The organism is Konateibacter massiliensis, assembly GCF_900184995.1.
Classification (GTDB): domain Bacteria; phylum Bacillota; class Clostridia; order Lachnospirales; family Lachnospiraceae; genus Lachnotalea; species Lachnotalea massiliensis.
This window is the reverse complement of sequence record NZ_LT860097.1, coordinates 230,687-288,357: the sequence shown is the minus strand read 5'-3', so window position 1 is coordinate 288,357 and position 57,671 is coordinate 230,687. Positions and strand designations below refer to the sequence as shown.

General features: G+C 38.6%; 52 protein-coding genes and 4 tRNA genes (2 of these 56 running past the window's edge). 7 read left to right on the top strand and 49 right to left on the bottom strand.

The window, feature by feature from the left end:
• The 4 genes from CTY48_RS01345 to CTY48_RS19465 all read right to left on the bottom strand — a co-directional run.
• On the bottom strand, positions 1-1,180 hold the 5' portion of the coding sequence (locus CTY48_RS01345; protein ID WP_099466715.1) for a bifunctional homocysteine S-methyltransferase/methylenetetrahydrofolate reductase. It extends 578 nt beyond the left edge of the window; 1,180 of the gene's 1,758 nt are visible here — the first part of the coding sequence; the start codon lies at positions 1,178-1,180; its stop codon lies off the left edge, out of view.
• A gap of 119 nt (positions 1,181-1,299) precedes the next feature.
• Positions 1,300-1,383 (bottom strand) — tRNA-Leu (locus CTY48_RS01340).
• A gap of 263 nt (positions 1,384-1,646) precedes the next feature.
• On the bottom strand, positions 1,647-1,988 hold the full coding sequence (locus CTY48_RS01335; protein WP_099466714.1) for a hypothetical protein: 342 nt from the start codon (positions 1,986-1,988) through the stop codon (positions 1,647-1,649).
• An 81-nt stretch (positions 1,989-2,069) separates the two neighbouring features.
• Positions 2,070-2,912: a zinc ribbon domain-containing protein gene (locus CTY48_RS19465; protein WP_143452680.1), complete on the bottom strand. Its 843-nt coding sequence runs from the start codon at positions 2,910-2,912 to the stop codon at positions 2,070-2,072.
• A 329-nt stretch (positions 2,913-3,241) separates the two neighbouring features.
• On the opposite strand from CTY48_RS19465, the gene CTY48_RS01325 reads away from it, so the two are divergent.
• Complete coding sequence (locus CTY48_RS01325) at positions 3,242-3,400, top strand: toxin-antitoxin system protein (RefSeq protein ID WP_099466713.1); 159 nt, start codon at positions 3,242-3,244, stop codon at positions 3,398-3,400.
• 785 nt (positions 3,401-4,185) lie between these two features.
• Here CTY48_RS01325 and CTY48_RS01320 read toward each other — a convergent pair.
• The 19 genes from CTY48_RS01320 to CTY48_RS01225 all read right to left on the bottom strand — a co-directional run bounded on the left by CTY48_RS01320 (position 4,186) and on the right by CTY48_RS01225 (position 20,064).
• The gene (locus tag CTY48_RS01320) at positions 4,186-5,529 is read right to left on the bottom strand and encodes a phage portal protein (protein WP_099466712.1); all 1,344 of its coding nucleotides are present in this window, start codon (positions 5,527-5,529) and stop codon (positions 4,186-4,188) included.
• A 142-nt stretch (positions 5,530-5,671) separates the two neighbouring features.
• On the bottom strand, positions 5,672-7,255 hold the full coding sequence (locus CTY48_RS01315; protein ID WP_099466711.1) for a phage terminase large subunit family protein: 1,584 nt from the start codon (positions 7,253-7,255) through the stop codon (positions 5,672-5,674).
• A gap of 3 nt (positions 7,256-7,258) precedes the next feature.
• A complete protein-coding gene (locus CTY48_RS01310) occupies positions 7,259-7,720 on the bottom strand; it encodes a hypothetical protein (protein WP_099466710.1) in 462 nt (153 codons plus the stop codon).
• Positions 7,707-8,027, bottom strand: coding sequence for a hypothetical protein (locus CTY48_RS01305; protein WP_143452679.1), 321 nt, complete (start codon positions 8,025-8,027; stop codon positions 7,707-7,709). Before CTY48_RS01305 ends, CTY48_RS01310 begins: the two co-directional genes overlap by 14 nt.
• The gene (locus tag CTY48_RS01300; protein WP_099466708.1) at positions 7,985-8,248 is read right to left on the bottom strand and encodes a hypothetical protein; all 264 of its coding nucleotides are present in this window, start codon (positions 8,246-8,248) and stop codon (positions 7,985-7,987) included. The genes CTY48_RS01305 and CTY48_RS01300 overlap by 43 nt, the downstream gene beginning before the upstream one ends.
• Before the next feature lie 274 nt (positions 8,249-8,522).
• On the bottom strand, positions 8,523-10,388 hold the full coding sequence (locus tag CTY48_RS01295; protein ID WP_099466707.1) for a hypothetical protein: 1,866 nt from the start codon (positions 10,386-10,388) through the stop codon (positions 8,523-8,525).
• A 92-nt stretch (positions 10,389-10,480) separates the two neighbouring features.
• Entirely contained in the window at positions 10,481-10,651 is a 171-nt protein-coding gene (locus tag CTY48_RS19545) for a hypothetical protein (RefSeq protein ID WP_180272606.1), read from the bottom strand.
• 335 nt (positions 10,652-10,986) lie between these two features.
• The gene (locus tag CTY48_RS01285) at positions 10,987-11,193 is read right to left on the bottom strand and encodes a hypothetical protein (protein WP_099466705.1); all 207 of its coding nucleotides are present in this window, start codon (positions 11,191-11,193) and stop codon (positions 10,987-10,989) included.
• Positions 11,190-12,065 carry a hypothetical protein gene (locus CTY48_RS01280; protein ID WP_143452678.1) on the bottom strand — a complete coding sequence of 292 codons (876 nt, stop codon included), beginning with the start codon at positions 12,063-12,065 and terminating at the stop codon, positions 11,190-11,192. Before CTY48_RS01280 ends, CTY48_RS01285 begins: the two co-directional genes overlap by 4 nt.
• Before the next feature lie 220 nt (positions 12,066-12,285).
• On the bottom strand, positions 12,286-12,480 hold the full coding sequence (locus CTY48_RS01275) for a helix-turn-helix domain-containing protein (protein ID WP_099466703.1): 195 nt from the start codon (positions 12,478-12,480) through the stop codon (positions 12,286-12,288).
• Positions 12,481-12,502: 22 nt separating this feature from the next.
• Entirely contained in the window at positions 12,503-13,237 is a 735-nt protein-coding gene (locus CTY48_RS01270) for a hypothetical protein (RefSeq protein ID WP_099466702.1), read from the bottom strand.
• Positions 13,238-13,240: 3 nt separating this feature from the next.
• Positions 13,241-13,483, bottom strand: coding sequence for a helix-turn-helix domain-containing protein (locus CTY48_RS01265; RefSeq protein WP_099466701.1), 243 nt, complete (start codon positions 13,481-13,483; stop codon positions 13,241-13,243).
• Positions 13,484-13,566: 83 nt separating this feature from the next.
• Positions 13,567-14,409, bottom strand: a complete 843-nt coding sequence (locus CTY48_RS01260) for a hypothetical protein (RefSeq protein ID WP_099466700.1) — start codon at positions 14,407-14,409, stop codon at positions 13,567-13,569.
• Positions 14,410-14,423: 14 nt separating this feature from the next.
• Positions 14,424-14,705 carry a hypothetical protein gene (locus tag CTY48_RS01255; RefSeq protein WP_099466699.1) on the bottom strand — a complete coding sequence of 94 codons (282 nt, stop codon included), beginning with the start codon at positions 14,703-14,705 and terminating at the stop codon, positions 14,424-14,426.
• Positions 14,706-14,753: 48 nt separating this feature from the next.
• Entirely contained in the window at positions 14,754-15,245 is a 492-nt protein-coding gene (locus CTY48_RS01250; protein ID WP_099466698.1) for a capsid assembly scaffolding protein Gp46 family protein, read from the bottom strand.
• Between the two features lie 2,002 nt (positions 15,246-17,247).
• Complete coding sequence (locus CTY48_RS01240) at positions 17,248-18,357, bottom strand: Ig-like domain-containing protein (RefSeq protein WP_180272605.1); 1,110 nt, start codon at positions 18,355-18,357, stop codon at positions 17,248-17,250.
• Between the two features lie 399 nt (positions 18,358-18,756).
• Positions 18,757-19,698, bottom strand: coding sequence for a tyrosine-type recombinase/integrase (locus tag CTY48_RS01235; protein ID WP_099466695.1), 942 nt, complete (start codon positions 19,696-19,698; stop codon positions 18,757-18,759).
• A 120-nt stretch (positions 19,699-19,818) separates the two neighbouring features.
• Positions 19,819-19,902: transfer RNA gene (locus CTY48_RS01230), tRNA-Leu, on the bottom strand.
• A 77-nt stretch (positions 19,903-19,979) separates the two neighbouring features.
• A tRNA-Leu gene (locus tag CTY48_RS01225) sits at positions 19,980-20,064 on the bottom strand.
• Positions 20,065-20,193: 129 nt separating this feature from the next.
• On the opposite strand from CTY48_RS01225, the gene CTY48_RS19460 reads away from it, so the two are divergent.
• Positions 20,194-20,655, top strand: coding sequence for a hypothetical protein (locus CTY48_RS19460; protein ID WP_143452677.1), 462 nt, complete (start codon positions 20,194-20,196; stop codon positions 20,653-20,655).
• On the opposite strand, the gene CTY48_RS01220 is transcribed toward CTY48_RS19460, so the two are convergent.
• Both CTY48_RS01220 and CTY48_RS01215 read right to left on the bottom strand, forming a co-directional pair.
• Positions 20,623-21,831 carry an AI-2E family transporter gene (locus CTY48_RS01220; protein WP_099466694.1) on the bottom strand — a complete coding sequence of 403 codons (1,209 nt, stop codon included), beginning with the start codon at positions 21,829-21,831 and terminating at the stop codon, positions 20,623-20,625. The two genes, CTY48_RS19460 and CTY48_RS01220, sit on opposite strands and share 33 nt — an antisense overlap.
• A gap of 193 nt (positions 21,832-22,024) precedes the next feature.
• A tRNA-Asn gene (locus tag CTY48_RS01215) sits at positions 22,025-22,096 on the bottom strand.
• Between the two features lie 233 nt (positions 22,097-22,329).
• On the opposite strand from CTY48_RS01215, the gene CTY48_RS01210 reads away from it, so the two are divergent.
• The gene (locus CTY48_RS01210) at positions 22,330-22,617 is read left to right on the top strand and encodes a hypothetical protein (protein WP_099466693.1); all 288 of its coding nucleotides are present in this window, start codon (positions 22,330-22,332) and stop codon (positions 22,615-22,617) included.
• Between the two features lie 109 nt (positions 22,618-22,726).
• Here the strand turns inward: CTY48_RS01210 and CTY48_RS01205 are convergent, their stop codons facing one another.
• From CTY48_RS01205 to CTY48_RS01165, 9 genes are all read right to left on the bottom strand, one after another.
• Positions 22,727-24,634, bottom strand: a complete 1,908-nt coding sequence (locus tag CTY48_RS01205) for a PTS fructose transporter subunit IIABC (protein WP_099466692.1) — start codon at positions 24,632-24,634, stop codon at positions 22,727-22,729.
• A 24-nt stretch (positions 24,635-24,658) separates the two neighbouring features.
• Positions 24,659-25,564, bottom strand: a complete 906-nt coding sequence (gene pfkB / locus CTY48_RS01200; protein WP_099466691.1) for a 1-phosphofructokinase — start codon at positions 25,562-25,564, stop codon at positions 24,659-24,661.
• Entirely contained in the window at positions 25,542-26,312 is a 771-nt protein-coding gene (locus tag CTY48_RS01195) for a DeoR/GlpR family DNA-binding transcription regulator (protein ID WP_099466690.1), read from the bottom strand. Before CTY48_RS01195 ends, pfkB begins: the two co-directional genes overlap by 23 nt.
• Positions 26,313-26,531: 219 nt before the next feature.
• Entirely contained in the window at positions 26,532-27,683 is a 1,152-nt protein-coding gene (hemW, locus tag CTY48_RS01190; protein ID WP_236354663.1) for a radical SAM family heme chaperone HemW, read from the bottom strand.
• Between the two features lie 69 nt (positions 27,684-27,752).
• Positions 27,753-29,567, bottom strand: coding sequence for a translation elongation factor 4 (gene lepA, locus CTY48_RS01185; RefSeq protein WP_099466689.1), 1,815 nt, complete (start codon positions 29,565-29,567; stop codon positions 27,753-27,755).
• 59 nt (positions 29,568-29,626) lie between these two features.
• Positions 29,627-31,087: a stage II sporulation protein P gene (spoIIP, locus tag CTY48_RS01180; RefSeq protein WP_236354662.1), complete on the bottom strand. Its 1,461-nt coding sequence runs from the start codon at positions 31,085-31,087 to the stop codon at positions 29,627-29,629.
• Between the two features lie 97 nt (positions 31,088-31,184).
• Positions 31,185-32,141: a GPR endopeptidase gene (gene gpr / locus CTY48_RS01175; protein ID WP_099466688.1), complete on the bottom strand. Its 957-nt coding sequence runs from the start codon at positions 32,139-32,141 to the stop codon at positions 31,185-31,187.
• A 149-nt stretch (positions 32,142-32,290) separates the two neighbouring features.
• Positions 32,291-34,051, bottom strand: coding sequence for an NADH-dependent [FeFe] hydrogenase, group A6 (locus CTY48_RS01170; protein WP_099466687.1), 1,761 nt, complete (start codon positions 34,049-34,051; stop codon positions 32,291-32,293).
• A complete protein-coding gene (locus tag CTY48_RS01165; RefSeq protein WP_099466686.1) occupies positions 34,045-35,880 on the bottom strand; it encodes an NAD(P)-binding protein in 1,836 nt (611 codons plus the stop codon). The genes CTY48_RS01170 and CTY48_RS01165 overlap by 7 nt, the downstream gene beginning before the upstream one ends.
• Positions 35,881-36,427: 547 nt before the next feature.
• Between CTY48_RS01165 and rpsT the strand changes: the two genes are divergently transcribed.
• Positions 36,428-36,691 carry a 30S ribosomal protein S20 gene (rpsT, locus tag CTY48_RS01160; protein ID WP_099466685.1) on the top strand — a complete coding sequence of 88 codons (264 nt, stop codon included), beginning with the start codon at positions 36,428-36,430 and terminating at the stop codon, positions 36,689-36,691.
• A gap of 172 nt (positions 36,692-36,863) precedes the next feature.
• Here rpsT and CTY48_RS01155 read toward each other — a convergent pair whose 3' ends face one another.
• The 5 genes from CTY48_RS01155 to CTY48_RS01135 all read right to left on the bottom strand — a co-directional run bounded on the left by CTY48_RS01155 (position 36,864) and on the right by CTY48_RS01135 (position 40,893).
• Complete coding sequence (locus CTY48_RS01155) at positions 36,864-38,711, bottom strand: methyl-accepting chemotaxis protein (protein WP_099466684.1); 1,848 nt, start codon at positions 38,709-38,711, stop codon at positions 36,864-36,866.
• 148 nt (positions 38,712-38,859) lie between these two features.
• A complete protein-coding gene (gene rpoZ, locus CTY48_RS01150) occupies positions 38,860-39,105 on the bottom strand; it encodes a DNA-directed RNA polymerase subunit omega (protein WP_099466683.1) in 246 nt (81 codons plus the stop codon).
• 16 nt (positions 39,106-39,121) lie between these two features.
• Complete coding sequence (gene gmk / locus CTY48_RS01145; RefSeq protein ID WP_099466682.1) at positions 39,122-39,742, bottom strand: guanylate kinase; 621 nt, start codon at positions 39,740-39,742, stop codon at positions 39,122-39,124.
• 5 nt (positions 39,743-39,747) lie between these two features.
• Entirely contained in the window at positions 39,748-39,993 is a 246-nt protein-coding gene (locus tag CTY48_RS01140; RefSeq protein ID WP_099466681.1) for a DUF370 domain-containing protein, read from the bottom strand.
• A gap of 21 nt (positions 39,994-40,014) precedes the next feature.
• The gene (locus CTY48_RS01135; protein WP_099466680.1) at positions 40,015-40,893 is read right to left on the bottom strand and encodes a YicC/YloC family endoribonuclease; all 879 of its coding nucleotides are present in this window, start codon (positions 40,891-40,893) and stop codon (positions 40,015-40,017) included.
• A 261-nt stretch (positions 40,894-41,154) separates the two neighbouring features.
• Between CTY48_RS01135 and CTY48_RS01130 the strand changes: the two genes are divergently transcribed.
• Together CTY48_RS01130 and CTY48_RS01125 are read left to right on the top strand one after the other, a co-directional pair.
• Positions 41,155-42,789 (top strand): ABC-F family ATP-binding cassette domain-containing protein, encoded by a 1,635-nt coding sequence (locus CTY48_RS01130; protein WP_099466735.1) that lies wholly within the window; start codon positions 41,155-41,157, stop codon positions 42,787-42,789.
• A 27-nt stretch (positions 42,790-42,816) separates the two neighbouring features.
• Positions 42,817-43,020, top strand: a complete 204-nt coding sequence (locus CTY48_RS01125) for a hypothetical protein (protein ID WP_099466679.1) — start codon at positions 42,817-42,819, stop codon at positions 43,018-43,020.
• A gap of 150 nt (positions 43,021-43,170) precedes the next feature.
• Here the strand turns inward: CTY48_RS01125 and CTY48_RS01120 are convergent, their stop codons facing one another.
• The 3 genes from CTY48_RS01120 to CTY48_RS01110 form a co-directional block, all read right to left on the bottom strand.
• Entirely contained in the window at positions 43,171-43,815 is a 645-nt protein-coding gene (locus tag CTY48_RS01120) for a VTC domain-containing protein (RefSeq protein ID WP_099466678.1), read from the bottom strand.
• Positions 43,816-44,228: 413 nt separating this feature from the next.
• A complete protein-coding gene (locus CTY48_RS01115; RefSeq protein WP_099466677.1) occupies positions 44,229-45,509 on the bottom strand; it encodes an adenylosuccinate synthase in 1,281 nt (426 codons plus the stop codon).
• A 132-nt stretch (positions 45,510-45,641) separates the two neighbouring features.
• Complete coding sequence (locus tag CTY48_RS01110; RefSeq protein ID WP_099466676.1) at positions 45,642-46,526, bottom strand: LysR family transcriptional regulator; 885 nt, start codon at positions 46,524-46,526, stop codon at positions 45,642-45,644.
• 227 nt (positions 46,527-46,753) lie between these two features.
• On the opposite strand from CTY48_RS01110, the gene CTY48_RS01105 reads away from it, so the two are divergent.
• Complete coding sequence (locus CTY48_RS01105) at positions 46,754-48,523, top strand: methyl-accepting chemotaxis protein (RefSeq protein ID WP_099466675.1); 1,770 nt, start codon at positions 46,754-46,756, stop codon at positions 48,521-48,523.
• Between the two features lie 82 nt (positions 48,524-48,605).
• On the opposite strand, the gene purB is transcribed toward CTY48_RS01105, so the two are convergent.
• From purB to CTY48_RS01070, 7 genes are all read right to left on the bottom strand, one after another.
• A complete protein-coding gene (gene purB / locus CTY48_RS01100) occupies positions 48,606-50,036 on the bottom strand; it encodes an adenylosuccinate lyase (protein ID WP_099466674.1) in 1,431 nt (476 codons plus the stop codon).
• A 29-nt stretch (positions 50,037-50,065) separates the two neighbouring features.
• The gene (gene purF / locus CTY48_RS01095; RefSeq protein WP_099466673.1) at positions 50,066-51,511 is read right to left on the bottom strand and encodes an amidophosphoribosyltransferase; all 1,446 of its coding nucleotides are present in this window, start codon (positions 51,509-51,511) and stop codon (positions 50,066-50,068) included.
• 43 nt (positions 51,512-51,554) lie between these two features.
• A complete protein-coding gene (purC, locus tag CTY48_RS01090; protein WP_099466672.1) occupies positions 51,555-52,262 on the bottom strand; it encodes a phosphoribosylaminoimidazolesuccinocarboxamide synthase in 708 nt (235 codons plus the stop codon).
• Positions 52,263-52,455: 193 nt separating this feature from the next.
• Complete coding sequence (locus CTY48_RS01085; RefSeq protein WP_099466671.1) at positions 52,456-53,640, bottom strand: hypothetical protein; 1,185 nt, start codon at positions 53,638-53,640, stop codon at positions 52,456-52,458.
• Positions 53,641-53,663: 23 nt separating this feature from the next.
• Positions 53,664-54,464 (bottom strand): tetratricopeptide repeat protein, encoded by an 801-nt coding sequence (locus CTY48_RS01080; RefSeq protein WP_099466670.1) that lies wholly within the window; start codon positions 54,462-54,464, stop codon positions 53,664-53,666.
• Between the two features lie 18 nt (positions 54,465-54,482).
• A complete protein-coding gene (locus CTY48_RS01075) occupies positions 54,483-55,745 on the bottom strand; it encodes a DUF5716 family protein (protein WP_099466669.1) in 1,263 nt (420 codons plus the stop codon).
• 12 nt (positions 55,746-55,757) lie between these two features.
• Positions 55,758-57,671, bottom strand: partial view of a DUF5717 family protein gene (locus CTY48_RS01070; protein WP_143452676.1) — the 3' portion only. It continues 1,641 nt past the right edge of the window; 1,914 of the gene's 3,555 nt are visible here — the last part of the coding sequence; its start codon lies beyond the right edge, outside the window; the stop codon is at positions 55,758-55,760.

The window sequence follows — 57,671 nt, the reverse complement described above, 5'->3', positions numbered from 1 at the left end:
CATTCATTCCGAGCAGCAGCGCTTTCGTCGCATTGATGTTTCTGTCACGGCAGGTCATATGAGGAATCGGAGTGATGTCAAGCTCTCTCTTTAGCTTGCAGGCAAGCAGACTGCTGTCCACGCGTGCTCTTGCAAGCGGGCAGTCTGCAATTGTAATTGCATCCACGCCGCTGTATTTCAGTCTCTTAGCACCCTCCATAAAATTTGCTATCTCAGCATTTGCAGGAGGATCAAGCTCCACCGCAATAATCTTTTTCCCCATGCGGATTTTTTTCATGAGCCCTGTCTCTTTTTGTTTCTGCTCTTCGGCCTTTTGTCCGCTTGGTTTATATTCAATTCTCTTCGGCGCCACACCTTCGATTCTTGCCGCCGTTTTCCTGATATAATCTGGTGTCGTACCGCAGCAGCCGCCAAGGATACTCACACCAAGCTCCGCTGTTTTTTGCAGTGTCTCCGCAAAATAATCCGAGCTGTTCTCAAATATCGTTCTGTTATCCCGCACAGTCGGAAAACCCGCATTTGGCATAATGGAAAAATATTTTTGTGATAATTCAAACTGTTTAATATATTCATACAAATGATGCGCACCTGAAACACAGTTAAATCCCACCGCATCAATTTCCTTAATTTCCTTGACCCGCTTTAATATATTTTTGCCGGAAAGTCCCATTCTGGTAAAGCCATCGGGTGTGACCGCAAACTGTGTCAAAATGAAGCTGTCTTCTTTTTTGCTTTTTATGTACTTCGACAGCTCCGCCAAAAACTCATCGCTACCCAATGTCTCAAACAGGAAGTTTTCAACGCCGCTCTCCAGAAACGTATCTATTATTTTTTTGTATTCTTCAATTGGGCTTGAACCCGTATAAGGAATCGGCCCCATATCTCCAAACACTGCAATCTCACTTCCCTTCGCTGCCTGCAATGCAATTTGGGAAGCCGCCCTGATAATTTCCTTAACATGCTTCAAATCGGTCTCCAAACTCATTGTATTTGCTGCAAAAGTATTTGTCTTAATTGCCTGACAGCCGGCGGCAATGTATTCTCTGTGAATCTCCAATATCCTTTCCGGGTATTCTAAGTTGGCAAGCTCACATGTCCCATTGTATTTCTCAGCATAATAGGTTCCCATCGCCCCGTCAAACAAAAATGGCTTCTTTTCTAAATATTCTCTCACTCTCATTGCACACCTCTTTATCTCTGTCTTTAACTTTTTATATACTTAGGAAATTCATAGAATTTTTCTAAGTATATAAAAAAAGAAGGTATTTTGCAACCTTCTTTTATACTGTAAAACACCAATGCACAAAGTGGGACTTGAACCCACACGATATTGCTACCACAGGCACCTGAAGCCTGCGCGTCTGCCAATTCCGCCATTTGTGCATAACCTAATTGCTGTAAAGCCTTTTGAGATAAGAAAAGTCTTGTAAATTATACTTCACAAAACTTATTATCTCGAATGCAGTTGACGGGACTTGAACCCGTACCCAGTTATCCCAGACTAGATCCTTAGTCACTACACACAAATGTCACCTTGTAACCCTTTATTTTACTAACTTTTCGTTATATCTAATTCATTAACCAACATAAGATTACTGTTTTCTATCTCTAATGTTAATACAAAAACTCAGTGTTGTCAATACGTTTTATCGTTCTCTTGTATACATTAACGAAAAGCAACTATACTCTTCATCTGGTTCAGGAATAGCCGCAATCTTATCCTTGACCTGTCCAATTCTTACTTCTATAAATTGATATGCCTGACCCATATTGCTGAACTCTGTGCTAATAGAACTCATTAGGTCTATATCATTGGCTACTGCTTCCAATACATCCAATACGGTAAGCAATAATTGCTTCTGCATTGTGGACTTATCGTAGTTGTCAGTTGGTGACAACTCGTTCTCCAAGAGGAACTGAATATACTGCTCGTCCGAAAAATATTGCTGATTGGATAATTCCATTTTTAATCTGTCTAATATTTGCATTTAAAACTCCCTTCTTCTATGATAAATGGGTAACAAAAAAGGACTGCTATATTTCAAGCAATCCTCTAATCGTTTTTATTATTAGTTAATAATTTTAATTGATGTATAGTTATCATCTTTAAGAATTGTCTTTATTCTGTCAATATCAACAGTTCCTTCTTCCTTGAAATTATCCCTTATCATGTTGATTATTAAACAAATAGTTTCTTCATCATCGTCCACTTTATCTTCGTCTAATGTATCACATGAGCCAAGATAAACATACGCATCATCTTTAGATTGATATGTAAAAAATCCATAACTTGTTGTATTACCACCAAAACCATTTTGTGCGCCATACCGCATTAAACATACTGGCTCATCACCATAATTACTAATAAACTCATTTAATGCTTCTTTCATTTTATCATTTGCTTTTATATCGTCTCTATATTCTTTACTAAAAAATACCACCTCATATATTTGTAATGAATCTGGATTTTTTAATCTTTCTTTAATGGATTTGATACATTGATATACACGTGATTCATATTTCAATTCTTCTTGTAATGTAGCAACGTCCTCATATCCAGAAATAGAAGTAAATAACTGGTTTGCTTCATCATATTTTCCACTTTCAAGTAATGAAACCGCTTCAGTATATGTTTTCTTTGGCTTAATTACTTTTAGATTATATATAACACCACCAATAATTGCAATCACAACCACTGCTGCTATTATAGGAATAATTACTTTAATTCCCTTTACTTTTTTAGGTTGTGTTTCTTTAACAGTTTGTACTACGCTATCCACACCGTTTTCTTTAATAGGAGTTTCAGTTGTACTTTCTATAATTGTGTTATCAATCGGACACCCACAACTAGGACAACTTGTTGCCTTATCTGATATTTCTTTTCCACACTCCGGACATTTTATTAGTGCCATAATCTCATACCTCCCTATTCATAAATATTTCTTTAATTATATCTCAATAATTCAAAATTTTCCATTATTTTCTACAATATTCGCATTTTATTTGAAATAATGTTTCATCAAACATTTTTATCACAATACTATTATCCATATCATTTATCATAATATCTTGTATAGATAGTTCATTCGTATCGTTTAGTATATCAAACAATCTGTCTTTAAACTCATTCAATTCCATTTTTATCGCTCACCGTCCTTTGTACTACTTTATCATACTTTATCCTATTTTTCAATACAATATCGCCTATGATGGTATAGTATTTTACAAGGAAGGTGATGTTATGAAACCACTAAAAGAAAAGGTAAGCATCACACTAGATAGTGATGTAATACAGGAGATTAAAGACTTAGCCGAAAATGATGATAGGTCATTTAGCCAGTATATAAATATGGTGCTTAAAGAATATTTAAGTAAGAATAATGGGACTGCTGAAAAGTAGTCCTTATTTTTTGCCTGTGGGGTCAAAAGTGATTAAGGGAAAAAAACAAAAAAATTCAGGAGTGACACACCCGGACAAGTTGTAAGTCGTCAAACAATTCACGCACAACTAATCAAGTTGTGTACTCAATTATCCTTGTTAAATTGCACAGTATTCACCTTAAAACTTTGTTAAATATGCCGAACCTTATTAATCAGCACTTCTATACATATTGCACAACACATTCTTACAACCGAATTTTCGGCTCTATATCCTCATATCTGGTCTAAAATCACCCCAAATAAGCCCATTTTACCCTGAAATCGTTCGTAAGATTAGAAGTCTTACGAATATTTACCGATGAAATTTCGATTTCATATGTTATTTAGTCGGTTATATGTATGATTACCAACCTAACTTACTTCTGATACAACGTTAATCCACTTGTGTTATCTGAAACCCCCTATAATAGTACAGTATTATAGTATGTTTATAAGTCAGATTCAAGATGAACCTAAGTTAATTGTGTTTGATATGGTATGCAATTTGTTGTATTGTGCGTGTTTACCACACAATACAATTGGCACTATATATAGTATATCAAATCAACACTTGGCACAACATATTGTGCTCGCTTCACTTTAGTCGACTAAAGTATTGCGTTATATTCCTAGTGGTTTAGTATGTTTAATACACTTTAGCACGATAAAGTATACAGAAGAGCGTGTATTTTATGCTCCAATTTTCACTTTATCGTGCTAAAGTATCTTCTATCCAAAGCCTTTACCAAATTTAGTAACCCTATTTTATCCCTTGTTACCTACCAATCCAATAGGTTTATCTGTATCTCTTGTAACATTCTCCTCACTTTCAACACTCACATTTTCACCACTCAAACGCTTCTTTTCAACGTCTACATCACTGACAATATCACTCTTTTCCATGATACTCTCAATGCTTATAGCACCCATTTCTCTTAAAGCTTTCAAGTTTGCAATCATTTCTGTACTAGCGACCGGCATGGACACATTGTAAATCACATCAACATTATCTTTTACACTAATCCCCTGCATATTTAATATCTTATGGAACTTCTCAAACCTCTGTCTAAATCCAGTGTTCAACCATTTCTGTGTTTCATCACTATTGACCGTAGCCATAGCATATAGAATCTTCATAGATGTTTCAGATATATTAGCAATTTCCTGACTACTTCCCAAGATACTTGGAATACAACTGATATCATTCAGCATCTGCTTCAGGTTATCCAGATATAACTTAACTGTACTATAATCAATACTGCAATTAACAATCTTGAAATCTCCATTGTCTAAGTTCAATACATAGCCAGTAGCATCAGCAGGTATGCTTGACTCAATACGCTGACCAATCGCAACAGGCATAGGATTAAGTGTATTGATATAGATAGCATCACCTAACTTACTTAGTATATCCTCTAACTCATCCATAATCGGCTTAATATCTGTCAGCAAACTAATGCCATAATTGTAATCCATGTCACTGAAATTATGGTAATGAATAGGCAAGCCAATACTCATAGTAGTAGATACCATGTGTTCATCTCCACCTTCATTACTCCACATCTCAACATAGTTAGGATAGTATACGTTCCAATAACTAACACTGGTATATACATCAGTCCAATGTTCTATAAACGCAATATATTCTCCCATATCATCATATACAGGATAACAACACGCACTATCAAGTACCTTACTCTTAATCAATCCGTCATTAACATATACTACCTCATATGCATCACCGAACTTATTTACTCTATCAATTATCTCATAATCTACTGTTTCATACATTCCCAACTTATATATATCGGTAAATGTCTTTACTGTTTCAACGTCTTTAGATGATAAAGCCACCGCATTACCCAATAAAAATGTATTGTGAAAACGGATCACTGTCTTTGCATAGTTCAGTATTGTTTTTCGTGTAACCAATTCTTTACCTTTGTACTGGCTATTCTCACGTCCTAATACTTTATGCCTACCTGCAAGATAATCCCTATTAGCAATTACTCCCGCAATTCTCGCTGCATGATTACCTTGATTTATCTCTTCCATAAACCACATTTTATTTCCATTATATTGCTTTTGAATATAATAATCTAAACTCATCTTTACTTCCTTTCTTTGATAATATTGTCATGTATTTGCACCAAATTGGCACGAAAAAAGGACAAGTGATATTTTCCTCGCCCTCTATATTAAAGTCCTTATTTTCCTATTTAACGCCTTAAAACCCTACTACATAGACCACTTAAAACGGATACCAGAACCCTTGTTTCATGCCTTGAATACAAAGCCACATAGCCGATATAAGGTCATCATGCGAACCAGTGACTGCATTAAATGAACCGTTCTCTTCTGCTATAAAGGTTTTCATCTCTTCTAACAATTGATTACTGTTAATATCCAACATTCCTTTATCAAACCACTCTCTAGCGTCATTTACAGCAATACTCTTTGTCTTATTATTCGTATCAAAGCCAACATTCCATACTGCCCTCTTAAACTCATCATAGGTCTTATATTTAGTCATATTCATGTAATGCTTATCATATCTCAATCGCTCAATAACACTATGACCACCAGACGCCTTTTCCACTGTTAATAGTGCCTTGTTATACCAACGACCCACATCATTTACAATATCAGCAAATAGATATGGTTTAATCTTATTATTCTTGAACTCTGCAACCTGTCTACCATCCTTATCCATAATAAACATAGTAGAATAGTCATGCTTACCACCTAGACCTTCAGATACATCCACACCGACCCAGTACTTCTCTCCTACCTTTGGAATTGCCCATATGGATAACGACCTATTTTGAACATATGTCGTTAATGATGTAGGAAGCCCAACAATCTTATCCAGTTTAAGGGGAACTATTTTCCGTTCTGCTATGACCTGTTGTAATTTAATAACCTTCGTATTATCAAATACACTGGAACCAGTAGCAAGGAAACTCTCTTCTGGTGTACTTGGATACTCCACATGAAATGCGTCAATACCCGATATACTAATTTTATCCCTTCTCCATACCGCTTGTTCTGGCGTCATACCTAATTCAGCAAGCATCTTTTCTTCTTCATCATAATCCTCTATGGTAACCATATGCCCATTATGCTGTGCTTTATATAGACGTACACTTTCCTTATATTGGTCTTTAAATAATGCACCACCATTAATCCAATTAAAAAAGAACGCTTTAAATGCGTTCTCATTATTCTTTGCTTGTAAAAACAAGGAACTATAATTGTTGTATCCATTACTCGTACTCTCTATAATTACCGTTGCGGAACTTGATACGGCTTGCATAATAGATTTTAACTGTCGTTCTTGGTCTTTCCAAAAGGCAAATTCAGACATATGTACAATCGCATTATAAGTGCTTCCACGTCCCACATCTTTATTACCGGCTGTCATACATACCACACTGGAACCATTTGCAAATGTCAATGCTTGTCTGTTATTTTGGATTAATTGTGGCCTTAACCAATCTGGAAGAGAATAAAACTGTTGTTTTAATTTATCAAATACCGCATTGGTGCTGGTCTGATTATGGCTTATAAGTACACAAGTTGAATTATCATGCACCACACATTCCCTTATGCTTAATGCCACTGTACAAACGCTAATACCTAACTGTCTACTCTTGCTGACAATATTTTGATGTTCCAATCCTTCAACCAATCTACGCTGTTCATCAGTCAGAATAAAAGGAACTATGTCACCGTTCTTATCTGCAATCTTAATGAAGGTTTCTATCCATGCGATCTTATTATCGTCAGACCATAACCATTCTAGTTTCTTCATATTCTGCTTACTTACTGCCATCATTTACCCCCTTGTCTTTTTCAGTTTAGGGATATTTATGGTGTTCAGGAAATCATTAATTTCATCCTCTCCCTCGTCAAAGAAATCACTATTATGAAATCCTTCAATATACTTTGCAGCATTAACATCACCGGCAAGTGCTTTGTCTAACATCTTCTCATAAATCTTCAAGGTATTTAAGGTTTTCATATGCTTCATATAAATCTGAATTGCTCTTTGGGTATCTTCCCTTGTCAACCAGTTCTCTTTGGCAAATTGCTCTGTCTTATTTACACTCAACTTACCTTGCGGATCTCTAGTTCTATATTGAATATCACACTTACATAAATCATCCCATGAAATTCTGTCCTCTGCCGGTGTTAAATACCATTCCACATATTTTGCAATATAATAAGGGGCAACCTCTGTCATTTTCTGTAATACTGTCTTAAATGATTTATTCTCGTCTGCTTTATTTTGTGCCATAAGATTCCTCCTCTCCAAATAATTCAATTATCTTATCGCAACTATCATTAATTGCATCGAAATTCAAACTACCGTCCGTATTCAGAAATTTACGTTCCTCTTGCGTGGCTCCAACATAGATAAGCTTCTCTTCTATGCGTCTGACCCTTGCATTAATAGACGAGACTTCGCTCCGAATACCTAATGTCTGATAATACATTGTCTCTATCATCGCATCTCTTAATTTTTGTCTCTCTTCTTCTGTTTTACATTCATTAAAAAATTTCATAAATAATTCCTCACTTTCTGTTTGTTGTGTTTGCGCCATAATTGGCTACATCTTTTCCCTTCGTCCCAATCTGCAAAATCTTGTGGTGATAGAGAAGATTGATTGTCTACTATGAATTTTTCCTTGCGATATTGTTCACCTGAACCAATACCTAATTTATTTGCAACAATATCAATTGTTTCTCCTTTTTGACCTTCCACAAAATTTTGTGTAGGGTTTAAAATTCTTTCCTTGGCTTTCAAACTTTCAACACGTTCCAATCTTCTAGCATAATCAATACGTTCCGCTTTACTAAAATCCTTACGTGTTTCGTTCTTTCAAAGTGGGCGTAAAACTTTTAACACCCTTTAATATCATAACCGACCATATCGGTTTAAACAGTATTATCTCAACCCGTACTTTTTGGAACGGGTTATCCAGTAGTAATACTTTTACCACCAAGGGTATATTTTAAAAATATATCTTACCATCCGTTGCTAATTAGCGATTGTTCAAGGTGTCCTTTAAAGGGATACCCTAACTAAGGACACCATATTACTCATAATTCTGACAGATAACAAATGATTGATAGGAAATATCAGCAGGTAAACCATATAATTCTTTATTCTGCTTACTTGCTTTAATTTTAATCAATCCATATGTATCCAGTATTTCCTGTATTGACTTTTTCCATTGAGTTTCAATCTTATTATTAATCTTTACATCTTTTTCCAGTATATATCCTTTTTTTTTAATAGTTTCAAGGATATGTTCACTAATTGTTAGTGTAAAATTGTCCGAATTATTGCTTGTACCACGTTTATTTTCAAACTTATATTGCGGGAACACTTTGTCTGCTAATTCATTTCCAAAGGTACGTAATACATATTCACGACTTAATCCCTTTAAAGAGAAATTGTTTTGCTTTAATATTTTAGCAATCCCTTCACTTTCCTTGAATTGATTAAATCCATATTCCCCAAATTGATAAAAATTCGTCAACTTTTTAAAGCCATATTTAGCACTAATATGTTTTGCCTTATTTAATTCTTCTTCTGGAATACAATTTAATTGAACTTTATCAAGCATATTTAATAGCGTAAATAGAGTAAGAGATTGAGAGAAACGTGTCCTATTATTAGGATTTATTTCACATATTTTCATTAGTGTATTATAACTTGCAAAAAATAAAGGTTTGCCTTCAACTTGTAGATCCTCATTTACATATTGAGTAAAGTGCATAAGTAATTTTTGAATATGTAATTTTCTAGTCCTGATTATTTTATTAAGCTCTGGAAATGTTTCTACAAAATCAGTGGTATCTAAATAATTAGCACTATCAATTAATAGTTGTTTCTGTTTTAATGTCCAATCCGATTGAACCAATTCAATATTGTAAACTTTTTTAATAAATTCTATTGCTTCACTTCTAGTACAATTTGCTAATTCCTCTGTAATTGTAGTAATGGTTCTCGCATTATCACACCCAAAACATTTATAAATAGGTGTACCATCATCTGTAATATAGATATGTGCCGAAGGTGTATTATCCTCATGTTCTGGTAGGATACAAGATACCGTTTCATTACCTATCCCTAGATATTTACCTAAATCAATACTATTAATATAATTGTATAAATCCTTCTCACTTTTAAATGTATAACTGGAAGTGTACACTGATAGAAGAAGATTATTAATATCTTCTTTATTAGTGGTCATTTCCAGTTCACATATCAAACTCCTTAATTTATCGGCATTTAACTCCTTAATAGCATTAATATTATCCATATAACTATTATTGATAATCACATTGTTAATCTTGCTTTTAACCTTATCAGATTTAACCTTATTACTTTTACCCTTAACCTTTTTAACCGGCAACTCATATTCATCTTTATAATACTTCTCAATAATATCATCAGCATTAATTCTCACATTATAATTAGGAGCAATAGGTTCTTTTCCATTACCACCATAAAATATTCTAGTGCAATCAAATGTTACCTTATCTGATTTATCAAAAGTATTAATCAATGTAATCTGCAATTTATTCCTCTTATCTACATCAGTAATCACTTCATCAGCAACAAATACTAATCTAAAATGATGTTCCTCTTCACTATGACTAAATGAAGTATAGCCGAATACTGGCATAATTCCATAAGTATTGCAATTCTGCAATTCCTTTTCAATCGTAGTATCATGGTCAAAGTCAAGCATAAATACTTGTTGTTGTATCCAATCCACGGATTTAGTACCATTTAATAAGGCAGGTTTACAAGTCATACCATTACATAGTCCGATTGCTAAGTCCTCAATCTCTATTTCTGTTTGAGAGATTCTCTTTTGTACACCACCAGTTTCATATCCAGTTGGCTTTTTATCAAATTTTTTTATATCTAACATTAATTTTACTAACATAAATCCCCCTTTTGTGTTTTTTACAATAAAAAAGGGGAGTGCATAAAACACCCCCACATTTACTGTAATTTCAGTATTCAGTTGTCAATGTCTTAATTCCCTTTAATATTCTCCATAATTCCATTAGTTACCTTAAAGATAAATACACTTCTCTTACCATCTGTATCTGTCTTATCTGGTTTAATATCAATAAGCGTATATCCCTCTTTCAATAATGCTCGTGCTTTCTTGGCTGTAAATATTACAATAGTTTCCTTCTCCATAAATTCTGTTCCCTTTCTCTGCATTCCCTGTTATGCCAGATTCGGCACCTCTGCATAATAATAATTTCTTCATCTGTAATAGACGTAGTGTCTAGTTCTGAAATTTCATATAAATATTCGTTCATCTGTTTGTGTCCTTTCTATTGATATGGCTATCCAAATTTGGCTAACCAAATACAACCGTAAAACTTTTAATACCCTAATATTTTAGATAAATGTAAATCCGCACTTATCTTATTTTCTTAAGGGTGGGTGTCCACCATTTTGGGTGCGCCAAATTTGACTATCCATCTTATTTGTAATTATCTCGACTACCATTTTGGTACTTAAGATAATTACTCCCCTAATATATTCTCTGTTCCCGTTAGTTTGAGAATTTCATTCTCTATACCTAATTCTCCATTGAAAAGGAAAACAGACCTGATTTTATTTCTCTTGTCAGGTCTGACTTCTACAATCTGATATCCTTTTCTCAATAATTCATTAGCAATTCTGCCGGAGAATACAGTTACCCTCGATTTATTCTCATCTGTATAAATCATTCTTTTATCTCCTCTGAATAATTAACTGTGTATTTATTGGTCAGTGCATAGCAAAAAGGATTCTCACAAATAGCCTTAATGCTATCTGGAGAACCCTGTATTTTTACCATATTATCCTTGAATATTGCTTTCCTACGAAATCTTTCGGTTGGTAATTCTAATTGTATATCTGTATCCCATGCTAATAATTCATTGATACCCTCAATGTCAATATCAGTTGTCAAATATCCTTCGCTTGCCATAATTTTTCCATGACCTTTGTGTATGCAATATTTTCTCTTTATATCTATGAACTCTTGCTTCGTGTGACGTTTCTCACATTCAAGGAATTTCGGCAGGTCAAGAACATCATTTATCCAACGTTCATGTATCCCTACATATTTCTGATCAGTATAAAACCCCTCATAGGAACCATCTATTGCAATAAGTAGCATCATAAGTTCATCTGATAGATTTTCCTTTGGCAAGTCATATAATGACCACAGCAATAATACAGTCGATAAATTATACTTCCTGAAATAGTTTCCTCTATGTATTTCACAAGTCCGGTTGAGATTGATACTCTCTGGATTTTCTATATCATTATAACTGAAAGCGGTCAAATGATTATCAAAACACTTTCCATTTACCATTGCAAAATCAACGCCAATCGCTTCATGTGTGGCATTGTTGGTTACACCTAAATAATCTTTATCTTTTGCTTTATTTGCTTTAAATAGAAATACCTGTTCAATATCCCAATCCTTTACTGCCTTTAAGATTGCACAACCCAATAAAGAATCTAAGTCATCTGTTAATATCAGACCATATTTATCCACACTGTCAATCCATTCATTTCCATTTAATAACCTCTTTCTGTACTGTTCCTTCATTAAATTCACCATTTAGGAGAGATAGTTCTCTCCAATGGCTACTATTAATAAAGGTAAAATAAGTTTTTTGCTTTGAACTCAAAAACTATCTCACCTTTCCTTCCTATCGTTATTTGATTATTTCGTTTCTTTATAGTGGCTTTCGTCCACCACTGTTTTTGTAATTTGTTTACCGAATTGGTATAGATTTGCCTTTAAAGGCAATTTAACAATGAGTGTCTCAAAATAGTGACCTTGTCAGATTCATTTTGAATCTTATAAACTCCATTACCCTTTCATATAATTCCGGTACTAAATTAATATTATTTTTCTCCCAACGACAAATTGTAGATTTATTACAACCCGCAAATTCGGCTACCTCTTGTTGGGATATTTCTCTTTCTCTTCGCCATTTGCGAAATTCTACACCTGTCATTAGTTAACCTTCTTGTATTTTTTTATTTATTGTGAGATGAAATTTCGTAATATGCCCACGAAAGTACTTCCTCTGGAATCCAAGTATCCCCATTTATCCATGTCTTGGCAAAATCAATTGCAGAACTATATGCGTTCTTTTCAACTTCGTCGTAATTGACAAATTGCTCAATAGTTAGCATATCTATAGCACTGTAATTTACATCAATTTGCATTTGCAAATTAGTAGCCGTTAACCTTAATTGGGTAGCTTGTTCCAGTAATAGTCTTGCCTCTTGTTCTAATATCTCCGCTTCCGCCAAAAGGTCTGCCCTCTCTTCTGGATCTTCACTCCATGCAGCATCATCTCTTAAATCCTCTGCTTGTTCTTGTAAATCTTGTGCTTCTTGTTCTAATTCTTCTGCCTGCTCAAGACACATATTCATTTCAGCAGTTAAACTACTTATAACACCAAGATAATAATCAACCCACTCCTTATAAATCATTTCTGCAATATTATATTGCTTTCCGTAAGCCTCTTCCCAACACTCACAATATTGGCAACCTTCTTTGTTTAGTCCAAACGTTTCTACAATGTCGTCAACTGTACAATGTGCGTCTATAATATTTTTAAATGTCCATGCTCCATATCCACCGGCGAATCCACCCTTGGCACGATTAAACTTATTAGCTTCAATCCACCCTTTTCCCGGATTGCGTCCAGAAACCATTTTAGGATTTGATTTACCACCGCCGAAAATATTACTGAATAATCCCATAATTTATTCACCTGTCTTTTTCGTTGTTGTTTTTTTAACACCCTTCTTGTTTTCCCTTTTGGCAAGTGGTTTACCTATTCCATAACAACAATTTATCCATGCATCATAGACCTCTTTTGATGGTCTATATTGATTGCTCTCAACCATTCCAACAAATCTTTCTGTAATATCGCACCATTCAGCCATTTTGACTTGTGAAACTCCATGAGAATATCTTAGAAATTTTAATTTTTCACCTGATAACACAATTACACCTCTCTTTCTATATAAAAGGGTGTCTATTCAGTAGACACCCTTTTCATAAAATCAAATCACGCTGATTCTATGGCTTAGATTACAGTTTTAGCATAAACAACGGCTTCATCATCAATCAGTGCTAAAGCGTAAAACTGACTGCAATAAATAGTTGTCTGTCTTAAAGACGCATCTCTGGACGCTTCTGCAAACGGTGCTTCCTTTGGAATAAGACCAAGTGCGCCTTTCTTCATAATAAGAAGAAATCCCTCTGTGTTAGTTGCATCGTAAAGGCGGTCACTCAGAATTACCGGAATGTCTAGGAAATATCCAATTACACCATTTACAGCAATACCGTTTCCATCTGTAGTCATGGTCTTTTCTTTTGATGTAAACATATCCATCAGGTAGAAAGATGGTGCGAAAGAACTGTGAATAACAATTGCGTCGAAATCGCTAGAATCTCTATCATCTCCATAAAGACCCAAAATACTAATCATTTCCAACTGAGACACTGTATTCTTTGTTTCGATTTTAAATTTCAGTGGGGAAGTGAGACATTCAGCAATGGCATCTGTATCCTGCTTTCTTGCGATAGATACGCCCTGCTGACCTGCTGCTTCATTTACAGCATTACCTAACTCAACTTCATTGTCATAATCCGCAATCTTAACTGCCGGTGCTGCAATTGCCTTAATAGTTGCCGTAGTGCTTGTCTGTGTCATCTGTGTGCTTTCCATCGGAGTATTAATAGCCCAATCCTTTGCATCACCAACATAAGACCATTTAGGCATGGTAAGTGTTTCACCGGGTTTTCCCTGTAAATCTCCAAGCACCTTTGCAAACTGTGCTACCTTTGTCTTACCTGTGATTTTCTCTCTTACTAACTGTGCATATACCTCTGGTACGATTACGTTTGTATTAATTGTGTTAGCCATTAAATTTCACCTATTTAACCTTTCAAATTGTTTTTAATTACTGTTACATCGGACTTGATATCATCTAAATCCGTCTTATAAGTATTCAATACTGTCACAAACTCACTATTGGTTTTTACCAACTGTTCATTAGTGGTTTGTGCTTCTGTAATAAACGTGTATAACTTTTCTTCACGTTTTTCATTCTGTTCCTGTTGGCGAATCCATATCTTCCATATAAACCAAGCAAGGAATAATACGCAGACAATCGGGAATCCAAGTGTGGATATTAATGTCTGAATTGTATTTGCGTCCATTTATCAGTCCTTTCTGCAATAAAAAAAGAACTGGTTTTTAATCAGTTCCTATTTACTAAGTGCCTTATAAAGTTCAGTGTTTTCCTGAAAAAGTTTTGCTCTTTCACCATAGGACATTTTTGCGAAGTCGGCTTTTGTGATACCTTTATTGGTGTTGTGGTTAGTTGGTCTATTTCCATTTTCAAGAAAGTAACTACCTATCGTTGTACCTACCTTTTCAATGACCTCATCTACATTGTCACCTACATTCAAATACTGTGCTAATTCAGACGGGAGATTCTTCTCCTTTAATTTGTCGGCAATCGTCATTGCTCTTTCCTTATTAGCAATTTCTTTCTCTTTGGCTTCGAGTGCAGATAAACGCTCCTCTAATGCCTTTTCAGTTTTAGATTTCTCGGCTGGCTTATATTTGGCAAGTTCATCATTAGCAGTCCTTAATTTAGTACTGTAATCAGTCCTTACCTTATCTGTTTCACTCTGTACGAGTTTCGTTACCTGTTCCATCTGTTCCTGTGATAATCCTTCAATATTTAATTCCATGTGTTACTCCCTTCTTTGTTGTCGTTCTGAACGACCTAACGTTTTGTTAGTTCGTTGGAATACCCCAAAATAAATGTGTTTAATTGTTACTTGTTACTTATTATATATGTAAATCTCACCGCCGGATTTTCGACCATGAGATATTACGCAACTTTATTGCAAATAAAAAAAGACCATTTATCAAATGATATTGGTCTGAATATATACCTCTCTCTTATACACACATTCAATAGTCCATTAATTACGGACTATTTTATTTTTGCTTTTTCTGAAACCCTTGTAAATAGGGCGTTTGGGGAATTGGTCAACTTGTATAAAATTTCATATTTTCCCTAATTTCAATCATTAAATTAACCGTCAAATATTATCCTCCCATCCTTTACGAATTCGTATTCTTGTTTGAAACATATCTTGATTTGTAATTGATAACATTGTATAATTCTCCTTATATTAGTTATTTGTGCGATATGTTCTCTCTTATACACACAAATTTTAATGCGTTATTTACGGACTATTTTAATTTTGGTATGTAAATTTAGTCCGTAAATAACATGTTATTTTAGGTCGTTAAGATAAGTGGAAATTATGATTTCTTAGACTTTCTGACTCTATCCCACGCTCTTCTATATATCTTTTGACAGTCCTCACATCTTTCACTTTTAGACATATTATCCACCTCAAACCATTCCCCACAATCAATACATCGAATAAATTTAGTTTTCTTAATAACGACATTCTTTTCCAAACTATTCACAATGTGTTTACCATAGCAAAACCATAATAACTGTTTATATCGTGTATACCTATACATATAAAGGAAAATGGGTATAGATGCTTCAAAGCCAGTGTTTATAGTGGTTTTAGGGACATAGGCTCTTTCGGATTTATCGATTTTTCCTATCCCATTCTTTCTTTTGCTTAAATTGAATTTCTTTTGAGCACTCATTACAAAACTTTGTTGAACTGTCGAATTTGCTTTTTTTTCTTACCATTCGACTACACTCTGAGCACCTGATAAAATTCCCATCACCAATATAATTCAAATATTCATATCCCAATTCTCTGAAATCGGTTATTTCCTTCATAATAAGAAAAACGGTCGTATGTGACTCAAAGTTAGAATTTACAAGGGTCTTAAGCCATAAGATAATCGAACATTTTTACATTCTATAATAAAAGGTTTATAATTCTCTTCCTATGGTTCCCTTATATTAAAACATCCATTTTATAATGGAAGTTCCAATGTTAGAACATGGAAGTACCGTCAATATTTTGATGGGTAAATTATCGAAAAAGTAACTTTTTATCTTATTTCTAGTGCCTATAACTATTTTTTTACCCTCACTTTAATAGCATTACATATTTTAAAGATAGGGTATTTCAATCGAAATCTCTTATTCTTCCATATCTTATATATGTGAAGCAGAAAACCTTTATAAATGGCTCAACCGCAAGTAAAGATGGAATTTTCTATAACTTCACATTATTATTTCTTAGTTTTTTCATGCTATTTCTTTGCCATTCTAGTTGCTTTTCTCGTTGACATTCTTTACAATACATTATCCTATTGTTAGTTTTTTCAATAATATTCCCACACATCTTACAACGTTTGTATTTTTTGCCGTGTCTTCCATATATGATATATGCGAAGCTAAAAACACCTACAAATGGCTCAACTACATGGAAAAGTGGGATTTTCTATTTTATGATAATACTTTTTTGATGCCTTTTTCCAATTTTCTTTGGTAGTTTTTGTTGCGCATTCTTCACAATACATTTTTTTATTCCCACACTTTTCAATAATATCCCCACATGATTTACAACGTGTGTATTTGTTTCTGTGTCCACGTCTAACAGAATAACATCTAGGGATAAAATTAACTCAAATCGACTTAAATTCGTGTCAAATCATATTAGGCAAGGAAAGTATCGTCTAACCTATTTAAAGCCGAATTTACCCCTAAAAACTCATTATTTCCCCTTATATACAAGGTAACTAAACTTAAAAATATATAATGGTTATCTCCAAAGTTGACGCTTTATACAGTCCATCGGCATCCACAAGATTAAGTGTAAATTTTTCACCTTCTAAATTATCATCCTCAGCCGCCACAATTTTCACCTGATTTGCTGCCGGATATGTAATAGTGAATTTGCTCAAAGCAAAGTTATTATTGGTTATCGTCCATACTGGTGTAATACCAGTAACCACATTATCATTTTCATCTTTAAATATTGCTGTGTAAATTCTTGAATACCCAATCCTTAACTCTACATTACCACTGATTGATGATGTTCCTGATACAGTAGGAATATTCTCTCCACTAATAATAATATTGGTATTTGTAGATATATTTCCCTCTGTCCAGGTAGCAGTAATTGTTACATTGCCATTTGCAATCATAGTCAGTAAACCACTCTCGTCTACAGTTGCTATTGTATCATCACTGGATACAAATGTCAAAGTAGGATTATTTACTACATTCCCATTCTTAACTGCAATGTAAGATAACTGATATGTACCGTCATTGATATCCAATGAGGTTATTCCATTATAAGTTAGTGAATATGTATCTGCTTTATCGGCTTCTCTGCTCATATAGATATAAGCTAGGTTATCATTGTAAAAGTGGTTCTTTACCTTATAAGTTCCACCAAAGCCTCTATACTCTCCACTCATGCTATCCACAATGTCGTTTAGACCGGTATAAATAATAACTGACCCACTAATGATACTAATTGTATTAGTCTCTGAAACACTGTATCTATCACTTGAAACTACGAAAGGAACAGTATAATATTTACCACCATAGTTGATTGTAAAGGTTGTACTACATTTCATCGCCATAGATGTATAATAGATGTTGCTTTCCTGTGAGTCTTGACTTGTGATAAGATAGTTTTCGCCTTTAAGTACAAATATTGTGCCTATGGAAATATCTGTATCCTGTGAATAATATAATCTTAATTTACCCTGTGGTGTTGTACCTCTGTTATTTCTCCGAAAGAATACTTTATATTCCTTTAATGTATTATAATAATCAGTTACAATTACTCCTTCTCTTTGCATTGTGATGTCAAATTGACGCTGATTTATATTTGTTATATTCAATTTATCACTCCTTCCTTTCATAAAAAGAAAAACAGTCATACCCCTTGCGATGCTAGTGTTTACAAGGTATATAGCCGTTTTCTAAAACTTCACATTTTATTCTAAAATTTTCACATTCCCAGAATTGGGAACCTCAGATTTTCTATCTCCCTTTCATATAATACAGAATTTTGAAAAGTGATGAAAGTCTTGTGAAATAAGGGATCTAGCACTTTAGGCTCGGTGGTAAATTTCGAGTTTTGTTATACTTTTCGTATTTTTCTAAATCTTTAATATGTTTACACTCATTACAATATTTAGTTGAGCTATCAAATTTGCTTTTCTTCTTAACTATTTTCCCGCATTCACTACAAAACAGAATTTGCTTATCACCATTGTAGTAATCAAAGTACCAACCAATCACATTCTTATAGTTTCTCTATTTGACTTATTCATGTTGTCAAGCGGATTAAACTTTTCAAAATCCATCTGTAAATCTTGACCGAACATCTGAACATACTCCTTTGTAACAGACATATCACTATGTCCTAATATTTTCATCAAACGAAATTGGTCTCCACCGGACAAAATCCAGGATTTAGCAAATGTGTGCCGGAATAAATGACAACTGGTCTTATTCACATTCCGCTTGATATTATATTTTTTTACTAAATCTTGGAAAGTTTTTATGCTTCCTTGTTCTCCATAGACATTACAAAATAAATACTCGTCTAGTTCACCGCCCCGAATCTGTAAATACTCTTGTAATATATTTGCAAGCGTGTTGGAAAGTGGAATAATCTGTTGTTTCCGATTTTTTGTCTTGCGTAGGTTAATTGTACCACTTTGAAAATCTATGTCTCCTATTTTCACATCTAATGCCGTTGAGATACGATTTCCAGTGCCAAGTAAATAATTCTCAAATACCCACGTTTTATAAGTAGTAAATGAGCATGAATTTACGTCTGGTTTCTCTAATAAGCGTTGTAGTTCTTCATCTGAATAAGTTTCTTTGAGTTTTTTCTCTGCCTTGATTAATTGAATCTTAAATGCAGAAACATAGTTACACTCCATACAGTAGTATAAAAATGCTCGTAGTGACCGCAAATAACTATTAATAGTAATATCATTTGCTTGTGTATTCTCACGCATCCATATAATATAATTGTCTACTGTATCATCTGTTATGGCTGATACTGGTTCTACTGCATCTGTGAATTTGGAAAAAAGTTTGAAATGGTTACCATATGTTCTTATGGTTTTTTCTGAAAGATTGCGAATAGTCGCCTTACGAATAAATAATTGATATGCTTCCTCAATGGAAAGATTTTGACTTTTGGTCATAGTAATTTGTTGTTTCATGGCTCTACTTCCTTTCGTATAAGACTAGGTGAAATTCACACAATAATCTTACGAATAGGCACTAGATTTTTTGATACAACAAAGGACTAATATGTCCTCGAAAATACTGTAAAACACCAATGCACAAAGTGGGACTTGAACCCACACGATATTGCTACCACAGGCACCTGAAGCCTGCGCGTCTGCCAATTCCGCCATTTGTGCATAACCTAATTGCTGTAAAGCCTTTTGAGATAAGAAAAGTCTTGTAAATTATACTTCACAAAACTTATTATCTCGAATGCAGTTGACGGGACTTGAACCCGTACCCAGTTATCCCAGACTAGATCCTTAGTCTAGCGCGTATGCCAATTCCGCCACAACTGCTCACTCTATTTATATCTTTGCTCGCGTACCGAACATTGAATATTATATAAAAAATAAGTGTCTTTGTCAATCCCCTTTTTCTATTTTTTTCATACTATAGAGATATATTTAATTCGAAAGGAAACACCTATGGATAATTTTCCTAATAACCCAAGAGGGCCGATGGGTAATTTCCCTAACAACCCAACAACACCCATGGATAATTTCCCTAATAACTCAAGATCACCTATGGGGAATTTCCCTAATAATCCAGGAGCACCTATGGGAAATTTCCCTAATAACACAAGAGCACCTATGTCACCGCCGCCTTTTCAAGAACCGCCGCTCCCAAGAGGTATGGCGATGCCAACCCCGGAAGCAGCCAAATTCAACCAGCAATTTGGATCTCCTAACCGCACGAACAATATGCAGCGGGAATTCCGTCGCTGCCTGAACCAATTTACCTTTGTTTGGCTGTGGAACGGCAGGTCTTTCTGGTTCTATCCTATTTCTGTGAGCCGTTGGTCAGCCGAAGGCTTTGTTTGGCGTCAAAACCGCTGGGTCTTTAACCGGATTAACTTAAATACCATCTTCTTTTTCCGGTGCTTCTAAAGGTGCCTGTGCTTTATAATCTACATTTTTATTATACCATTCGCTAATCAGTATTTTTATGGAAGCTGTAACCGGAACTGCAACAAGCATACCGATTAAGCCGCCTATATTCCCTCCGATTAAAATAGCAAGCATCGTAAATACAGGGTGCAGCCCGACACTGTCTCCCACAATCTTTGGTGCTATCAGATTGTTATCAATCTGCTGCACAACAACCATCGCAATGATAGCCCACAATATCATAATCGGCTGCCCGCTTAGAAGTCCCATAATTGCGGCTAAAACAGTTCCGACTACAGGTCCGACATACGGAATCATATTGCATATACCAGAGATAATTCCGATGACAATCGCGTAATCAACCCCGATTATCGTCAGAGCAATCGAGGAGAGAATACCGACAATGCAGGCATCCAAAAGCTGTCCTCTGATGTAGTTTGAAAATGTATCATTAATGACAGATGCACATTTACCTACTGTTTTTCCCGCCTTGCTCTTTCGAAAGATAAGATAAAAAAACTTACCCCACAATTCCTTAAAATATTCCGTATCCTTTAACAAATAAATACTCAGTATAATCGAAATTAAAAAGGAAAAAACATTATTTCCAAATTCCACAATCGAGCCTGCCAGATTGGTGAGACTTCCCGTTATATAGCTTTGAACGGCAGTCACAACATCTGTCACAATATTATTGAAGTTTTCCGGAAGCTGAATGTTTAGGCTGTCCAGCTTCTCCTCTATGGCTTCCGCAGAAAACTGACTTTGATTCATATAATCTGTAATATAAGCAACGATATTCGAAATCGTTGTGTTTTTTGAAAGCTGTCCGCCAATCATAATGTATATACCACATATCATCGCAACAACAATGCCGATAATAGCAAGATAGACTGCTGTAATACTGAGGCTTCTCCTTCTGTCCGCCTTTTTAAATATCTTCTTTTTCTCTAGAAAGCGCTCTATCTTGCTCGTTGCCGGCCGAAAAAGGTAGGCTATCACAAAGGCTATCACAAGAGGCTTTAGAAGAGCGATAATAACACCTGCCGCCTTAAAGCCCCACGACATAATCGCTCCGATATTTCCCATCAGCAAAATGGCAACGTAAATAACAATTGCTGTCACTGCAACATACACACAATATTTTAAAAGTTTATCATCCTTGTCAATTTTCATACACTTTCCTCCGAATTTCCTATGATATAAGAAGTGTGGGCTTGCCACGCTTCGCGCCCGAGGGGGTTGCACAGCAACAACTTCTACTCCCTGAGGTGCGCATAATATGTTTTGCATCATAGGAAATTCTGCCGAATTTCCTATGATGCAAAAAAAGCTCAAACAATATGTTTGAGACTTTTTTCTTTTTATACTCCCTGAGTAGGGCTCGAACCTACAACACCACGGTTAACAGCCGTGTGCTCTACCATTGAGCTATCAAGGAATGCAACAGTTACATTATATGACATGAACACTTTGATTGTCAAGCTTTTTACCTTAAAGGTAACTCCATCACGTAACCGTTTCGCCATACCATTTATAATGTGCCATAATAGATAAATTGGCACATTATATAACCACTTCCGCATGACTAAACTGTAAAATCATATTGACAGCAACGAAATTTAATGCCAAAATATAAATAGAATTACGAAAGAAAGGAGTTGTTTTATTTTTATGGATACTCTAAGGGAATTGCAAAATGCCTTTAAGAAAGATGTCGATAAGGAATGGGTAGATAAAGAACGAAAACTAATGAATGATATCGTAAATTATACATGTACCCAGAACGGTACAAGCGCTATTCAAGGATATGAAGCAAAGGCTGTTCTTGAATTTCTTGACAAGCCTGCTGTCGAGGTAAAGGAATTGCTTCAAATTGAGGATATGGATGTAAAGGATTTGCAGACATTGATGTACGCACTTGCACCGAAGGTAAAAAAATTCGGTAACTTTATGACCTGATACGAAATTTTAGAGCATTATCATGGAAAATCTTTTCAAAATTTTCTATATATAAAAAAGGAAACCCGCCGCGGCAGGTTTCCTTTTTAAATCTCTGCTATTCTACTATTTATTCTACTACTTTTTTCTTCAGGAAGCCAAGCATAACTGCTGCCACTACCGTACCGATTGCAAGTGCAAGTAAGTATAACAATGCATTTCCAACTACAGGGAATACGAAAATTCCACCATGTGGTGCCATAAGTGTACAATTAAATATCATTGATAATGCTCCTGCAACCGCTGAACCTACGATACAGGATGGCAGTACACGAAGCGGATCTGCCGCTGCAAACGGAATTGCACCCTCTGAGATAAATGCCATACCCATAACAAAGTTAGTAGGTCCTGACTTTCTCTCTTCTTTTGTAAATTTATTCTTAAATAATAAGGTTGAAAGTGCGATTGCTGTCGGAGGTACCATACCGCCTACCATAACCGCTGCCATAACATCATAATTTCCTGATGCGATTGACGCTACACCAAATACATATGCCGCTTTATTTACCGGTCCGCCAAGGTCAACAGACATCATGCCTCCAAGGATTAAACCGAGAATAATTTTACTGGAACCGCTCATATCAATAAGTGTCTCATTTAAAAGTGTATTCAAAGCTCCAACTGGAGGTTCTACCACAAATATCATAATAATGCCGACAACGAGCATACCAATCACAGGATATAACAACACCGGTTTTATTCCATCCAACGCTTCCGGAAGCTTATCAAATAATTTACGAAGTAATACTACGGTATATCCTGCCAAGAAACCAGCAACCAATGCGCCCAAGAAACCTGAGCTTCCTGCTGCCGCAATCGCTCCGCCTACGAAACCAAGTGCAAGTCCCGGCCTGTCGCCGATACTCATCGCAATGTAACCAGCCAAAATCGGTAACATAAAGCCAAATGCCGCTCCACCAATCTGCTTAAAGAATGCTGCATATGGAGTAATTGTACCAAAGTTTCCTCTGTCTGCTACGGAAAGAGCGTTCATATCTACTAACATACCATCAATCAAGAACGCAATTGCAATCAGGATACCACCGCCTACAACGAATGGAAGCATATGTGATACACCGCTCATCAGATGCTTGTAAATCGTGTGAGCTGTACTTCCCGTCGATACAGAAGCCGATTCCTCCTGTCCTGCTTTTACTGTGTAAACAGGTGCGTCTCCGTTTATCGCTCTCTCAATCAATTTATCCGCCTTGCTGATACCGTCAGAAACCTGGCACTCAATCAGCTTTTTGCCCGCGAATCTAGCCATCGGAACCTTTGTATCGGCAGCTACGATAATGCAGTCTGCTTCTGCGATTTCCTGCTCCGTCAATACGTTTTTAGCTCCGCCTGATCCTCTTGTCTCTACCTTGATGCTGCAGCCCCTCGCTTTTGCCTTTTTCTCAATTGCTTCCGCTGCCATATAAGTATGGGCAATACCTGTTGGGCACGCGGTAACCGCAAGTATTTTCACTACCTTTGCATTAGACATCACTTTTTCCTCCTCATTGCCTGAATCGGCTTTTGCATTCTCTGCCTTGTCAATAATAGAAAGAAACTCCTCCACTGATTTTGCATTTTTTAAGTTAGTGGAAAATGTCTCGTCCATCAAAAGAACTGACAGCTTGCTCAGCACATCAAGATGTACATTGTCCTTTGTGTTCGGTGCTGCAATCAAAAAGATTAACTGAACCGGTGCTCCGTCCAAAGCTTCAAAATCAACACCGTCCTTGATTACCATCGCAGCGAGTCCCGGAGCTTTCACTGAATCGCCTCTTCCGTGCGGAATTGCAATTCCTTCTCCGATGCCGGTTGTACCTTCTTCCTCTCTGGCGTATACAGCTTCCTTGTAGCTCTTTACATCAGATATGTTCCCTGATACCGCCATCAAATCCACCATCGCGTCAAGTGCTTCACTTTTTGATTTCACATTACCGTTTAGATTAATACTGCTTCTGTCTAATAAATCGGTTATCCTCATATTGAAATCCTCCTCATATTATTATCATTCTATTGTTTTGAATAATTTTAAAACCTCTTCCTTTGTCGCGAGCTGCTTTGAAAATGCACTTGCACTTCCGGTCGCAACTCCCATTTTAAATGCATATTCGTAGCTGCCTCGTTCTAAATACCCCGCTAAAAAACCTGCAACCATCGAATCTCCTGCACCAACGGAATTGACAACCTTCCCCTTCGGTGCTGCACTTTTTAAAACATTGCCGTCCTCGCCGATGAAAATGGCGCCGTCGCCCGCCATAGAAATGAGCACATTTCTTGCTCCCTTTTCCTGTAGCTTCTTTGCATAAAAAATAATTTCTTCCTTGTCCTTTAGCTCCACTCCAAATATCTCACCAAGTTCATGGTTATTTGGCTTAATTAGGAAAGGATGCTTTTCCAGCACGTTCACAAGTAAATCATTCGTTGCATCAACCACAACTTTTGCCTTGCTTGATTTTAACCTCTCCATAATGTCACAGTAAACTGTTGAAGAGACACCGTTTGGTATACTACCCGCCAATACCAATATGTCATTTTCAGTCAGATTATCCAACTGTTCAAAGAGCATATTCATATGCTTATCTTCGATAACAGGTCCGATGCCATTGATATCTGTCTCCTCTTTTGCTTTCAGCTTGATGTTAATTCTGGAATTACCCTCTTCGAGGTTGATGAAATCACAGCTTAATCCGAGGTTTTTAGACTGCTTTTCAATTTCTCTTCCCGTAAAGCCTGCAATAAATCCAAGTGCCACACTGTCATAGCCTAGATTGTGAAGTACAACGGAAACGTTTATCCCTTTGCCTCCCGGAAGCATGTGTTCCCGCTCCACACGGTTTACCTCCCCAAGCTTTAATTCTTCTATCCAGACTGCATAGTCCAGACAAGGACTAAATGTTACGGTATAAATCATCTTCATTCACCTCCAGTACGTTTGCACATTGTTTGTAGCTTGCATCTTCCAGATTTGTTGTGATTATCTTTGCCTCCGTAAATTCTGCAAAAGTAATCGGTGAAATCTGGTTGAATTTTGATGGATCGCATAGAATATAGCTGTCGCTGCATCTTGCAAATGCCGCCTTCTTCATCATCGCCTCATTTAAATCCGGCGTAGTGAAACCTATCTTCATGCTCACACCATTCGTTCCGAAAAATCCCTTTGTAAAGTTATACTTGCTTAAATTCATCATGGCTTCATTTCCTACAATTGCCTCGGTTGAAGCCTTCAGTTCTCCGCCAATCAAATACACCGTACAGCCTGCCTTTAAAAGCTTCCTCGCATGTGAAATCGCATTTGTTACAAAAACTGCATGTTTTTCTTCCAAATAATCGATGATATATTCTGTTGTCGTTCCTGCATCTAGATAAACAAAGTCATTGGCACGTATAAGAGATGCCGCATATTTGGCTGTCATTTTCTTCTCCGCCATGTTAAGCAGCTGCCTCGCCTCCACATCATCATCTTTCGTGTTATAATTGGAGCCTAATGCTATTGCACCGCCATGAACCTTGATTAACCTTCCATTTGAATGTAATGTAGTCAAGTCTCTTCGTATCGTTGATTCCGAAGCCTCCAATAAATCCATCAGTTCTTGGACTGTTACGCTTCTCTTTTCATCTACAATCTTTAGTATTTCCTCAAATCTCTGTTCTACTAACACTCTTTTACCTCCTTGACTGATTTTATTATACACTCACTTTCAGTCACTTTCAATCATTTTCATTCACAAAATTCGTCACCTGTTTTTGTATATTTTTCACAACAGATTTGATTTGTTTTAGTATTTTCTATAATATATTATAATTTTCTATTATATTGTTCATTTTTTGTTTCGTTAAAGCTTTTCTTTTCATTCAAATTCAGTCATTTAAATTCAAAATCATCTTTCAATCAAAAACTCTGCCATTACTTGGTTGCTCAAATCCAACCCTCGCTCTGTTAAATACACCCGGTCTCCTTCGTTTATAAGAAGTCCCTGAGCCGTCAATTTTGCATCCGCTTCTTTGTATACCTCTTCATATTTTTTCTGAAACGTTGTCCCAAATTCCTTTTTGCTAATTCCGTCAATGAGGCGCAGCCCCAGAAACATGAATTCTTCCATTTCTTCCTCTATACTTAAAACCTGAACATGCGGGCGAATATTTTCCCCCTCACCTTCCATTTCATGCAAATATCTCTTCAAATCCGTATCGTTCGAAAAACGCTTATGATTGATAAGAGAGGACGCGCCAAGTCCGAAGCCAATATAATCCACTCTTCTCCAATATCCGGTGTTATGCCTGCATTCATATCCTTTTTTACTGTAATTGGATATCTCATAGCGGTTATATCCTGCCCCTTCAAGCACATTCTTGGTATCGTAATACATCTGCCGCTCATCCTCCTCTGTCGGAAGCGCCAGTAACCCCTTTTGCATTTTCTCAAAAAATTCCGTTCCCTCCTCCACAATAAGGCTGTATGCCGAAATATGTTCGGGATTCAATGCCGTTATTTTTTGGAGCGTACTCACCCAACTCCCTCTTGTCTGCCCCGGTATGGCAGACATCAAATCGATATTAATATTCGAAAAACCTGCCCTTCTTGCAGCATCATAGTTTTTCAGAAAATCTTCATAGGTGTGAATCCTTCCGAGCTCCCTTAATTCCTCATCATCGGCAGATTGCAGACCTATGCTCAAGCGGTTAATACCTGCCTCTCTATATCCGGCAAGCTTTTCTTCCGTCAATGTACCCGGATTGGCTTCTATTGTAATTTCCGCATTCTCTGCAACCTCAAATCTTTTATAAACTGCATCCAAAATAGAGCGGATATGCTTTGCGTTCATAATGGAAGGTGTTCCTCCTCCTATAAAAACAGTCTGAACTATATAGTCATTCTCCTTCTTTCCCATCAAATCTGCCGTTTTAATTTCTTGTATTAATGCCGGTACATAGTTTTCACGATACTTGGGAAATGACAAAAAATCGCAGTATGCACATTTCTTTTTGCAGAACGGAATGTGAATGTATATTTCTAAATCTTGCTTTATCATCGTATTTTCTCCTGATTTGCTAAAACAAAGGACAAATACTTGCTTTATGGAAGTATTTGCCCCTTCTTATTAATCTTGATCCAGTTTTAAAACACTCATAAATGCCTTTTGCGGAATTTCTACATTTCCGACCTGACGCATTCTCTTCTTGCCTTCCTTTTGCTTTTCAAGCAGTTTTCGCTTTCTTGAAATATCTCCGCCATAACATTTCGCCAATACGTCTTTTCTCATGGCTTTTACCGTCTCGCGCGCGATAACCTTGCTTCCGATTGCCGCCTGTATCGGAATTTCAAAGAGCTGTCTCGGAATTTCATCCTTTAGCTTTTCACACATTTTTCTTCCGCGCTCATATGCAGTATCCGCATGAATAATGAAGGATAGGGCATCTACCTCCTCTTTATTGATGAGGATATCGAGCTTCACAAGCTCGGAACGCACATAGCCTTTCATCTCATAATCAAAGGACGCATATCCTCTCGAACGGGATTTTAAGGCATCAAAAAAGTCATAAATAATTTCGTTCAACGGAAGATCATAGCGAAGCAACGCTCTTGTCTCCTCCATATATTCCATTCCATTATAAATTCCGCGGCGCTCCTGACACAAATCCATAATTTGTCCGATAAATTCCGTCGTCACCATGATTTCCGCACTGACAAGAGGTTCTTCCATGTAGTCAATTTCCGTCGGCTCGGGAAGATTGGACGGATTGGTCAGCTCAATCAACTCACCGTTTGTTTTGTACACCTTATAAATAACGCCCGGTGCTGTTGTAACAATATCTAAATTGTATTCTCTCTCTAATCTCTCCTGAATGATTTCAAGATGAAGCAGTCCTAAGAAACCGCATCGGAAACCAAATCCCAATGCAATGGAAGTCTCCGGTTCAAACTGCAATGCCGCATCATTTAACTGCAGCTTTTCCAAGGCATCTCTAAGGTCCGGGTATTTTGCACCATCCGCCGGATACATACCGCAATAAACCATCGGATTTACCTTCTTATAGCCCGGCAGCGGCTCCTTGCACGGATTATGTGCATCTGTCACCGTATCTCCCACTCTTGTGTCTTTCACATTCTTAAGACTTGCGGTGATATAGCCTACCATACCTGCACGCAGCTCCTCAGCAGGGATAAATTGTCCGGCTCCGAAGTATCCAACCTCAACAACCTCCGCCGAGGCGCCGGTTGCCATCATTTTAATAGTCGTTCCCCTTGAAACCCTGCCCTCCATAATACGGCAGAATACAATAACACCCTTGTAGGAATCATAGAGGGAATCAAAGATAAGCGCCTGCAGAGGAGCACTTGCATCCCCTTTTGGTGCCGGAATCTTCTCCACAATCTGCTTTAGCACCTGCTCACAGTTAAGCCCTGTTTTGGCAGAAATAAGCGGAGCATCCTGCGCTTCAATTCCAATGATATCCTCAATCTCATCGATTACCCGCTCCGGGTCCGCACTCGGCAAATCGATTTTGTTGATAACCGGAAAAACATCTAAGTTGTGGTCTAAGGCAAGGTAAACATTCGCCAAGGTCTGTGCCTCGATTCCCTGTGCCGCATCCACGACCAAAATCGCACCGTCGCATGCCGCAAGACTTCGGGATACCTCATAGTTAAAATCCACATGTCCCGGAGTGTCAATCAAATTAAATATATATTCTTCACCGTCATCCGCCTTGTAAATAACGCGGACAGACTGTGCTTTAATTGTAATTCCTCTCTCCCTCTCCAAATCCATGTTGTCAAGAACCTGTGACTGCATTTCCCTGCTGGTAAGCAGTCCCGTCATTTCAATAATACGGTCAGCCAGCGTGGACTTGCCGTGATCGATATGAGCAATGATACAAAAATTTCTAATTTTACTTTGGTCTATTACTGACATTCATTTTCTCCTTAATTAAAGCTTTACTGTAGAAATTGTAGCATATTCGAGCTTTTTATTCAATTCCCTTTCAACACTTTATCCAGAATATCTGCGAGGGGCTCCATTGCATTTTTTGCCTCCTCAAGCGTGTTTGTCTGTCCTCCGAGCTCGATAAGAGTTGCTCTGGGCATCAGGTGAAGATTGTAGCGAAGTCCTTTTAAATACGTTTTTCTCGTCAGATTGGGATAGTATTTCATTGCTGCAAGCTGCATTTGGAAGGAAAATGCCAGATTGTCTTCAATATAAGGATTATATAAATATTCAATATTTCCTACCTTTGTACTGTAACTCAACCCGTTGAAAAACATAAACTGTGCTGTCTGCTTTCCGTTTATATCTGTTACCAAATGAACATGATCTTTTAAGCCATCGCGATGCAAGTCAATGATAACCTCAATAGAAGGATTTTCAGCCAGAATTCGTTTTATATTTGGCTCTGCAAGTGTATATGCATAGTTTCGATTTAATTTTCCGTTTATCATATCATAAGTTGAGCTGTCATGAATTACATTGTAGCCATATGTATTTGCCAGTATCTGCGCCAGATACTCCCCAACTCCCACAATCGTTGTGCTGCTGTCGCCCTCTACTGAGTCCACAAACGCTTCCTGTGAATGGGTGTGATAAATCAATATTTGCGGAACGCTGCTATCCTTTTCTATGGTCAAATCCTTTTCCAGCATATTCTTTGCATTCAGCCTGCTGCTATCTATCGAGGTTGTAGAATCCACGGAATAAAAGGTATTTTTTAAGAAGTCAAAATCCGCCAGCTTCTCGAGAGAATATTCTACTCCGACAGCATTTGCTGTTGTACTGCTCTCCACCGCCTCGGTGTCGGTCGACTCTCCTTCTGCCTGTTCTGCTTCGTTTTCTGCCGTACCATTTTCTCCTTCTACATTTTCCTCTCCACTGCTTTCTCCTGTGCCATCTTCTGCCTCGTTGCTTTCCGCCTCTATTCCATTTTCCGCCTCCGCACTGCTATCCTCGCTGTTTTCATTCCCGGTGCTTTCTGTGCCGTTTCCAGCCACATTCCCCTGTGCCAAATACCTTTCATTTTCCTGCGCCACCAAGCCTCCGCTTGCTTCCACCAGCTCACCAGTCTCTGCATCTATATAATTCTCGTCAGCCGCCTCAGCCGCAATAATCATTTCATAGGTATACTCGCTGTCTGCGGTTGTCTCATAGCCTTTGCTTTCCCGAAAATAGTCATATATAGGTGAATTCTCCATAATCGTATTCAGCACCTTCTGCACGATACCATAATCCTCGTCATCCCCTACACTGTGGGTGACTCCCGGCATATACATATTCATAACATTTTTGCCCACGGTGCCCGTTACGCTGTTAATCACATTATTCAGGGGATTTTCCATGTCCTTGAACGTCACCATAGAAAATCCCCTGACACATACATATAAACCGAATAAAATAATGATAGTCCACAAACATGTATATAATCTTTTTTTTAAAATCTTCATTTTGCCTCCTGATGATGGCTTGTGTCATAGATTGAAATCCATTCTTTAAAGTATATTCAAATGAAGATTTTTTTATTCTGCCTGTTCACTTTTGAGTTTATGAGAATGCCATATTAAGCCCTTCCGATATGGTAAATCCAAGCATCTTTACCGTTTCATCAATATCTTTTGGTGTCACGAACATTCCGTTTAAATGCGGAGAAATAATCTCTCTGATAAGCTGGTATTTTTCTGCGGTATCAAAGGTTTTCAGTGTTCCGCCAATACTTTTTAGTTCCTTTGTCTGCTCCATCGCATCAATCAGATTTTCCATTGTATCATTTACAATCGTTGCCGCATCCACTACCGTCGGAATACCGATTGCGATAACAGGCACGTTCAAGCTCTCTGCATTCACACCATTTCTGTGATTTCCCACGCCAGAGCCGGGATTGATTCCCGTATCCGTAATCTGTATCGTCCGGTTCAAACGCTTTGTGCTTCTTGCCGCCAGGGCATCTATCGCGATGACATAATCCGGCTTTGTCTCTTCCACAACTCCCTTTATGATTTCCAACGTTTCCATACCTGTCTGTGCCATAACTCCCGGCACAAGGCCGCTTATCATATTTACTTTGTTTTTGCCCAATACTTCCTTACCGTACTCCTTCACCACGTGCCTTGTTATTAAAAGATTTTCCACTACGTTAGGTCCCAATGAGTCAGGCGTGACCTCTCTGTTTCCCAATCCGACGATTAATACAGATATCTCTTTCTCCATCGGAATCAGCTTTTTAATCTGCTCCGAAAGCTCTTTTGATATCTCCCTGTGATAATCTTCATCCGGCACTACCATGTTAGGTGCTTCTAACGTGACATAGGTTCCCATCGGCTTTGCCATTGCCCTTGCGCCGTTCTCGTTTTCGATTACAACTCTCGTTATTTTGATGTCCTGCTCTTCCTTGTAGCTCTCGTCAATGATGACACCCTTTATCTCAACGTTGTCCTCCTCAAAGCTCTCCTTTGCCTCAAGCGCTAAATCCGTCCGAATTACAAACTTATCTTTCTCTTCCATTTTGCCTCCTAATTAGCAGAAGTTTGTGTATCACAGGAATTTCCATGATACACAAAGCGGGCATATCGCAATACGCCCGCTTCCTAATCTCAGTTTACGTTACACTTTGCTCACCTTTAGCATTCCCAAAACTGAATTCCTTATACAAACTATTCCCACTTCAAATTTCTCTGATTATTCCTTGTCAGAGGCATCTCCCAAGCGGTATGATCCGTATGTAATAAATCATGCGACTTGTGAGACAGCGGTTTTTCCAGATAATCCTTATAAATCGCAACAATAGAAGGATTTTCATGAGAAAAGCGAATCTCGCTCGTCTTATCGAGATGATACAGCCTGTCAGCGCGCTCTTTTGCAAGCTCAATGCCGTCATGTATCGGCTGACCGCCTCCTCCTACGCAGCCTCCCGGACACGCCATTACCTCCACAAAGTCATAGTGTACCTTACCGTTTCTAATCTGTTCCATGACTTCTCTGGCATTGGCAAGCCCGGTCACAACTGCAGTGCGAAGCTTGATTCCGTTTAGCTCAAACTCGGTTTCCCTGATACCCTCTTGTCCTCTGACTGCACGGAAGGTATCTGCATCAGGGTTTTCACCCATCACAAAGTAATATGCACTTCGAAGTGCAGCTTCCATTACACCGCCGGTTGCTCCAAAGATAACACCTGCACCGGATCCAATTCCAAGCGGATGGTCAAATTCCTCCTCCTTTAGAATACTAGGTATAATGTTTTCCGCCTTAATCATTCTCACGATCTCTCTCGTTGTAAGAACCAAGTCCACATCCTGCCCTGCACTTGCATCATTCATTGTCTCCAAGTCACACTCGGATTTTTTTGCTACACAAGGCATAATGGAAATGCAATAAATTTTTTCAGGCTCAACACCCAAAAGTTTGGCATAATAGCTCTTTGCCACTGCCCCAAACATCTGTTGAGGAGATTTCGCCGTTGAAAGGTTTGACACCATTTCCGGATACTGTCCCTTCATGAATCGAACCCAACCCGGACAACAGGAAGTAAACATCGGAAATGTACTGTTCTCTTTGTTTTCCAATCTATCCAAAAATTCGCTTGCCTCTTCCATAATGGTCAAATCGGCAGAAAAATCGGTGTCAAAGATATAATCAAAGCCCATTTGCCGAAGGGCACTGACAAGTCGCTTTATTGTGGCTTCCTCTCGTTTTAGTCCCAGCATTTCTCCCCATGCGGCACGTATTGCAGGCGCAACCTGGACAACCGTTATTTTGTCCTTGTCAGCAATTGCATCATATGCCTTCTGTGTATCATCCCTCTCCCTCAATGCGCCGACAGGGCAATGTGTGATACACTGACCGCACAAGGTACAGTCGGAGTCATTGATTTTTCGGTTATAGGAAACATCAACAGTCGTGCGAGAGCCTGTGTAGGAAATATCCCATACATTCATCGCCTGAATTTTGTCACAGACTTGAATACATCTCATACATTTGATACATTTTCCGGAGTCTCTGATTAACGGAAAATTTTGATCCCAAGGAAGAGTTGTTACCTCTTTCTCATATGGAATCTCCAAGATTCCAAGATTGTTTGCAATTTCCTGCAGCTTACAGTTTCCGCTTCTGACACAGGTCGCACAGTGGCAGTCATGCTGGGAAAGTATCAGCTCAATATTGGTTCTTCGTACCTGCCTTACCTTCGGGCTGTTTGTGTAAATCACCATGCCGTCTTCCACAACATTGTTACAGGCTGTTACCAGCTTGTCTTTTCCTTCTACCTCCACTACGCAGACACGGCAGGCTCCGATTTCATTGATATCCTTCAAATAGCAAAGGTGAGGAATTAAAGTCCCTATTCTTGCCGCTGCCTCCATGATAGTTATATTTTCAGGTACCGATACTTCCTTTTTATTAATCGTTATATTTACCATATCGCAACTCTGCCTCCCTTAAATACTCCATAGCCAAAGTGATCGCAGCGTAAGCACCTTGATGCTTCCTGACAAGCTTCCTCGTGTGTCATTCCGTATTCTATAAACTCGAAATTATCCTTTCGTTCATTCGCTTCCTTTTCTCTCAGGTTAATTCTTGCACAGACCGGTCTGTCATCCAGCCTTGCCGCCGGAATCTCAACATCACAACTGATTAAGTGATTAAAGCCAAGATAATTGTCAATGTTGGCAGCAGCCACCTTGCCCGCTGCTATGGCGCGAATTACGGTTGCCGGCCCTGTCACACAGTCACCGCCTGCAAATACGCCCGGAATTTCCGTTACTTCGGTATCTGCCATTGCACGGATTGTTCCTCTTTTTACAGGAACACCGTTTTCCTCAAAATGGCGGCTCTCAATACCCTGTCCGATTGCCACAATAATGACATCTGCCGGAATTTCAACCTCTTCCTCCTTAGAGTCAGTTGCATTTGCTCTTCCGCTGTCGCTTATTTTTCCGATAATCTGTGGCTGGGCAACAAGTGCTACCGCCTTGCCACTTTCATCTGCCACGATCCGGATCGGCGCCATCAAATCAAGGAGCTCACAGCCTTCTGCCACTGCACCTTCAACCTCATCAGGAAGTGCGGTCATATCTACCTTCCTTCTCCGGTAAACAATCGTCACATTATCTGCTCCCAACCTCTTTGCTGATCTTGTGCAGTCCATCGCAACGTTTCCGCCGCCGATTACAACTACCCGCTTTCCTGTAAAATCAGGCATATTATCATCACCGATATTTTTGAGCATCTCAACCGCTGACATTACACCCGTGCTCTCTTCTCCTTCAATTCCAACCTTTTTATCCGTATGCGCTCCGATTGCAAGATATACGGCATCATACTCCTCGCGCAGGTTCTTAATCGTCGTCTCATCGCCGATATTGACACCAAGCTTTACGTCAACTCCCGCTGATAATATCGCATCAATGTCCTCCTGCAGCCGTTCCCTCGGAAAACGGTAATTCGGGATTCCGTACCGAAGCATACCTCCCAGCTTTTTCTTTTTCTCATATACAACTACCTTATGACCCATCAGTGACAAATAGTAAGCGGCGCTTAACCCAGCCGGTCCTCCGCCAACTACGGCAACTCGCTTTCCTGTCTCCTCAGCACACTCTGGTATCGGCACATTTTTCGCACTATCCACGGCAAATCTCTTTAAGCCCCTTATGTTGATCGAGCTATCCAACATATTCCTTCTGCATCTCGCCTCACAAGGATGCTCGCATATAAGAGCGCATGCGGTAGGAAATGGATTGTCCTTCCGAATCAGCTTTACTGCATCCGCATATTTTCCTTCGCCTATTAAGGCTATGTAACCCGGTATATCCACACCTGCCGGACAAAGTGCCACACAAGGTACGGGCTGATTTAAGTTATAGTTACACTTTCCTGCTTCGATATGCTCCAAATAGTCATCGCGGAAACCGGACAGTCCCCGAAGCACCATATTCGCGGCCTCATAGCCGATCGCACAGTCTGCTGAGTCCTTGATATTTTGAGCTGTGTTTTCAATCAGCTTCAACGTATCATGGGTCCCCCTGTTATCCAATACATCTGTAATTAAATTCTGCAATTGTCCAAGTCCGACACGGCACGGAACACATTTACCGCAAGTCTGCGCATGGCAAAGCTTCAAAAAAGATAAGGTCAAATCTACAGGACAAAGTCCCGGCGGGCTGGCAACGATTCTTCTCTCAACATCTGCATACAGTCTGTCTATTGTCTGTGCAGCACTATTTTCCGTTGTTATTCTTAATCTGCTCATACTTTCCTCCTTACGTTATGAATAAGCTTCTCCCATTTTTCCGTATTTTTCTGTCTAGCTGCTAACTGCTCCTCCTTTATTGTTTTCCATAAAACAATACGCCGCATACCCATTTGTTTATTTTGTACATTTGGTTTCATATGTCTTTTTTATTTTTGTATTATTTTACTACTATCTATATTTTATCTGATTATATTTATCAATTCAAGTCTCTATTCAACTATTTTTTTGTGAAAAAATGTACAAGTCGGCATCAACTCGCTAAATCCGTCACTAATAAGGGACTTGGTTGTTTTTTTGTGCCGAATACATACACGCAGTAACATCTTCCCCTTACATTCATGCGCATAAAAATTTTTTCATAGATTTTGGGAATTTCTCTTGACTTTATCCCTATAATATCTTAATATATATTAGTGTGTTTACATTAGCACGTCCGTGTCCGGCTAATGATGTAAATGCTTAATTTAACAATTAAGAAATTGAAAACATCATTTTCAATTTATAACAACCATGAAATAATATTATAATATCGGAGGTGCCTAAATTGGCTAACATTAAATCTGCAAAGAAAAGAATTTTAGTAAACAGAACAAAAGCTGAAAGAAACAAAGCGATCAAATCTAAGGTTAAAACATCTATTAAGAAAGTAGACGCTGCTGTTGCTACAAACGACAAGGCTGTTGCTGCTGCCGCTTTAGTTGAAGCTATTTCAACAATCGACAAAGCTACTACAAAAGGTGTTTACCATAAAAATACATCTTCAAGAAAAATTTCACGTTTAACAAAAGCTGTTAATGCAATTCAGTAATTAATCTTATAAAGTATAGACCACCAATCCCGTCAATTGGTGGTTTTTTTAATTCATGACAAGTGAAGCTTTCTATTACTTCATCTTGTTGCGCCGAATTTCTTATCATAACAAAAAGGGATATACCGCACAACTCGGTATATCCCTTTATTTTTATTATGTATAAACTATATTATAATTTAAACTCTGAAACTGCATTCTCTAAGTCTGCTGCAAGGTCTGCCAATACAACTGCTGTTGCAGAAACCTCTTCCAGATTAGCTGTCTGCTCTGTTACTGTTGCAGAAATATCTGCCGTTACCGTAACGTTCTCACCGGTCTTTTCGTCAATGAGCTTCATATTGTCTGCAACGCTGACAATAATATCTGACAGTTCCTGAATTTCCTTAATGATATCTTTAATATCCTTATTTACAATTTCGGTTCCCTGTCTGATTTCTGCAAAGCTTGTACTTGTCATCTCTGCAAGAACATTGCCCTTCTGTAACTGGTCAAGTCCTTCTGTCATCTTAGTACTCATGTTGTTAGCATCAGCCTGTACCTCTGTGATAATAGAACCAATTCTTCCCGCTGCTGTCTGGGAATCCTCTGCAAGCTTTCTGATTTCGGAAGCAACAACCGCAAAACCTCTTCCTGCTTCTCCTGCTCTTGCCGCTTCAATGCTGGCATTCAAGGAAAGAAGGTTTGTCTGAGATGCAATCTCTGTAATGGAATTTAAAATTGCATTCATTTCTTTTGTACTATCACTTAATTTAGTTGCCACACTTGCAACCTGATCCATAACGCTGTTAACCTTGGAAAGCTGATTTACATACTGAATGATGTTATCATTTCCTTTTTCAGCCATCTGCATGGACTGATCTGCTCTATCTTCAATGCGGTCAGCACTCTGAGTGATTTTACCGGAAATCTGCTCCATATCATACACTCTTGACATCGCGCTGTCAGACTCTGCTTTTTGTTCATTCATACGGTGTGACATTTCCTCAATAGATTCAGAAATTCTTACACTTCCGTTTGTATTCTCTGTTACACTTTCTGTTACTACCTTTGTTGAATTCTCAATTTCCTTACTCATGGAATATACTTTACGGATAATATCTTTTAAGCTGATGCTCATTTCATTGAAGGAATCTGCCAAATCTCTGATTTCATCCTTTGAATTTACAATTACTTCCTCGGCAGTCAAATCACCGCTCGCCATAATCTGCATCTGCTCTTTCAAACTATATAATGGCTTTGTAATGCTTCTTGCCAAAACAATAACAATACCTACCGATAATACAACAACCACAACAACAAGAATAATAATTGCTGCAAATGTCACCGCAAAACTTGTGCTTAACTCTTCTCTTAAGGTCTCGCTTCTCTTCAACTCACTGTCTGTCAATATAGAAACTTCATCCTGAATATATCCTGCCACATCTCTCAAATAGTAAATAGAGTCAAATGACTTGGAAGTAAGCTCGCCCATTTCATTAATCTCATTTGCCTTTGCTTCATAGGTGGAATAAAGACGGTTGATAGTTTCAACTGCATTTCTGCTGTCTTTATTTTCATCTGTCTTCTCAATATTGGCATCTGTCACCTCAATTGCTTTTTTGATTACTTCCAACCGCTCTGGTATCTGTGCCTCTGATGCGTTTTTGTTCTGCGTCGCAAAAGAAAGTAAATCTGAAGGTATCAATTCAGTGTTTTCTTTAATGGCATTGATTGTTGTAACATTCTCAATTACCCTCTCCAACTTTCCTGCATAGCTGTATGCATTAACCGCTAAAATAATGATAGCAATCGTCATACATCCCACAATCAAAGCGGTTGTAGAAATAATCTTCTTTCCAATCGTTTTTGGTGTTATTGTTTCAATCAATTTGCTGAAGCCACTGTTGCTTTTTCCCGGCTTCGCAGCTTTGCGGCTGCTTTTTTTCTTTTTGGTATTTAAGATTTCACTCATATCGATATTCTTTTGTTTTTTGCTTCTCTTCATGAAATTCTTTCCCTCTCCCAATTTGCCTTTCATTGCAAGACCTCCATCATTTTTCTTTTGTTTCTATTAAATAATTCTACAAATATATTCTATATTATACCAAATTCTATATTTGTTTACAAGATATTTAAACTTTTTTAACTTTTTCTAAACAAATTTCTATATCTTATATGCTTAAAACCTACTCTTCTTCTGTCTCTTCGTCTCCAACAATTTTAACCAAACCGCTGTTTAATTCCTCTACTGCGATAGACAAAGGCTTCTTGCCATTTTCAGTAGCCATTGCATCTCTCTCCCCAATAATCTGTCTTGCTCTTTTTGAGGTTGCCAAAACGATAGAATATCTGCTGTTTACAACAGGCTGCTCACCTGCTTCTACCTCACTGTTTACTACTTTCATCAAGTCTGTGTACGATGGATGTAACATATTAAAAAATCTCCTTTCAAAACCGTTTTAATTCTTCTCTTATTTTTTCGATGTTGCTAATATTTCTAGATACCCTGCAATGTTCTCCCTGTATAATATGGTGAGTTCTTGCAATGCATTCATCTAAAACGTCATTGATAACCAAATAATCATACTGCTCAATACCCTCTGCCTCTAAAATTGCTCTTTTCAACCGGCATTCAATCGTCTTGCAGTCTTCCGTTCCTCTGCCCTCCAAGCGAGCTTTTAATTCATCCATGCCTGGCGGTGTTACAAAAAGCAGAAGCGTATCCGGGAATTTCTCCCTTACTTTTAAGGCACCCTGTATCTCAATTTCCAAAATCACATCTTTTCCCTGTTCAAGCTGGCTGTCAACATACTCCTTCGGCGTCCCATAGAAGTTACCAACATATTCTGCATACTCAATCAGTTGATTTTCTTCTATCATTTTTAAAAATTCTTCCCTCGAGCGAAAAAAGTATTCCATTCCTTCCCGCTCGCCCTCTCTTGGGTTTCTCGTTGTCGCGGAAATTGATAACGCATAATTACTATATCGGCTCATCAAGCCTTTTACAATAGTCCCTTTACCAGCACCCGAAAATCCTGATATAACTATTAGGATACCTTTCTTGTTCATTCCTGTCACCTTTCATCACTATTATACCTGCCGGCGATTGTCTCGGGCTGTAATGCCGACAGAATAATTTGTTCATTTTCCATTATAATGACGGAGCGGGTTCTTCTTCCCTGCGTCGCGTCCACGGCAGTCCCCTTATCCTTGGCATTTTGTACCATACGCTTAATCGGCGCTGCCTCCGGATTGATTACTGCCACTATTTTACTTGTATTTACAACATTCCCAAATCCAATATTAATTAAACCAGCCAAGTGAAATCTCCTCGCTAAATATTATTCAATATTTTGTATCTGTTCCCTGATTTTTTCAATTTCCGTCTTTAAATTAATTGCCCGGTTTGTAACCTCTAAATCATTTGCCTTGGAAAGAATGGTATTTGCCTCACGATTCATTTCCTGTGCAACAAAATCAAGCTTTCTGCCCATGTTTCCGCCTGCTTTCAGAGTGTCTTTTGTATTTGAAATATGACTTTTCAATCTTACAAGCTCTTCGTCCACGCACATTTTGTCTGTAAATAAGACAACCTCCGTGGCAATTCTGCTCTCCTCGATTTCGGTATTGCCCAGCAATTCAGTCACACGCTCTTCCAGTTTTTTTCTGTAATCTGCAATGATATCTGGAAAACGTTCTTCTATATAATCTACGTCCTCAAGCATTCCCTCGAGTTTATCCAGCAAATCATTTTTCAGATTTTCACCCTCCAGGATTCTTGCATCAACAAGATTCTGTGCTGCTCCCGATACCGTTTTTTCAATGAGCTTCCAAAGCTCCTCCTCATCGGCGGTCTGCTCCTCCATCACCAAAACTTCCGGATATCTGGACAGTGCTGCCGCACTGATATCACCGTTTATCTCAAACTCCTCGGACATCTGCTTTATGTACTTTAAATACTCCGATGCCACGTCCTGATTATACTTCAAGGATATTTTATTCTCAGACAAGTCCTCATAGGTGAAAAAAATATCCACTTTTCCTCTTTGAATATAGCTTTTCAGAAGATTGCGAATTCCTGCTTCAAAAATATTCAGTTTCTTTGGCATTCGCATATTGATATCCAGATATCTGTGATTAACAGCCTTCATTTCCACAGTCAGTCTTTTCTCGCCGTCTGCTTCCTCACATCTTCCAAAGCCAGTCATGCTTTTTATCATGTTATCACTCTCTTTAAATTTATTTGTTTCAGTGCATATTTGTACTAATTATCACAACTTATCAAATCATTATAATTCATTTGAAGGTATGCGTCAATATTACAAATGCGATAGTTTTTAATTTCTGTAAAGAAATTTTTAGAAACACTTGCAAAATACTTATTTTACTGTAAAATAGGTATGGAAAGTTTGATTCACGACAAGAGAAGCTGCTTGCTGCTTTATCTTGTTTAAATATGTATGTTAAGAAAGGTTTACAAGATGATTAGTGCAAATAATGTTACATTAAGAATTGGAAAAAAGGCTTTATTTGAAGACGTAAATATTAAATTTACCGAAGGAAATTGCTATGGTTTAATCGGTGCAAACGGTGCCGGTAAATCAACATTTTTGAAAATCATGTCCGGTCAGATTGAGCCGACACAAGGTGATATTGTTATCACTTCAGGACAGAGATTGTCCTTCCTTCAGCAGGATCACTTTAAATATGATGAGTATTCGGTACTTGATACTGTCATTATGGGAAATGCCCGCTTATATGAAATTATGAAGGAAAAAGATGAGATTTACGCAAAAGAAGATTTCACCGAGGAGGATGGTATCAAGGCAAGTGAGCTGGAAGGCGAATTTGCAACGATGAACGGCTGGGAAGCTGAATCCGACGCTGCCACCTTATTAAACGGACTTGGTATTGCTACCGACCTTCACTACAAATTAATGAAGGATTTAAATGGTAGTGAAAAAGTGAAGGTGCTGCTTGCGCAAGCGTTATTTGGAAATCCTGATATCCTGTTACTCGATGAGCCTACGAACCATTTAGATTTGGACGCGATTGGCTGGTTAGAAGAATTCCTTATTAACTTTGAAAATACAGTAATCGTTGTATCGCATGATCGTTATTTCCTGAATAAGGTTTGTACGCATACAGCGGACATTGATTATGCAAAAATCCAGCTCTATGCAGGCAACTATGATTTCTGGTATGAATCCAGCCAGTTGATTGTAAAGCAGATGAAAGAAGCCAACAAGAAGAAGGAAGAAAAGATAAAGGAATTACAAGACTTTATTTCACGCTTTAGTGCCAATGCTTCCAAATCAAAGCAGGCTACCTCCAGAAAGAAAGCACTTGAAAAAATTGAGCTTGACGATATTAGACCGTCCAGCAGAAAATATCCATATATTGATTTCAGACCTTCAAGAGAAATCGGCAACGAAGTTCTTACTGTTGAAAAGTTATCCAAGACAATAGACGGTGTGAAGGTGCTTGATGACATTTCCTTTATCGTAAATCGTGAGGATAAAATTGCCTTTGTCGGCGGAAATGAACTTGCAAAGACTACTTTATTTAAAATATTAGCCGGAGAGCTGGAACCAGACGAGGGAACTTACAAATGGGGTATCACCGTGACAAGTTCCTACTTCCCGAAGGATAACACCGCTGAATTTGACAATGACCTTACCATCGTAGACTGGCTGACACAGTTTTCTGAGGAAAAGGATGTTACTTATGTCCGCGGCTTCCTCGGCAGAATGTTATTTGCCGGAGATGACGGTGTTAAGAAAGTAAAGGTACTTTCCGGTGGTGAGAAGGTTCGCTGTCTTTTATCTAAGATGATGATTTCCGGCGCCAATGCCTTAGTGCTTGACGAGCCTACGAACCATCTTGATATGGAATCAATCACAGCACTCAACAATGGTTTGATTAAATTCCCGGGCGTACTGCTCTTCGCTTCACATGATCACCAGTTTGTGCAGACAACTGCCAACCGTATTATGGAAATTCTTCCGGGTGGAAAGCTGTTAGATAAGATCACAACATATGATGAATACTTAGAGAGCGATGAGATGGCAAGAAAGCGCCAGGTTTACACCGCTGACACAGAGGAAGAGGATTAATTTAACCCCACAGTATGAGGATATCCTATGAATAAAAAAGTAAAACAAGTTTTAGCAATAATCGGTATTGTTATTTTAGTGGGACTTTATGTGGCAACGTTTATTTTTGCCTTACTCGATTCACCAAATGCTGCGAGCTGGTTTAAAGCCGCACTCTACTCTACCGTTGTTGTTCCTGTTTTGTTATATGCCTATCTTCTTGTTTATAAATATTTGAAAAATAGGCGGTAGAATATAAAAAAGTGTGAGCGTTGCTCACACTTCGCGCCCAAGCAGGTTGCGAAGCAACAACTTCCTCCCTGCGAGGTGCCCGTAATATTTTATTATAATAAAAAGCCGGTCAGCTCTTTTTAAAAGAGCCGTCCGGCTTTTTCTTTACCCTTATAATGAAAATGCTAACTCATAGGATGGTTCGTTTGAAATATTTAATATATTATTCAATGCACGCGGAATTTTGATTATCTTCTTATAGCTCATGATAACCTTATCACAGCTTAAGCAGTCAAACATCTGGATTGCCTCATCTAAGAGACTTGCGGATTGGTCTACCGCTCTTTTTACCTCTTCGTTAAATACCACACAAAACTTTCCAGGCTTATCATACACAACTCTTTTGTATTCCATAACCGTCGCTGTCTTTAGGTGATTAATCGTCAGGTATAAATAAAACTCATTCAATAATGCCTTTTTATTATCCTTCATCCATTCGATGTCCTGCGCTAATATCTTTTCACATTCCTCTTTTTCGAGATTGACAAAGGATTTATATGTAACACCGTTTTGTCTGCTCTTCTTTTCTAAATAATAGGTTCGATTTTCATCCATTCTCATACACAAACTAAAAGACGGTTTATTCTCTATGTCCTGTGCGGGATAAGTCTTATATTTATTTTCCACAAATTTTACTTTCCGTACTACTGTTTCTATTCCCTCCTGCTTATATTTTTCCTGTATTTTTTCTCGTATTGCATCATATTCATCGTATTGTATCACATTGTTTTCTTCATTATACATGGTATACTTCATAAATTGCCTCCATTCATACTTATCGTGTTACTGTTTACACCTGCGGTGTTCACCGCAACATGATGCACACAAATCACCTAAAATGTGATTTGGCGCTTGCTGCCCTCGCAAAATTGTATAAACACAATTTTGACTTCGCGGGATACTGCCCAGTGAATCGTAACCTTATGTCATCTCTGAAAATATCTTCCGACAAGATACATTTTATTCAAGTCTTCCACCATTTATTCCAATATTGTCTATTTTTTATATTTTTCTTCATATCTTAGTTTTTATTATAAGCAAAATATATGAAAACTTCGTGTCCAACTTTTGACGATTTTATTAAAATTCCTGAAAGGTTTGTGATAATACCCCTGACACAGTAAAATCACCCGCCGTTTGGCAGGTGATTTTATTTTGATTCATTCCTATTATTTATTTCTATAAATAATGTCGTCTCTTCCCGGTCCGTTTGATACAAGCGTAATCGGGAAACCGATTTTTTCTTCGATAAACTCAATATATTTTCTGCAATTCTCCGGTAAATCTTCATACTTTTTGATACCGCGGATATCGGTTTTCCAGCCCGGAAGTACTTCGATAACCGGTTTTGCCTTCTCAAGAAGCCCTGTTGTCGGGAATTCCGTTGTCACCTTGCCGTCAATCTCATAAGCTGTACACACCGGAATTTCATCCAAGTAGCCCAATACGTCCACTACGGTAAATGCTACATCCGTCGTTCCTTGAATTCTACAGCCATACTTGGAAGCCACCACATCAAACCATCCCATACGTCTTGGACGCCCTGTTGTTGCACCGTACTCGCCGCCGTCACCGCCGCGTTTTCTAAGTTCATCTGCCTCGTCGCCAAATATTTCGCTGACAAAAGCACCTGCGCCGACTGCACTGGAATATGCCTTGCATACTGTGACAACCTCTTTAATCTCATACGGAGGGATGCCTGCTCCGATTGCCCCGTACGCTGCCAATGTGGAGGAGGAGGTAACCATCGGATATATTCCGTGATCCGGGTCCTTCAAGGAGCCTAGCTGTCCTTCTAACAAAATATTTTTTCCTTCTTTTATTGCATTCCATAAATATAAGGAAACATCGCATACATAAGGTGCTACCATCTCTTTATATTTCATTAACTCATCAAATAATTCTTTCGTATCCAATGCCGGTTTGTGATACAAATGCTCCAACATAATGTTCTTCGTTTCACAAACCTGCTCGAGCTTTTCTTTTAACGCTTCCTCGTCAAACAATTCGCTTACCTGGAAACCGATCTTTGCATATTTATCAGAATAAAACGGCGCAATTCCTGATTTTGTTGAGCCAAAGGATTTTCCGCCCAGTCTCTCTTCTTCATATTGATCAAAGAGGATGTGATATGGCATTACAATTTGTGCACGGTCAGATACAAGTATCGTAGGTGCCGGAACGCCTCGCTCTACAATGCCTTGGATTTCCTTGAACAACAGCGGTATATTGAGTGCCACACCGTTTCCGATTACACTTGTTGTATGCTCATAAAATACTCCTGACGGAAGTGTGTGCAATGCAAATTTACCATAGTCATTTACGATTGTATGACCTGCATTTGCTCCTCCCTGAAATCTTACGATAATATCAGTTTCCTTTGCAAGCATATCGGTAATCTTACCTTTGCCCTCGTCTCCCCAATTTGCTCCAACTACTGCTTTAACCATACTGAATCCTCCTGTCGGTTTCTTTTCTATCACTGCGTATATAAGAGTTCTTTCGCTCTCACACTTCCCTAGTATACTACATTTTTCACCATAAGTAAAATCAATATCTTTTATATTATATATAACCTGTAATTATATCTCTACCATGTCCATAAACTTCTGTGCCGCGGAGGAAAGCGGATTGTTTTCTGCCATCACAAGACAAAAGTTTCTGGCAGGAAGCTCTTCCTTAAATTTCAATTCAATCAGCTCACCGCTTTTTATATATTTTACAGCAAAATCTTGTACCACACTTGCAACGCCTAAGTTTCGAAGAGCAAACTGTACAATCATTTCACTTGTCGCAAGCTCAAATTCCGGGCTTAAAACCACATTTTTCCCCGCCAGATAGGAATCTACATAGGTTCTGGTACTTGTAATTCCCTCCAGACAGATAATCGGAAGCTTCTCCAGCTCCTTGTAGTCCAACACCTTGTCCTTTAAATAATCAAATTTGGAACCTGCCACAAAACTGTCCTTAATCTCCTTTACCTCTTTTACCAAAATTCCGTTTTTGGCGGAAAACGGAGAGCTCACGACGCCAAAGTCAATTCTTCCATCCTGCAAAAAGTTTAGCGTTTCGGGGGTAGGCGCATTGGTCACGGTCACTTTAATCTTGGGATACAGCTCATGAAATCTCTCTAAAATAGGAAGTAAATAAAATTTAAGCGTCATATCACTGGCACCGATGCGAATTTCCCCATATTGAAGGTTCTGCATTTCTTTCACCTTATTTTCCCCTAAAACAATCGTTTCATACCCTCTTTTAATGTAGGAAAAGAGAACCTCACCCTCTGATGTAAATCTTACCCCCTTCGCCGTTCTCACAAAAAGCGCCACATTTAACATCTGCTCTAATTGCTTGACGGACTGACTGACTGCCGGCTGTGAGATTGAAAGCTGCTCTGCTGCCTTTGAGATACTTTGAAATCGTCCCACATAGTAAAATATTTTATAATAATCTAAATTAATATCCATATCCGTGTACTTCCCCCTTCTTTCCTTCATTATTGCATAACTGACCATTTTTTTCAATCGGAATGAATGTTACAGTTCAACCATGCCATTCATAATATTCCAAGTATACTACTAAACAAATTTAATTTTATACAATTTTAATTGAATGTTTTGTCGAATATTGATATAATCACGTATTATAGTGCACTAAGTATCACAGAATCAAAGTGCTAGAAGGAGCTAATGTTATGAACGAAAAAGTCACGCAAAATCAGCGTAAGGGAATCAAACTCATCGCCAAAATGTTGCTGATTATTGTATTTCCTCTTGTGCTGCAATCCGTAGTCTTGATTGTGTCAAGCACTACCAAAATGACCAGTCTTTCCAATCAGTTGATAAAGAATGAGCTAAATACAGGTGTTTACCATTTAGATTCTATTCTTTCTTCCTATGGAGACGGTGATGTTTCTTACACAAACAATATTCTTTACAAAGGTACCACCGATATCACCAGTGTTTTAACCGATATGGATACATTTAAGACAAACACAAATGTCGATACAACCATTTTTATCGGTGATACGCGCGTTGCAACCAGTGTAAAGAGTGCCGACGGAACCCGAAATATCGGAACAACAGCAGATCCGAAGGTAGTAAAGGCAGTACTGGAAAATGGTGAAACCTATTTTACCACAAATATTACAGTAAATAACACAGCTTATTGTGGATACTATATTCCGCTCTATTCAAGCTCAAATCAGATTATCGGTATGCTTTTCTCAGGTATTCCGAGAACTACTGCAATTAGCGCAATAGAGTCAAGCGTTACACAAAATCTTATTCTTGTTGTTATTATTTTAATTCTGTCCTTGCTGCTATGCGCATTCTTTATAAGACTTATCGCAAAGGCAATCGGAGGTGTTGTAGGTCAGGTGGACAAGGTTGCAAAGGGCGAGCTTGATGTGGACGTACAAAATAAACTTATTAACCGTACCGATGAAGTCGGCGACATTGCACGCTCGGTACAGACTATGATACAATCATTTACCGGTATCTTACATAACATACTGACCAGCTCAGAATCTTTAGCTGATTTTTCTCAGAGATTCAAGGATTCTTTTGCTTCCATCAGCGATTCAATTGATAATATCAATACCGCTGTCGATGAAATCGCAAACGGAGCTACCTCTCAGGCAAATGAGACTCAGAATGCGAACAATGAGGTTGTAAATATCGGAAAAGCGATTGACCTCACCTATTCAAATGTAGAAATTTTGGCTGCCAGTTCAAGGAAAGTAGCAGAGCTTAACAACTCCGCCAACGAGACACTCTCTTCCTTGTTGCAAATCAGTCAGAAAACAAAACAGTCTGTCGACATTGTCCATGAGCAGACAAATGTGACCAACGCATCTGCACTTGAGATTCAGGCGGCTACCGATTTGATTGCGGATATTGCAAGCCAGACAAACCTGCTCTCTTTAAATGCCAGCATTGAAGCTGCAAGAGCCGGGGAACACGGCCGAGGATTTGCTGTTGTTGCTGAAGAAATCAGGGTTCTGGCAGACCAATCTAGAGAATCCGCTAACAAGATTGCAACGATTGTAGATACCTTAATCACGAACTCTAATACAAGCGTAAGTACAATGAATGACGTTGCCACGATTATTGTGGAACAGAATGAAAAGATTGACAATACAAGAGAAATGTTCTCCTCCCTAAATGACGAGATTACAGAGGTTGGCTCCGCTATCGATAAAATAACCTCTGAGATTGACCATCTTGCCGACATGAAAGAGAATGTACTCGCCAGCGTGGAAAACCTTGCCGCTATTGCACAGGAAAATGCTGCCAGCACAGAAGAAACATCTGCTTCCATGATTGAACTCAGTAAAATTGTTATGGATTGCACCGTTGCCACGGATGATATTGTTACACTTTCTGAGGAGCTCGCTGCCAATACAAAACAGTTCCGTATTAACAGAGAGCAAATTGCAAATGAGATAGTTTTTGATAAATAATAAATCTAAAAAGAATGGACACACAAATGTGATGTGTGTCCATTCTTTTTTTATATGATAGGAACCTTCTCCCAAATTCCTATTAAACGTTAATCTCCGCCTTCAATCCAAGCAGTTCTTCATTCGCCTTTAACACTGGATTTACGACGTTTTTCAGGAAGGTATCCACCTGTTCTTTGGAACGTCCCGTGTATTTTGACGGATCCATTGACTTCTCCAAATCCTCAAGGCTCATGTTAAATGCCGGGTCATTCGCAATTAATTCCAGCAGATTGTTTTCCAGCCCGTTTACCTTGACATTCTTTCCTGCCTCCATCGACAGCTCTCTGATTCTCTCGTGAAGCTCCTGTCTGTCGCCTCCCGCTTTTACTGCATCCATCATAATATTTTCGGTTGCCATAAACGGAAGTTCGGAACGAAGACGCTTCTCGATAACCTTCGGATAAACGACCAAGCCGTCCACCACGTTTAAGCAGAGGTCCAAGATTCCATCGATTGCCAGAAAACCTTCCGGAATACTCAGTCTCTTGTTTGCTGAATCGTCAAGTGTTCTCTCAAACCACTGTGTCGCAGAGGTAATTGCAGGATTTAAAGCATCCACCATAACGTAACGAGAGAGGGAAGCAATTCTTTCACTTCTCATCGGGTTTCTCTTATATGCCATCGCAGAGGAACCTATCTGATTTTTTTCAAACGGCTCTTCTATTTCCTTTAAGTGCTGTAACAAACGGATGTCGTTTGACATCTTATGAGCGCTGGCAGCGATTCCTGCTAAAATATTGAGTACTCTTGTATCCACCTTACGAGAATATGTCTGACCGGACACTGCATAGCATTCCTCAAAGCCAAGCTTCTTTGCTATCATTCCGTCAATTTTCTCAATCGTCTCATGGTCGCCGTCAAACAGTTCCAAAAAGCTTGCCTGCGTACCCGTCGTTCCCTTAGAGCCAAGCAGCTTTAGGCTTTCCAGAACATAGTCCAAATCCTCTAAATCCATCATAAATTCCTGAAGCCAAAGAGTTGCTCTCTTTCCCACTGTGGTCGGCTGTGCCGGCTGAAAATGGGTAAAAGCAAGCGTCGGCATTGCCTTGTACTCGTCGGCAAAAGAAGCAAGCTGTGCGATTACGTTGACAAGTTTTGTCTTTACAAGCTTTAATGCCTCCGCCATCACAATGATATCTGTATTGTCGCCAACATAGCAAGAGGTTGCACCCAAGTGGATGATTCCTTTTGCTTTCGGGCACTGTACACCGTAAGCATACACATGTGACATAACGTCATGTCGAACTAAGGCTTCTCTTTCCTTTGCCACGTCATAATTGATATCGTCCTTATGTGCCTTTAACTCCTCAATCTGCTCCTCGGTTATGTTAAGCCCTAATTCCTTCTCTGTCTCTGCCAGTGCAATCCACAATCTTCTCCATGTGCGAAACTTCATATCCGGCGAAAATATATACTGCATCTCTTTGCTTGCATATCTCTCCGACAACGGACTTTGATATTTATCTGTCATACTTTTTCTCCTTTTGGTATTTTACAACATTAAGCCTGATATTCTCCGCGGATATCCTCCGTCGGAGGCTCCATCGGATATTTGCCGGTAAAGCAGCCGGTACAATGCGGAAGCTGGTCTACCATCTCACCAAGACGATTTAGCTCCAAATAAGCAAGACTGTCCGCCCCGATTACCTTTTTGATATCGTCCACTGATCTGTTGTAAGCAATCAATTGCTCCCTGCTTGGAATATCCGTTCCGAAATAGCAAGGATATAAAAACGGCGGGGAACTTATTCTGACATGAACTTCCTTCGCGCCGGCTTCCTTGAGCATTCCGACAATACGGTCGCTTGTCGTTCCGCGCACGATGGAGTCATCTATCATGACAACTCTCTTTCCCTTTACCGCCTCTGCCAAAACATTCAGCTTAATTCTTACGCTGGATTCACGATTACTCTGCTTTGGTTTAATAAAGGTTCTGCCTACATAACCATTCTTTATAAAGGCAGTTCCGTATGGAATACCCGACTGTAAAGAATAGCCAAGCGCTGCCGCATTTCCTGACTCAGGAACACCGACTACCAAATCAGCCTCCACAGGCGAATCCATTGCCAGATACTTTCCTGCCAAAATTCTGGATTGATATACGCTCACTCCGTCAATGTGGCTGTCGGGTCTTGCAAAATATATATATTCAAAAATGCATCTTCCTTCTTTTTCCTTTGGCTTGCACATGCTTGTGTCAGAGAAAATTCCTTCCGGTGTGATTGTCACAACCTCTCCCGGCAATACATCTCTTATAAACTCTGCATCCACAGTCTCAAGTGCGCATGTCTCGGAAGTAATGATATAGGCATTATCTCTCTTTCCGATACACAGAGGCTTAAAGCCGTATGGGTCTCTTGCTCCGATTAATTTTCTCGGACTCATAACTACGAGTGAATACGCACCCTGGATTTTTCTCATAGCGCGGACAACCGCATCCTCAACAGATTTTGTATTCAGACGCTCTCTTGCGATATGATAAGCGATTACCTCGGAATCAATCGTCGTCTGGAAAATGGCTCCGGTATACTCTAGCTCATGTCTAAGCTGGGGTGCATTAATCAAGTTTCCGTTATGCGCCAATGCAAGCGTACCCTTTACATAGTTGAGTACCAATGGCTGCGCATTCTCTCTCGTACTGCTGCCTGCTGTGGAGTAACGAACATGTCCCACACCGATATCACCCTTCATGGTATCCAGACTCTCCAGGGTAAACACCTCATTTACCAGACCCATGCCTTTAATCGAGCTTACCTTTCCCTTCGGACCGCTCGTCTCACTCACTGCAATACCGCAGCTTTCCTGCCCTCTATGTTGCAAGGCAAACAAGCCATAATAGATACTGGAGGTAACATCATTTCCGTCAAAATCATACATTCCAAAGACGCCACACTCCTCATGCAGTTCGTCTGTTATATCATACTGCTCATGCATATTATTACTCATTGAATTTCCTTTCTAACATGTAGTGGTTAGCCTGTATCACTCATTACTGGATGCCAAGGCGTTTAAACACTTCCTGATAGGCATCTTCCACATTGCCCATATCTCTTCTGAAACGATCCTTGTCCAATTTCTCATTTGTGTCTAAATCCCATAATCTACATGTATCCGGTGAAATTTCATCGGCAAGGACAATCTGTCCCTTGTATCTTCCAAATTCCACTTTGAAATCAATCAGTTTCATCTTATGTTCTTCAAAATATTTACATAAAAAGCTGTTTACCTTAAATACAAGCTCTGTGATTGTGTCAATTTCCTCCTGCGTTGCAAGTCCGAGTGCCAACGCATAATAGTCGTTGATAAACGGATCGCCGAGGTCGTCATTTTTATAGCTGAATTCCAAGGTAGGGGAGAGCAGTTTTCTTCCCTCTTCAATGCCAAGCTTCTTGGAAAAGCTGCCTGCCGCAACGTTTCTCACGATTACCTCAAGGGGAACAATCTCCACCTTCTTTACCGCAGTTTCCCGGTCGCTTAATTCCTCTACCAAATGAGTCGGAATGCCTTCCTTTTCTAATAAAGCAAAAAGATGATTGGTCATTTTGTTGTTTACTACACCTTTACCTGTAATCGTTCCTTTTTTCAAGCCGTTAAATGCTGTTGCATCATCCTTGTAATCAACGATAACCACATCTTCCACATCGGTTGAATAAACTCTTTTTGCCTTTCCTTCGTAAAGCATTTCTAATTTTTTCATTGGTCCGCCACCTGTCCTTCTTGGAATATCAATTTCATTATTGTTAAGTTTACCTGTTTTAAAATGAGATTATGCTCTCATCTAGCATTATAATATAATGCATTTTCAAAAGCAATATGATATCTTTATTAATGGGGATTATATGTTATTAGAATTATTAAGCAATACTTATAACTTGTGCTAATCGTAACCTTTATTCAATATCCTCTACCGGCTTAATTACAGAAACGATTTCATCCATATATTCAGGATTATCGGCAGCAATCTTCGTGATATCATTTTTCACTTTTTTGATAATCTCTGTATTATATTCCACTCTCTTTCGGAGGTTCTGGCGTCTTACAATCAAGTTATGCCTTGTCTCAATCATCTCAATATTGTCAACGAGCGCCAATGCATGGTGTACCCAGAAGGACGGGGTATTAATCTTATAGCGCGTCAAAATATTGGTAAGCTGTCTGTTGTGGTAGTCCAAATCAGAAGTATTCATCTTATATCTTTGACTCTCTGCTTTCGCACTCAAATACTGCTCCCATAAAAAGGCAAGCTCTCTTGCGCTTCCCACATTATATTTGTCATAAATGGAATCCAATGCGTTTGTAGAATTTACATATCTTATCTTGGTGCTGTTCAAAAGCCCGATGGCACGGTTAATTTTCAACTCATATTTTCTCAGCTCCACAATACTGTATCTGATTTTTATAAAAATTGCCGTTGATGCCACCGCACCCGCCAGCACCGCAACACTAAATCCAAGGGATATATTCATATTGAACAGATTGTTCAGTATAAACAGCATCAAAAGGGTGATAATCAGTGTAAACAATGTTATGACCGCCAACGCCTTCATATTTTTCAGGCTTCTCACGGTATCCTTTCTCATAAAAACAAGGGAGGTTTTTTCACCTTCCAGATACCCCAAATCCGTTTTAATGAGGTTTTGTTCCTTCTCCCTGGCGTCCAAATCCGCCAGAACCTTCGGGATGTCATCCTCATTCAACTCAATCTGAGAGTACTGCAAATCTGTAATCTTAGAGGAGGCTGACTGGTAGCTCTTTCTCTCCTTGTTTAAGCCCACAATTTCACGAGCCAAATCCATAACCTCAGCCTTGTTGTTCTCTGGCAGCTTATCAATCTGCTGCATATCACTTAGATAGGTGGTAACCAGATTGTATTCCTGTTTTGCATCAGCCAGCTCCCTTGCCGCTACTTTAATCTGATCACAGCTATATTGAACGTACTGATCTCGCTGCTCTTTATTGTTTACATTAATCTCCTCGAGATTTAGATTTTTTTCCTTTAAATCATTTTCTACATCCGCGATAAGCTTCTCACGCTGTGTCTTATTTTTCTTTTTCAAACCATCAAATAGCCCCATTTTATCCTCCTTGGTGACGTTCATCAGCCCGTATAATTTCTATATTCTTTCTTCCATTCGTTGAGCAGATGTTCCAAGCCTTTGTAATACTCTGCCACATGATTTTCATTTTTATATCGAATGACGGTGTTCAGCTTGACAAGCTTATCATTTTCCTCGCTTGTCGCCGCACTTTCCATATCTGCCAAAAACACCTCTCTGTAATTTCCCTGAAGTAGTGCCTGAAAATCTTTTCTTTCTTCCTCGTTCATCATGGCTGCCGCATAGGAAAGGTTCTTATAACTTTCCTCATCAGGCTTTTGCTCATATGCCCGCTTAAAATAGTTTGCCGCCTCTTTATATAGGAAGAGATTAGCATAGGCAACTCCCATATTATTATATACCTTTTCCATATGGGGATTATCCTCTCTCGCCTCCAGTTTCTTGTATTCCAAAATTGCTTCCATAAACAGCTTGCTCTCCAGAAAATGTGAGGCACGCTCCATCATCTTTTCCAAATCACTTTGGTGTTCATACTGGGACAGACGTTTCCCCGTCTCTTCCTCGTCTTCCTCTGTTATGTAGCCTACATATCGCAAAACAGCCATCACAAAGCTGTTGATATTACCAAGGTTATTCCTAAGCTCCTCCCCAAGCTCTTTTAGCTGCAGTTGTGTCTCAATCCATTCTATCAGCTCGTCATTTATGATAGCTTCATCCATCCAATAGATATTATCATACAGAAAATAGCACAGCTCCTCCAAGGTATATAAATTAAGATTCATACTGGCAATGAAATATGGTTTTTCCGCTTTTTTTTCATGACATAATATAATCCTGCCCATTTTGCCCCTTCTTTCTGTCTATAAAAATATTTTGTGCTTCCACACTTTTCCTGAGGACTCATAAAACTCACCAAAGCCTAAATCAGATACCGTAATCACTCCCGCATTAGCAGATTTAAATTTTATCTTAAGTAAAAGCCGGACCGTCTTATTCGGTCTCTTCGGCAAATCATGAAGATTGACAATCACAGTTCGTGTATCGTTGTGGTCAATGGGCGTCAGCTTCAGCTCAATACATTCCTCATCCTCCAGCAAAAGCTCACATCTTTTCGTGGAATCATACCAATTTTCATCTGCACTTATAAGAGGGTAATACTGCTTCTCTCCCCGGTAAAAAACGTCCAGCCCGATGTTATATTTCAGCTTATTATCACCGAGAAACACATATTCTTCTCTGGCAGCCATAATTTTTGCCGCCGCTCGATAACAGGCACCCTTCGTGTACAGGTTTTTCCCTTGAAAAACACGCCTTCCAAGGCATAAAAAGCGAAGGGTCTCCTTTGCCCACTCTCCTTCAAAGCCTTCTCCGCATAAAAACACACAGGAAACCTGATTTCCGCCGAAATATTGCTTTAGCAGTCCCTTGACGTACCCGTCCTTTTCTTGGTCATCCAGCTCGCTTTCTATCCTGCCAAAATTCTCCCTGCTTATTGTAGCAGTGGTTGGTGTTGTTTTTGTGTTTATTTTTAAATTAAATGCCTCCAAGTTATCTTTTATATATTCCAGCAAAATGACATTGTAGTTCCAAAGCTCGCTCTTTTGGTGAATCGTATAGCTGGCAAAACTCTCCTCATGGTCCTGTACATAAACATCCTCCGCACGGACTCCTATAGCAGAAGCGCTCTCTTTGATTGCCTTGACCAGATTTTCATCCACCATCTCCACCGTAAACACAATACAGTCCGGCACCTTTTGTGGAATTCCTTCATAGGTGAGAAAGCCAAGCGTTCTTCGGATAAACAGCTCCAGTAAAAATGACGGAGAAAATTGCTCTTCCTCAATTACAACCGGTTCTGCCTCACTGCATTTTTTCAAAATATCGGTGATGAGGATACCTTCTTTTTTTGCTGCCCGCTTTACTGCCTCCTCGCCAAAATACCACTTGTCAAGCTCTTTGTTTCGCAAAAGAAGAGTCGGAATCTGAAATTTTTCCTGCCCCGCAGTGATACTGATTGTCTTTGGCTCTCCCTGGGCATGGTTAAAAAAACTAATCTGTGAATAGTCATTGCATAAGTCATATCCTATCATCAATTTATTTTGTGTAACATCCTTACTATCCACCTTGCGTTCCTCCTACATACTTTTAAACAGCAATGCGGCTGCCTGACTGTTCACCGCATACTTATTCATAAGCTCTAACAATGTGGCATCATCATTCATCTCGATTGCCACTGACATATCATTCAGCATATTATAACGGCTGCAGGAATTATTCAGATTCATTTCGCTTTTCACTATGGTGTCGCTTCTTACAAGCTCCTTCGAGTCACTCTCCTCAGTGATATAATACTGAATCTTCTCACCGTAAAAAACAGTGAACAGCTTGTGGTGAATACCCGGATAACTCTGCTGCATCTTTTCCACCTTATATTGTCCGTTACCAGCCATATCCTCTTGAATATAATGGATAAAAACAGGATGATCCATATCTGTCTTGTGCTCCACCAGACATTTTCCCGCATAGCAATACGGAGCCAGCATTTCTTCTCCAAATTCTTCGTAAAATTTAAAATACATCTTGCGGCTTATGAATTCCTGCAATGTAGATTTTACATACTCTTTTTCCTCACCGGTCAAGGAAAGGCACCTTGCATAGTATTTCAGCATTGCCAGCCTGCATGTATCATTTAACATTCCCTCTATATACTGTTCGCGTTTGATATACTCAAAAGTCTTTTTCCCGACCCTTCTGTCGGAAACAAAAAACAAATAGGCATAGTAAGTTAAGAAAGCTTGTGCGATCTGGGTCTTTGGTCCCTTACTGTAATAGTAATCAAAAATATCATCAATCTCTTCCAGATATTCATTCGTAAACAATATCTGTAAAATAATGCGCTCTGAAAGCTCATAAGCATCCACATCAAATTTGTTTGCAGCCGCCCAGATATTTCTCATCTCGCCAAGTGTGCCGTTAAAATATAAAATGAGATATCTCAAAATAATCTCGTCATATTTTTTCTCCTTGAACACACTATCCGCCATAGAAAGCAGAAGTTCATCCTTTTCGTAATCTCGTTCAAAAATCAGCCTGCTTGTCAGCTTGATAAGCTGTTTGACTGAAATGTCCTCATGACCATACTGGGAAATCCCCTCGTAAGCTTGCTCATACACACCTTTCATAATGAGATATTCGATTGCCTTCGTTCGATGCAGACACTCCACCTTACCCCATTCCATATTGATAATATGCTTTTCGAGACTGTCCTCGTCGTGCTCATAGCAATAATTAATCACTACTCCTCGAAGGAATGCTTTATATTCTTCCTTTACCTCTTTTTCCTGAAGTATCTCCTCCAAAAGCTCCAAATGCTCTTCCTGAATCAGACTACCGGAAATCAAATTCTGGCTCACGTTTAATCTGACATTTTTATTTTTCACATCAAAATCAAAGCATTTCTTAATGTAAAATGCTTCATCCATCAAATATTTTATTTCATAGTCCACAGACGACTGATAACGATTCCCTTCACCATCCAAGAAGGAAACCGCATAATCTTTCGTGTACAGTTGAATATACGCCTTTTGCTCGGTAATCGGATATATTTTTTCCTTTTTTAAATGCTTATGTATGACTGATACACTTTTTATTTTAGAATTTTTGCACTCCAGCTCACAGCCAAATATAATCTCTGCTATGGCGCCTGCAAGTTCCGGCGTAATGCTGTTGAGCGAAAGCATTGCATCATAAATAAACGCAAGCTTTTCACTGTTGCGCTTCGCCATAAGCTGCTCCATCATAAACTCCTCAATGTGCCGCCTGTAATTTTGGAATAATTCTGGGTAAATGTCTCTCTGCTTGATAACCTTTTCATAGAGCAGTGCACTTTTTTTATAATCCAGATTATTATAATAATCAAAATACATCAGAACCGATTTTGGAATGTTTTCCTTGTAATCCATCGGAATTGAGTACATATAGTACTCAAACAGTCTTGTAATCCGAACATCCTGCTCCACTCCAAGACTATACCACTTGAAATATTTTGT

Coding starts and splice junctions, on each gene's coding strand:
- CTY48_RS01335 (WP_099466714.1), bottom strand. CDS start 1,988: ATGCAAATATTAGACAGATTAAAAATGGAATTATCCAATCAGCAATAT.
- CTY48_RS19465 (WP_143452680.1), bottom strand. CDS start 2,912: ATGGCACTAATAAAATGTCCGGAGTGTGGAAAAGAAATATCAGATAAG.
- CTY48_RS01325 (WP_099466713.1), top strand. CDS start 3,242: ATGAAACCACTAAAAGAAAAGGTAAGCATCACACTAGATAGTGATGTA.
- CTY48_RS01320 (WP_099466712.1), bottom strand. CDS start 5,529: ATGAGTTTAGATTATTATATTCAAAAGCAATATAATGGAAATAAAATG.
- CTY48_RS01315 (WP_099466711.1), bottom strand. CDS start 7,255: ATGGCAGTAAGTAAGCAGAATATGAAGAAACTAGAATGGTTATGGTCT.
- CTY48_RS01310 (WP_099466710.1), bottom strand. CDS start 7,720: ATGGCACAAAATAAAGCAGACGAGAATAAATCATTTAAGACAGTATTA.
- CTY48_RS01305 (WP_143452679.1), bottom strand. CDS start 8,027: ATGGCGCAAACACAACAAACAGAAAGTGAGGAATTATTTATGAAATTT.
- CTY48_RS01295 (WP_099466707.1), bottom strand. CDS start 10,388: ATGTTAGTAAAATTAATGTTAGATATAAAAAAATTTGATAAAAAGCCA.
- CTY48_RS19545 (WP_180272606.1), bottom strand. CDS start 10,651: ATGGAGAAGGAAACTATTGTAATATTTACAGCCAAGAAAGCACGAGCA.
- CTY48_RS01285 (WP_099466705.1), bottom strand. CDS start 11,193: ATGATTTATACAGATGAGAATAAATCGAGGGTAACTGTATTCTCCGGC.
- CTY48_RS01280 (WP_143452678.1), bottom strand. CDS start 12,065: ATGAAGGAACAGTACAGAAAGAGGTTATTAAATGGAAATGAATGGATT.
- CTY48_RS01275 (WP_099466703.1), bottom strand. CDS start 12,480: ATGACAGGTGTAGAATTTCGCAAATGGCGAAGAGAAAGAGAAATATCC.
- CTY48_RS01270 (WP_099466702.1), bottom strand. CDS start 13,237: ATGGGATTATTCAGTAATATTTTCGGCGGTGGTAAATCAAATCCTAAA.
- CTY48_RS01260 (WP_099466700.1), bottom strand. CDS start 14,409: ATGGCTAACACAATTAATACAAACGTAATCGTACCAGAGGTATATGCA.
- CTY48_RS01255 (WP_099466699.1), bottom strand. CDS start 14,705: ATGGACGCAAATACAATTCAGACATTAATATCCACACTTGGATTCCCG.
- CTY48_RS01250 (WP_099466698.1), bottom strand. CDS start 15,245: ATGGAATTAAATATTGAAGGATTATCACAGGAACAGATGGAACAGGTA.
- CTY48_RS01235 (WP_099466695.1), bottom strand. CDS start 19,698: ATGAAACAACAAATTACTATGACCAAAAGTCAAAATCTTTCCATTGAG.
- CTY48_RS19460 (WP_143452677.1), top strand. CDS start 20,194: ATGGATAATTTTCCTAATAACCCAAGAGGGCCGATGGGTAATTTCCCT.
- CTY48_RS01220 (WP_099466694.1), bottom strand. CDS start 21,831: ATGAAAATTGACAAGGATGATAAACTTTTAAAATATTGTGTGTATGTT.
- CTY48_RS01210 (WP_099466693.1), top strand. CDS start 22,330: ATGGATACTCTAAGGGAATTGCAAAATGCCTTTAAGAAAGATGTCGAT.
- CTY48_RS01205 (WP_099466692.1), bottom strand. CDS start 24,634: ATGAGGATAACCGATTTATTAGACAGAAGCAGTATTAATCTAAACGGT.
- pfkB (WP_099466691.1), bottom strand. CDS start 25,564: ATGATTTATACCGTAACATTTAGTCCTTGTCTGGACTATGCAGTCTGG.
- hemW (WP_236354663.1), bottom strand. CDS start 27,683: ATGATAAAGCAAGATTTAGAAATATACATTCACATTCCGTTCTGCAAA.
- lepA (WP_099466689.1), bottom strand. CDS start 29,567: ATGTCAGTAATAGACCAAAGTAAAATTAGAAATTTTTGTATCATTGCT.
- spoIIP (WP_236354662.1), bottom strand. CDS start 31,087: ATGAAGATTTTAAAAAAAAGATTATATACATGTTTGTGGACTATCATT.
- gpr (WP_099466688.1), bottom strand. CDS start 32,141: ATGGAAGAGAAAGATAAGTTTGTAATTCGGACGGATTTAGCGCTTGAG.
- CTY48_RS01170 (WP_099466687.1), bottom strand. CDS start 34,051: ATGGTAAATATAACGATTAATAAAAAGGAAGTATCGGTACCTGAAAAT.
- CTY48_RS01165 (WP_099466686.1), bottom strand. CDS start 35,880: ATGAGCAGATTAAGAATAACAACGGAAAATAGTGCTGCACAGACAATA.
- CTY48_RS01155 (WP_099466684.1), bottom strand. CDS start 38,711: ATGAAAGGCAAATTGGGAGAGGGAAAGAATTTCATGAAGAGAAGCAAA.
- rpoZ (WP_099466683.1), bottom strand. CDS start 39,105: ATGTTACATCCATCGTACACAGACTTGATGAAAGTAGTAAACAGTGAG.
- gmk (WP_099466682.1), bottom strand. CDS start 39,742: ATGAACAAGAAAGGTATCCTAATAGTTATATCAGGATTTTCGGGTGCT.
- CTY48_RS01135 (WP_099466680.1), bottom strand. CDS start 40,893: ATGATAAAAAGCATGACTGGCTTTGGAAGATGTGAGGAAGCAGACGGC.
- CTY48_RS01130 (WP_099466735.1), top strand. CDS start 41,155: ATGATTAGTGCAAATAATGTTACATTAAGAATTGGAAAAAAGGCTTTA.
- CTY48_RS01125 (WP_099466679.1), top strand. CDS start 42,817: ATGAATAAAAAAGTAAAACAAGTTTTAGCAATAATCGGTATTGTTATT.
- CTY48_RS01120 (WP_099466678.1), bottom strand. CDS start 43,815: ATGAAGTATACCATGTATAATGAAGAAAACAATGTGATACAATACGAT.
- CTY48_RS01115 (WP_099466677.1), bottom strand. CDS start 45,509: ATGGTTAAAGCAGTAGTTGGAGCAAATTGGGGAGACGAGGGCAAAGGT.
- CTY48_RS01110 (WP_099466676.1), bottom strand. CDS start 46,526: ATGGATATTAATTTAGATTATTATAAAATATTTTACTATGTGGGACGA.
- CTY48_RS01105 (WP_099466675.1), top strand. CDS start 46,754: ATGAACGAAAAAGTCACGCAAAATCAGCGTAAGGGAATCAAACTCATC.
- purB (WP_099466674.1), bottom strand. CDS start 50,036: ATGACAGATAAATATCAAAGTCCGTTGTCGGAGAGATATGCAAGCAAA.
- purF (WP_099466673.1), bottom strand. CDS start 51,511: ATGAGTAATAATATGCATGAGCAGTATGATATAACAGACGAACTGCAT.
- purC (WP_099466672.1), bottom strand. CDS start 52,262: ATGAAAAAATTAGAAATGCTTTACGAAGGAAAGGCAAAAAGAGTTTAT.
- CTY48_RS01085 (WP_099466671.1), bottom strand. CDS start 53,640: ATGGGGCTATTTGATGGTTTGAAAAAGAAAAATAAGACACAGCGTGAG.
- CTY48_RS01080 (WP_099466670.1), bottom strand. CDS start 54,464: ATGGGCAGGATTATATTATGTCATGAAAAAAAAGCGGAAAAACCATAT.